Origin of the sequence: Herbaspirillum huttiense (assembly GCF_047300815.1) — a bacterium.
GTDB classification, from domain to species: Bacteria; Pseudomonadota; Gammaproteobacteria; order Burkholderiales; family Burkholderiaceae_D; genus Herbaspirillum; species Herbaspirillum huttiense_A.
In genome coordinates this window covers 1,534,590-1,592,260 of record NZ_CP178608.1, presented here as the reverse complement: position 1 = coordinate 1,592,260, position 57,671 = coordinate 1,534,590, and the positions used below count along the sequence as shown (strand labels likewise).

Here is a 57,671-nt window from a genome sequence, read left to right as displayed (position 1 = left end):
TGACCCACCATTGACGATTCCTTGATATCGATGCCCCCACTATCTGGCGGACAAGCAGGAAGTATCCAATCAGGTATCCACGGAAACGAGACTTTCACAGCGTTGGGGCAAACAAGCCTCAATAGCTGCGCCCTTAATTCGAGGGGCTGGCCTACTGGCGAAGAATACCCATCCGGCTTTAGGTCGAGACTCCCATTTTGGGCGTCTCGGGGAAAGGGTAGCGTTTGAAACGCGATCAAGTGAAAACTTGACGAAACCTCACTTCGCCCAACAACCCAAAAGCGGAGCGGCGATAAATCCGAACATAAGTGCGCACCCTGTCAGCCCAAAAAACCAGCAGCACCAGCATGGCGGGCCAGCAAAGGGCCGGAAAGGTACGCAGATAAGTCCGAATCTTTCCGGGCAAAAGCGGTATCGAATCCATACCAAAACCGGCGCACCGTTCCCGAATTGCAGTAACTATCGCAGTAAAAAATAGTCATACACCAGGAAAGCAGCGCCAGTGCTGAATCTTCGATTCCGGCTCCCGCACCACAGAATTATTCTATGCAGTACAGAGATGTTTGAAAGCCCGCGTGTCTACGGACACAGCGGGCTTTTTGTTGTTCGCGTCCGGGCAAGGACGTGGCGTTACATCAACGCTTAATACCGTCATTTTTGACGGTACCGCCCTCCCATCCAATTCCATATACCGTCAAATGAGAATTCTCTCTCGAGGCGTCGCCATCGTGCTTTGATATGAACCAGTCGCACTCTGTGACTGGAACCGCCTTGGTGATTTAGAGGGCACCACTCATCCTCTAACCGGTCAAGATTCGCGGCAGCGTCTTAATTTTACGTATGCGTATCCGGACACAGTAATTAAGCCGTTGGAAAACAAATCTGCGATATACCTCAATCCTCATTTTTATGAGGGTGCAATCGCCTAACATTTTCCCATCAAAAGTGATTCTTTAGTACTGACTTGGCCGTGCTTTCAGACTTCCACGCATTTGCATGGAAGTTCATCAGGTGGTCCGGTCTTTGATTCTACAGGTACAGTATTTGGCATCAATACGACGAGCTTGCAGCCAGATACGAATATTTCATACGTAACGAAGGTCCGCGATGCTTAGCACTTGTGATTGAAGATTTCAAAATTGGGGAAGATGTAGAGCCGGGAAATTATTCGCTCCATGAACTAGCCTTGAGAGGCTTTGCTTCCGTCGTCGGAGGTGCAGACCCGACCTGAATATATCGGCATCTGCCCCCTTTTCCTTGACATCCTAAACAATGACGAAATCCCTTTCTATTTGATAAAGCTGACCGCCATAGCGAAGATTACCCGCACAATCCGCAAGCTAATTTTTGACGAATTCCGTCTAGATATGCCTTTATTAAATCCTCGAATTACATCAGCTCAAAAGGAGACAGAACTCCGAGCAATTCGGAGTCAATTTTTGGATGGGGTATCAACCAAAGAACTTGGGAAAGTTGAATATTGGCCCTGGACAGCACATCTTCGACGTTCATATCCGCACGAAGGAGAGCTTGGCTCGAAACTGGAATTAACGTCAATCCGGACTGAGCAGCATCTGAGATATTCATCCCCAATCTCTTAGATTTCTCTTTCGAAGCTACCTGCAAGAACTTAGCCAGAGCAAGTTCGGATATGAGATGCCATTTACAGTCTATAAAAATTGGCAAAAAAGAAAACGAGTGCATGAGCATTAATTTCCTCGCCTGAGCAATCAGATGCCATTTCTCAACTACCACTACGGAACCAACCATTACATCCTTAACTAATCTTTGATCCACTGCCATCAGCCCCTCTTCCAATCCAATGCACAACTCAATTGCTGCCGTCGTCGCGTGCCGGGCATAAGCTCCTTGATGCATAGAGTCGTTTCGTGCTCTGCGCACTATGTCATATAAGCTGTTAAAGGACTTAAAGCTAGACTCTTCTACCAGATCGTCAAACACACAAGACTTACTTGCATAGAAACCTATGCGCTCTCGGTATGTATTCATATCTGCTTGACGCCGTAGCAAACGCATACCGAGTTCTTCCAATGCGAAGCAAACAGCATCAAAGCCTTCACTATCTGCCAAAGCAGAATAGCGCGCTGCGCGCAATTTATCCCGATAAAGAATGCATTCTTCAGCGCTCAGCAAGTCCTCTGGCGGAGTTTCTCGTATTGGATTCATATGTCGAATAGCGTTATCTATAGGGCTTAAGCTGCTTAACAATCTCGGCAAATTGCGCCTTCCATTGCAGATGCCCCGCCACCAGCTCAGTACAGTCGAAATTGAAGATCTTGTCGTGATCCAGATGTATCGGTAAATATCCAATTGGCTTGCTCTGCATGCCATTAGCGCCCTGGTAGAGATATTGAAGCACGGTGTCTTCGCTAGAGTGACAGTTATATATCTTCCCTTTTACCGCCTGCGCCGCCTGCTCCCAACCTTCATCGTCTTTAGCCCCCCCACCCACAGCGCCCCCCAACAGGTAAACATTTTCGATGCGCGGCTTATCTTGAGTCGCGAGGGCCTTCAACGCAAAATACACAGCCCTCGCTCCCAGCGAGTGCCCTGCTAACGTAAACTTCCATCCTGGCGTCCGCGCAATTGCGTCAGCCAACATGATTCCGGTCATTTGGGCTTTGATCATAGTTCGATGCCACGGATTAGCCAGCAGATCCGTCAAGCTACTAAGAATGGAAAACGGCCCTATCTTCTTCCCGGCCTCCTTCAAAGCTTGCTTGGCCAAACCCTTGGCAAACTCAAGGCCTGCCGCCTTCGGTGCAATAGAGACTAGATGCCCTAGCTTACGCAATGCATGGGCCTCCCAATCAGTGTGATACCAAGTATTTTTAGGGAAGGCCATTTGAAGCTGTGCCCTCCAGTCGTCAACATTACGATCGCCTTGAGATAAAAATCCATTTAGGACGATGATGGCGTGCTTATTTCCATATTGAATTCGACTAATATCGAAATGATCCACCTGACCAAAATAGCTGTTGCTTACAACCGCTCCTTGATACGCGCCCAATGCGGCCCCGGCCGCAGAGACAATAATAGTCCCTCCCGCCATCGTTCCTCCGCCAATAGCAGCCAATGATGCGCTAGTCAATGCTGCCCCCGAAAGGCTGCTAATCGCTGTTCCAGTTCCTGCAGCGCCAAGTAACCCGGCGCTCCCCAAAGCACTAGCGAGAGCAGGCCCTGCGGCTAGTACGGCGGGGGTAAAAACTGCAATGCCGCCAGCAACACCTACACCAATTTTCGCAGCTCTTGCAACATTGATAGACCTACGTTGGAATATCTTTCCATATTCGTTTATGTCATTCAGTTTGACATTCAAAGACTCGAACGCAGCAATGGAGCCATTGTGTTCAGCGCAAAGATGATCGCTGCTTTCTGAAGAGCTACGTGCCATGTTCTGACACCCTGGCACACGACATTCAATCGATTGATCGCTACATGTACCACATTCGTAGACGTCTCGACTGATAACATTTTTTTCAGAAAGAAAGTGATATGTTTTGTTATAACACCATGAGCAATAGCGATTATCCAAAATAGTCATGTTTATTCTACTTTTTATCGATGGAATATTTCTGGGCGACTTTTGATACTCAATCTCGTCGCCTCCCCTTACTGCAACAACGATTCTAATTCGAAACAGAATTGATTTCTCGCATTGCGCAGCCAATAGCGTGTACATCACGAATCTCTAACTTAACAGTTCTACGTATTAATCAAGAAAAACCTTGCCTTCGACCATTAAACAGTTACCAACGCTAGGCTACTTACACCAGACCATGTGCCACTTCCTATGGCAATGGGGTTGCAATGAGCAAATAAGAAGCTGCTCAGGCGCTAGACCTCACAGGAAATCGTAACGAGCCAGGTCAAGGAAGAAGAATTCAAGCATTGGACAGCCAAGCGCAAAGCGGCGCTGGCGATAGAGACTATCCATGAAATGACGACAGTAGGGGCGGCTAGCAGGTCGTTTGATATCCCGCCTTCAGAAATCGAAGAATGGGTCGATGAAGACCGCAAAGGGGTGGAGAACTCCCTGCGTTCTAAAGCGTTGGATGTAAGGGAGCAGTACGAGCAGCAACTCAAGGAGCTCCAGGAAGCCTGCGGGGAAGCCATGTTGGAGCTTCGCGCCATAAAAGAATTGGCATCCTTACTGGGCGAGGAAGACAAGTAATCGAGACCATCTTCCGGGGAGTCAAACAAGACAGTTTAGACGTAGCTATCAGCAGTATCTGCGCGTGGTTCGGGATTGCCAGGCGCGGTGCTTACTACAAGACTGTGAAGGCCGAGCCCAAAGTGTAGAGCACTTTGCCGAACCGATCCGGAAGATGATTCTGGAAGAGCCGTCCTTCGACTATCGCACTGTGGCTGGGCTGCTCGAATTCAACAAGAACAAGGTGCAAAGGATCGTCCAGTTCAGAGTTTGGCAGGTTAAGAAGCGTCCAGTTGGATTTCGGCCAAGCGTTAAGGCCTTGCCGTCGGTAGATGCAGAACCAAGCCAGCGCTGGGCATGAAGACACCGGCTGAGGCGTTTGCTTTAACTGCTTGATGAGAGCAGGTTTGACTGAGGCATTACATGTCCGCGTAGCACTGGAGCAGCTCGGATTATTGTCGTCAACGATCAACCGTGTTGCCAATGATGCCCGAGTCCACAAGCTGTGCGCTTCTCGTGATATCAGCTACGCTCACAATCTGACCTTCGCCCCTCGTCACGCCACAAAAAAAGCCCCGCATAGCGCGGGGCCAAAAAGGGAGCATATATCTCCCAGGGAAGACTTCCACACAGCGCCATTACCAGCAGCAAGCGAACGAAAGAACGAACAAAAAACTATTCAAGCGCTTTGCCCAATGGCATGTTCAATCAACAGCCTCAGCACAGGTAATCAATCCAGCAAACGCCCGACTGATCAACACAGGCCGCTAACCTGCTTCAATCTTGAAATGCCCCACCAGGAGCTTCAACTGCCGCGCCTGCAGATCCAGCTCGCCGGCCGCAGCTGCGGCCTGCTCCACCAGCGCCGCGTTTTGCTGCGTCTTGTCGTCCATGGTCGATAGCGCCTGATAGCTATCCGTGATGGAAGCACTTTGACGATCCGAGGTGGTATGGATGTGCTCGATGAGTTCACTCAAATCCCGAACCGAACTCAGTATGCTGCCCATGGCAGCGTCGGCAGAGCCAACAAGCTTTACCCCTCGATCCACACGCTGTACCGATTCGTCGATGAGCCGTTTGATCTCCTTGGCTGCTTGCGAGCTTCTTTGGGCCAGTACCCTGACCTCGGAGGCAACGACGGCAAATCCCTTCCCCTGCTCACCCGCACGAGCCGCCTCCACGGCAGCGTTGAGCGCAAGAATATTGGTCTGGAAAGCGATCGAATCAATGATGGCACTGATATCCGATATCTCTTGAGAACTGCCGCTGATGGCATCCATCGTCGCGGTAATCTCTTCAATGACATCCCTGCCCTGCTCGGCTTTCCTCCTGGTTTCGTCGGCCAGATTGTCGGCGTCGCGCGTCTGCTCTCCGTGGCGATGTACCAATTGCGTCAGCTGCTCAAGGCTTGAGACCGTCTCGCCGAGGGCAGAGGCAGTCACGGAAGTCCTGGTCGCCAAATCTGCGCTTCCGACCGAAATTTCCGCCGCAGCGGTCGCAATGCACTCGGCGCCGTGCCGCACTTCCAGCACCGCCCTGGCCAATTCATCCCGCATTTTTCTGATCGCAAAAACGATGCTGACCTCGTCGTTCGGAGCCGGTGATACCTGTGTCGTAAAATCCCCGCCCGCAATGCTCCTGGCCATCATGGAAACGGCGTCCGGGTCGCCACCGACGGAACGTTTTACGCTTCGGTTGATCAGCAGCACCAGGGAAAGCGACAGCATGAAAATGAGGCACAAGACGCCGATGGAATTTCTTAATGATTCCCTGAAGGCCGCATCAATATCGTCGGTATAAACGCCCACCGTCAAAATCCAGCCCCATGGGCGATAAGCGGCCACCCGCATCAACTTGGCAGCGGGGACCAGTTCTCCCGGACGCGGCCATACATAGCTGAGAAAGCCAGTCCCGTCATTCGATTTGGCGGTAGCCACGATGTCGCGATAGAGGGGATAGCCATTGGCATCCTTGAAGGCTGCCATGTCTTTCCCGTTGAGTTCCTTCTTGACCGGATGCATCACCGTCACAGCGTCCTCACCGGTAATGGTGACGTAGCCATCCTTGCCATAGCGCATCTGCTCTATCACACCGATGGCGGCCTTCTCTGCTTCTCGCCGAACAAGGCGCCCTGATCGCACCTGCTCGTCAAAATATCTGAGGTGGGACAAGCCTATCTCGCCCACACTGATCAGCTCCTGCTTGCGCTCTTCAAATCGGGCTTGCCGAAGCTGGTATGCATCAAACAGAAACATCCCCGTCATACACGTCAGACTGGCCACCAGCGGAAGCCAGAGCTTGAAATTGAAAGTGAGAATTTTCATGCAAGGTCAATGTGAGGACATTTCGAGCGGTGATGATGGCGGCAACGGAACAATCCCGTCGCATCGGCCGTCTCGCAGCACCATCACTGCAACACGGCATTGGCACTGGCATTGGCGGTGCCATTCGCACTGGCGGGAACAAGACCAGTTTTGAGGACACCTCGCAGCACCGAGACAAAGGCTTTGATCAGGTGTTCATTTCTGACGGAGTTGTATCGCAAAAAGAATTCCAGATGGCCCGGCTCAGGCAAGGACCACGGTGCAAATGCGCGCGGGTAAGGCGCCTCCGCAATCATCAAGCTCTCGTTGAACAAGGCCGCTCCCCAGCCGGCACGAACGGCAGCACGCACGATCGCAGGATCGTCACTATCCAGATTGACGGTCCACTTGATCCCGGCAGCCTTCAAGATCTCAAAGGCGTGGTCTCGTACAAACGCAGGCGCCGGCAGCAACACCAGCGGGATGCTGTCTGTCTCCTTGTTGAATTTCGACAGATCTCCCACCCAAACCAATCGCTCCCTTTTGACTACCTCGCCCTTGGCATCCCCGTCGCGCTGCGCGCCCAGGATCACGTCAAGCGCACCGGACTCGAGCTTGGCGATCAGGATATTCGTACGTGCCGTTTCGCAGCGCACCTCCAGGCCGGGATACTCGCGGCGAAGCTCGAGCAGAAGCGGAAAGAGCGAGGTGACGCTAAACCCGGGCGTAAATCCAAAACGCACCATGCCGTCAAGGCGATCACTGGAAAAATGCTGGCGGACCTGCGCGGCAACCTCTACGACTTGGCTCGCCGCCGCCAGAAAAACCTCGCCATCATTGGTCAGTTCGATCCGCCTGCAATCATCCGAGAGAAGCTTGCGGCCAACGATCACTTCCAGCCGTCTCATCTGTGTATCGACGAACTGCTCCGTGAGCGACATCTTTTCCGCAACAGCCTGGAAGCTTCCCAACTCGTGCAGATGGACAAACATCTGCATCAACGTCGGATCAATAAGGCGATTGAGCAATTTATTCCCCATAAAAACCCCGCGACGATACGAACTGCAAATCCTGAGGCGCGACACCCGGCCACCTCTCCTGCACGCATACTAAGTCGGGAACTCACCAGGGAAAAAACAATAAATATTTGTGAAATCACCAATGAAAAATTGTTTAACAAGAAACCTGATTCCGCATAGCATGTGTTGACTTTCGACCATATTGGTTTCCATCAAGTCTCGAAGCGAGGGCTTGCTTGCGCGGCTTGTCGGGGCGCATTGGACGCACCGCAGGCTCCGTAACATTTTCTTCAAAAGGGGATGTTGTTCAGGCGAAGAAGATACGCTGAAGAAGACAGACGTGATTTCCAAACCACGCCGAGAAAACCATCCACTCATTCATCAGGCTTGCCTCGGAAACTCAACATGATCTCTCTACGCTATCCGCATAGCCACATGGAGTATCAGCCCGTCGTTGATTTTTACAGTGGAGGAGTACTGTTTTTTGAAGCCCTTTTCCGGCCGGGAAACGAAGAGTCGCCGCAAGACGTCTGCCGTTTGGCCGAGCAGCAAGGCTGGATCATCGATATCGATTTATTCGCGCTTCGGTCGTCGCAGGCAACGCTTCAGAAGCATGAAACGCTCTGCATCGCCGTCAATGTATCGGGTGCCTCCATCATGTATCACGCACAGAAGATCCTGGACCAGCTCGATCAGGTATCACAGATCTGCACGCGCCTCACCATTGAAATTACCGAGACGCACAATATCGAGATTGCCCTGCTTGAACTGTTCGTCCATCAATGCCGGCTCAGGCACATCAAAATTGCACAGGATGACTTTGGCGTTGATTTTTCCACGGCATCAAGGGCAAGAATCATTCGCCCGGATGTCATCAAGATCGTGGCGCCCATTGCCAGGGAGCGCCTGGTCGGATGGGCAAATGACTACTTGTTGAACGCGGCGGAGCTGGCCAGGGAGCTCAAGGCCATCTTGCTCGTGGAGCGGATAGAGACAGTTCTCGCAGAAGACATCGCGCGCCTTCATGGTGCGACTGCCGGGCAAGGCTATGCCTATGGGAAGCCGGAGAAACTGGTCAATGCTGCGCTCTCGATAGCGACATGACGCATGATGTGCGGCAGAAGATGCGTTGAAACAGGAGCGGCAGTTCCTGCCCCTTCCTGAAAGAATCCCTTCACGTCAGACTGAATTTCCCCGCATCGAATACCCGGCGCGGGACGACAGGCGTGCTGCATGCTTGTTCGCCATTTTCCGGCACGCTAGGGGCATCGCTCAATTTTCTCCCTGGAGACTTATTTGAATAACCGACTCATCGACCCGGCACTGATGCGCATGTTCGTCTACCTGAGCGAGGAAGGAACATTTACCAGTGTGGCTGAGCGCTTGAGCCTGACGCAGCAGGCGGTGAGCGCGCAGATGAGGCGCCTGGAAGAGCTGACCGGACGCGTCCTGGTCAAAAGAAACTACCACAAGGTAGAGCTGACTCACGATGGCGATGCACTGCTTGTCACGGCCAAGCAGATAGTGGAACTGTCGGAGCGCTTGCAGCGGCAATTTTCCAGCATGCCCCTGGAAGGCGTCATCAGGCTGGGCTTCAATCTGGGCGTGGCGCCTTCGATGCTGTTTCCCCTGATGAGCGAATTGCGCCGGTCTCATCCCAGATTGGAGGTCCGTTGCCAAACGGCGCCCAGTGAACAGTTGCTGGCCCGTCTTCAGGCTGGCAGTCTCGACATCGTCCTGGGAGCGCAGCGTGCCGGCGACCTGAGGGGAGAGATCATCCGAAAGGAACGCCTGGTCTGGGTTGGGGACATCGACAACCTGGTCAAACCCGGGAAACCTGTTGCGCTGGTGATGCTGCCCTCACCTGCCTTCATCAGGGAGCACATATTCGACGTCTTGAGCAAGGCTGGCCTGCACTGGACCGTGCACACGGAATGCGACGACGCCTCCACCATGAAGGCGGCGATTCTTGCGGGATGGGGGATTTCGCTGTTCAACGAAGAGATGCTGGCGGGCGATCCTGATTTTCCCGGACACGCTGAAAAGGGAGCGCTTCCTGATCCTGGGCACATCGAATTTTTCATGAACTTCTCATCCAACCATGACAACCAGCTGATCGATTCGATGGCTGCCATTTTGCGCAGCACACTGAGCTACCCATAGGCACCGCGCAGACCCTTGGCCTGCGCAGGCCGGAGCCCTGAGACATGAATACTTATCTTGAACATAGTGATTTGGTGTCAGTCACGATCGAGGCTTCGATTCAAGCAATGGCGCGTCAAGATGTGATCGTCATTTCCACCCGTGTTCCGTTACGTCGGATCATGGTGCTGGCAGAACCCAGAGAGTCCTACGCCGTTTTACGGGGCAGAGAATTTACCGAACAGTCTGCACTCCTCTTCCTTGATCGCTTGGAAACTGCGCTTGCAGAGCATCATCCCCAGCACGCCATTGAGTATCTGCTCCATCAACTTGGCATGGTGGGATGGCTTGTCGTCAAGCTCTTTTCCGAGGGTTCAGCCATTTCAGTTACCGAGGCCAACATTCGGTTCGAGCGGGGAATTGACGGTGCGGTCTCCATGACGCACTCTTTTCCCGCTGCAGCCCCTCTGCGGGGCTCCTTGCTGCCGCGAAGACCCGCCCTCCCCGGAGCGAAAATAATTTTCTGAAGCAAGCAGTATCATTTTTCCGCAGACGGCTATATAATCGCCCCCTCTTCGAAAAAAGACCCCGCAAAAGCGCCCCTCAGCGCAGGCAGGAAATGGTTTTTTCGACAGGATGCGAAAGCCGGCCAGCGCCACAAGTTGCGCCCGGACTGCAAAGAACAATTCACAAAAAGGCCCTCGCAAGCGAGGGCCTTTTTTATGGCCAACGGATTTGCAAATAATTTGCGCAACCCCGTCCAAAGCCGCGCCAGCACTGGAAACTTATCCCCGTTTTATGTGCATAAACCTGTGGATAACGCATAGGCACCCCACGAAAAGGCCGTCCCCGCCTGCCCTCCCAATAAACCGCACAAAATTTAGGCAGTCCACACCACCAGAAAATCATTTACGCGGCTTGCTCGCCATCGCCTCCCGCAAGGCTTGCGCCAGCGTCGCCGCCGCCGGTTTCAGGACACGTCCCTTCAAGGTAATCAAGCCCATCGCCCGGCTCAGGACCGGGCTGGTCACCGGCCGCGCCACGATGCCCTTGTAGGGCGCATTGCGAATGGCCAGCTCCGGCAGCAGCGCCACCCCCAGCCCGGCCGCAACCAGGCTGATGGCGCCGGCTACGTGATTGGTCTCGTACTGGATCACCGGCCGCTGCGGCACCCGCGAGAAAGCATTGTCGATCAGGCTGCGGTTGCCGCTGCTGGAGGACACCGACACCAGCTTCTCCCCGGCCAAGGATTTCCAGTGCAAGGTGCTCTGCGCGGCCAGCGGATGATGGGACGGCATCACGGCCAGGTAGCGCTCGCGCGTCAATTCCTCGAAATCGATCTCGGCTTCCTGCGCGCCGATGAAATTGACGCCGAAATCGGCCTCGCCCTTGCGCACGCTCTCCAGCACATCCGCTGCACTCTCGTCGATGATGCGCACCCGCACATTGGCATGGGTGCGCGCATAGGGTTTCAACACCAGCGGCAACAAATTGTTGGCCACCGAGGGCACGCAAGCCACCGTCACCTGTTCGCGCCGATGCGCCATGCCCTGCTCAACGCTCTTGACGGCCAGCTCCAGCTCCTCCATCACCGCCTGGGCGTGCACCAGGAACAATTCACCTGCCGGGGTGAGCGAGACGCGCCGGGTGGTGCGATCGAAGAGCCTTTCCTGCAAGGCTCGCTCCAAGTTCTCGATGCGGCGGCTCAGCGCCGGGGCGGTAATGAACAGGCCTTCGGCGGCCGCCCGAAAGCTCGACTGGCGTGCCACGGCGAGGAAGGCCTGCAATTCGGCGGTCTCGATATTGATGCGCATTTTTTATCAATTCCCAGAATAATTGCAATTAACTTTTCAAACGATTCTACGCAAACTGCCGGGTCTCATCCCCAAAACATCGAAATAACACGCCAACAGGAGATCCGCATGATCCGTTCCACATCGACTGCGCGCACCGTGCGCACTTCACTTTTCCAACGCAGCATCCTGGCCCTGGCCCTGGGCGCGATGACTTCCCTGGCCGCTGCCGCCGAGCTCCACGTGGTCAGCTCGGGTGGCTTTGCCGCCGCCTACAAGGCACTGGCTCCTGTGTTCGAACAAAAGACCGGCCACAAACTCATCTCCGGCTGGGGCCCCTCCATGGGCGAAACCCCGCAAGCCATTCCCAACCGCATGAAGCGCGGTGAGCAGATCGATTTGGTCATCATGGTCGGCGACTCGCTGGACAAGCTGGTGGCCGAAGGCAAAGTCTCCATGTCGGAGCACAAGCTGCTGGCCCTCTCGCGCATCGGCCTGGCCGTCAAGGCAGGCGCCCCCAAGCCGGACATCTCCACCATCGATGCCTTCAAGCGCACGCTGCTGAGCGCCCATTCGGTGGTCTACTCCGACAGCGCCAGCGGCGTCTTCCTCTCCACCAAGCTGTTCAAGCGCCTGGGCATCGACCAGCAGATGGCCTACAAGGGCCGCATGATCCCGGCCGAACCGGTGGGCGAAGTGATCGCCCGTGGCGAAGCCGAAGTGGGCCTGCAGCAGATCTCCGAATTGAAGCCAGTCAAGGGCATCGACATCATCGGCCCGATCCCCGAGAGCGTCCAGCAGCTCACGCCCTTCTCCGCCGGTGTGGTGGTCGGCACCCATGAACCCAAGGCGGCCAAGGAGTTGCTGGACTTCCTCGCCTCCCCGGAAGCCGAGGCAGCCATCAAGGCATCCGGCCTGGATCCGGCGGGTCGCTGAACAATGTGAAGCAAGGCGTCGAAGTATTGCCTTCAAGAGAGAACGAGAGAGACCGACATGAACACAACAACCACAACAACCACAACCAGCAGCACCGCCAAGCACTCCAAGCTGTCCACCGTCCTGCGCGTGACCAGCGGCAACTTCCTGGAGATGTTCGACTTCTTCCTGTACGGCTTCTATGCCAGCTACATCTCCAGGACCTTCTTCCCGTCGGACAACGAGTTCGTCTCGCTGATCCTGACCTTCGGCACCTTCGGTGCGGGCTTCCTGATGCGCCCGCTGGGCGCCATCATCCTGGGCAGCTACATCGACCGTGTAGGCCGTCGCCAGGGCCTCATCGTGACCCTGGCCATCATGGCCATCGGCACGTTGCTGATCGCCTTCGTGCCCGGTTATGCCACCATCGGCATGGCTGCACCGATCCTGGTGCTGACGGGGCGATTGCTGCAGGGCTTCTCGGCGGGGGTGGAGCTGGGCGGCGTGTCGGTCTATCTGGCCGAGATGGCCACGCCCGGCAACAAGGGCTTTTACGTGAGCTGGCAGTCGGCCAGCCAGCAGGCGGCCATCATGGCCTCCGCCTTGATCGGCTATCTGGTCAGCCAGTGGCTCTCGCCGGTACAGATCAGTGAATGGGGCTGGCGCATCCCCTTCTTCATCGGCTGCATGATCGTGCCGGCCATCTTCATCATCCGCCGCTCGCTGCAGGAAACGGAAGAATTCCTGGCCCGCAAGCGTCATCCGAGTTTTGGTGAAATCATGGCGTCCATCGCCCAGAACTGGAAGATCGTGGTGGCCGGCATGATGATGGTGGTGATGACGACCGTCTCCTTCTATCTCATCACGGTCTACACGCCGACCTTCGGCAAGAACGTGCTCAAGCTGTCGGCTTCCGATAGTCTCATCGTGACCTTCTGCGTGGGCTTGTCCAACTTCTGCTGGCTGCCCATCATGGGCGCGCTGTCGGACCGCGTGGGGCGCCGTCCGGTACTGGTGGCCTTCACGCTGCTGACCTTGCTGACGGCCTATCCGGTGATGTCATGGCTGGTGTCGGACATCAGCTTCAGGAACCTGCTGATCACCGAACTGTGGCTGTCCTTCCTCTACGCCAGCTACAACGGCGCGGCCGTGGTGGCGCTGACCGAAGTGATGCCGGCGCATGTGCGCACGGTGGGTTTCTCGCTGGCCTACAGCCTGGCCACTGCGATCTTCGGCGGTTTCACGCCGCTGGTCTCGACCTGGCTGATCGAAACCTCGGGCGACAAGGCGGCTCCCGGTTACTGGATGAGCTTCGCGGCAGTCTGCGGCTTGATCGCAACGCTGGTGCTGTATCGCGGCAAGGGGCTGGCAGCGGCTGCACCCCGGAACGCCTGATCCCACAGCGCTGGCCAGAATGAAAAATGGCGGACCCGCGGGTCCGCCATTTTTCTTTGCTGCTGCCAATCGCTGATTACTTCTTGCGCTGCGGCGGCAAGTCCGTGCAATGCCCTTCGGCGACTTCAGCGGCCATGCCCAGCGATTCACCCAGGGTCGGGTGCGGGTGGATGGTCTTGCCGATATCGACGGCATCCGCACCCATCTCGATGGCCAGCGCCACTTCGCCGATCATGTCGCCTGCGTGCGTACCGACGATGCCCCCACCGATGATGCGATGGGTCTCGGCATCAAAGAGCAGCTTGGTGAAGCCTTCCGAACGGCCATTGGCCACGGCGCGGCCGGAAGCCGCCCACGGGAAGTGGCCCTTCTCGATCTTGATGCCCTTGGCCTTGGCTTCGTCTTCAGTCACGCCGACCCATGCCACTTCCGGATCGGTATAAGCCACCGAGGGGATCACGCTGGCATCGAAGAAGCTCTTCTCGCCGGCAATCGCTTCAGCGGCCACGTGGCCTTCATGCACTGCCTTGTGCGCCAGCATGGGCTGGCCCACCAGGTCGCCGATGGCGAAGATGTGCGGCACGTTGGTGCGCATCTGCTTGTCCACGGCGATGAAGCCGCGATCGGAGACGATCACGCCCGCCTTGTCGGCCGACAGCTTCTTGCCGTTGGGGCTGCGGCCCACGGCCACCAGCACCAGGTCGTACAGTTGCGGCTCGGGTGCAGTCGCACCGGCTTCAGCGGCTTCGAACGTGACCTTGATGCCTTCCGGCAGGGCTTCCACGGCGACCGTCTTGGTCTTGACCATGACGTTGTCGAAGCGCTTCTCGTTGAACTTCTGCCAGACCTTGACCATGTCGCGGTCCGCGCCTTGCATCAGGCCATCCATCATCTCGACCACGTCGATGCGTGCGCCCAGGGTGGAATAGACGGTGGCCATTTCCAGGCCGATGATGCCGCCGCCGATGACCAGCATGCGCTTGGGCACCTGGCGCAGTTCCAGCGCGCCGGTCGAATCGACGATGCGCGGATCCTGTGGCACGAAGGGCAGGTTCACCACGGACGAACCAGCGGCGATGATCGCGTGCTTGAACTGCACGACCTTCTTGCTGCCATCCGCTGCAGTGACTTCGATGTGGTTGGGGCCGGCGAACTGGCCGTTACCATTGACCACCTGCACTTTGCGGGCCTTGGCCATGCCGGCCAGGCCACCGGTCATGGTGCCGATGACCTTGTCCTTGTAGGCGCGCAGTTTGTCGATGTCGATCTCGGGCTTGCCGAAGCTCACGCCGTGCGAGGCCATGGCGGCGGTCTCGTCGATCACGGCCGCCACGTGCAGCAGCGCCTTGGAAGGGATGCAGCCGACGTTGAGGCAGACGCCACCCAGGGTCGCATCGCGCTCGACGATGACGGTATTGAGGCCCAGGTCGGCCGCGCGGAAGGCAGCCGAGTAACCGCCAGGACCACCACCGAGCACCATCACGTCGCACTGCACGTCGGCGCTGCCGCCGAAGCTGGCAGCGGCCGGTGCAGCCGCCGGTGCGGCGGGCGCAGCAGCAGCAGGCGCGGCAGCCGGAGCGGGTGCAGCGGCCGGTGCCGGTGCGGCAGCCGCTTCACCAGCGGCTTCCACCATCAGCAGCAGGGAGCCTTCGGCGACCTTGTCACCGACCTTGACCTTCACTTCCTTGACCACGCCGGCCTGGCTGGACGGGATTTCCATGCTGGCCTTGTCGGATTCGACGGTGATCAGCGACTGATCCACCTTGATGGTGTCGCCGACCTTGACCATCACCTCGATGACTTCGACTTCCTTGAAATCCCCGATATCGGGGACCTTGACTTCAGAGAGACTCATTGTCCTGACTCCGTAATGTTCGGTGGTGGCTTAGAGGAGCGACTTGCGCAGATCGCCCAGCACGTCGGCCAGGTAGGCCGAGAAGCGCGCGCCCATGGCGCCGTCGATGACGCGGTGGTCATAGGACAGCGAGGTCGGCAGCATCAGGCGCGGCACGAACTGCTTGCCATCCCACACCGGCTTGGTGATCGACTTGGACAGGCCCAGGATGGCCACTTCCGGCGCATTGATGATGGGCGTGAAGGCAGTACCGCCAATGCCACCCAGCGAGGAGATGGTGAAGGTCGCGCCTTGCATGTCGGCGGGCTTCAACTTGCCGTCGCGGGCCTGCGCGGACAGTTCGCCCATTTCGGTAGCGATCTGGCCGATGCTCTTCTGGTCGGCGTTCTTGATGACCGGAACCACCAGGCCATTCGGGGTATCGGCGGCGAAGCCGATGTTGTAGTACTTCTTCAGGATCAGGTTCTCGCCCTTCTCGTCCAGGGAAGCATTGAAGGCCGGGAATTTCTTCAGGGCCGAAACGCTGGCCTTGATGACGAACGCCAGCATGGTCAGCTTGACCGGCGACTTGGCCTTGGCAAAGGCGTCGTTGGAGGTCTTGCGGAATTCTTCCAACTCGGTCACGTCGGCTTCGTCGAACTGCGTCACGTGGGGAATCATGACCCAGTTGCGATGCAGGTTGGGACCGCTGATCTTCTTGATGCGCGACAGCGGTTGCAGTTCGGTTTCACCGAACTTGCTGAAGTCCAGCGACGGCCACGGCAGCAGGTTCATGCCCGAGCCGCTGCCATTGGTCGCCGGTGCGGCAGCGGCCACCGAAGTGGAACCGGCCATGACGCCCTTGACGAAGTTCTGCACGTCCAATTGCAGGATGCGGCCCTTGGGACCGGTGGCCGGCACGCGCGAGAGGTCCACGCCCAGTTCGCGGGCGAACTTGCGCACGGAAGGCGAAGCGTGGGCCTTGCCGCCGGTGCTGGTAGCCGATGCGGTAGCGATGGCAGGTGCGGCAGCAGCGGCCGGCGCAGGGGCTGCAGCAGGAGCCGGTGCAGCGGCCGGAGCGGCTGCAGGTGCGGCGGCGGCAGGCGCCGGTGCAGCAGCCGGTGCGCCACCCGCAGCTTCGATGGTGGCGATGATGCTGCCCTTGGCGACCTTGTCACCCAGCTTGATCTTCAATTCCTTGATGACGCCGGCGTGGCTGGAGGGGATCTCCATGCTGGCCTTGTCGGATTCCACGGTCAGCAGGGATTGCTCGGCCTTGACGGTGTCGCCGACCTTGACCATGACTTCGATGACTTCCACTTCCTTGAAGTCGCCAATGTCAGGCACTTCGATCTCGATGGTGCCACCGCCGGCGGCGGCAGGGGCCGCAGCAGGTGCAGGTGCAGGAGCGGAAGCCTGCGCGGCTGCAGGCGCAGCGGCGGCCGCTTGCGGTGCGGCGGCAGGGGCAGCCGCAGCGCCCTCGCCTTCGACGATCACCAGCAGCGAACCTTCGGCAACCTTGTCACCGACCTTGACCTTGATTTCCTTGACCACGCCCGCCTGGCTGGACGGGATTTCCATGCTGGCCTTGTCGGATTCAACCGTGATCAGCGACTGGTCGACCTTGATCGTGTCGCCGACCTTGACCATCACCTCAATGACTTCGACTTCCTTGAAATCGCCGATGTCCGGGACTTTTACTTCGACTTGACTCATCTGATGCGCTCCGTTGTTCTGTTCCCAGGCGCTGGGCCGGGAGAAGTGTTCGCTTGGGGCAGGTGCTGCCTGAGCAGCGGACCTCCCCGTTGGGGTGGCAGTTCCATACACGACACATCCCCGCGATCAGCAGGCTGAGGCGGGGATGGTCGGTCAGGCAGTCCTTACAGGGTCACCGGGTTCGGCTTGTTCGGATCAATGCCGTATTTGGCGATGGCTTGCGCCACCACTTCCGGCTTGATCTTGCCTTCATCGGCCAGCGACTTCAGGGCGGCCACGGTCACGAAGTAACGGTTCACTTCGAAGAACTCACGCAGCTTGGCGCGGGTGTCCGAACGGCCGTAGCCGTCGGTGCCCAGCACCTTGTAGGAGCGGCCCTTGGGCACGAAGGCGCGGACCTGCTCGGCGTAGGTGCGCATGTAGTCGGTGGAGACCACGATCGGGCCTTCGCTGCCTTCCAGCGATTGCTCGAAGTAGCTCTTCTTCGGGGCCTCGGCCGGGTGCAGCATGTTCCAGCGCTCAACGTCCTGGCCATCGCGGGCCAGCAGGGTGAAGGACGGTGCGGACCAGACGTCGGCGTCGACCTTCCAGTCATCGCGCAGCAGGTCGGCTGCGGCGATGACTTCGCGCAGGATGGTGCCCGAACCCAGCAGTTGCACGCGCAGCTGGTTTTGCTTGCCGCCTTCGTTCAACAGGTACAGGCCCTTGATGATGCCCTCTTCCTGGCCCGGCTTGATGCCAGGGTGGCCGTAGTTCTCGTTCATCACGGTGATGTAGTAGAACACGTCTTCCTGGTTGGCCACCATGCGGCGCAGGCCGTCATGGATGATCACGGCGACTTCGTGGGCGAAGGTCGGGTCGTAGGGGATGCAGTTCGGGATCGCCGAGGCGAACACGTGGCTGTGGCCGTCTTCGTGCTGCAGGCCTTCACCGTTCAGGGTGGTACGGCCGGCGGTGCCGCCGATCAGGAAGCCGCGAGCGCGCATGTCACCGGCTGCCCACGCCAGGTCGCCGATACGCTGCAGACCGAACATGGAATAGTAGGTGTAGAACGGAATCATCACGCGGTTGTTGGTCGAGTACGAGGTCGCCGCAGCGATCCACGAGCTCATGCCACCGGCTTCGTTGATGCCTTCCTGCAGGATCTGGCCGGCCTTGTCTTCGCGGTAGTACATCACCTGGTCCTTGTCGACCGGTTCGTACAGCTGGCCGACCTGGCTGAAGATGCCGATCTGGCGGAACAGGCCTTCCATACCGAAGGTACGGGACTCGTCGACCATGATGGGCACCACGCGCTGGCCCAGGTTGGGGTCGCGCAGCAGTGCGGTCAGCACGCGCGAATAGGCTGCGGTGGTGGAGATCTCACGGCCTTCGGCGGTGGGTTCCAGCATGGCCTGGAAGGCCGACAGTTCCGGCACCGGCAGCTTTTCGTCGGCGTGGACGCGGCGCTGCGGCAGGTAACCGCCCAGGGCCTTGCGGCGCTCGTGCAGGTACTGCATTTCCGGCGTGTCGTCGGAGGGCTTGAAGAACGGGATGTTGGGCAGTTCAGCGTCCGAGATCGGCAGCTGGAAGCGGTCGCGCATGGCGCGGATGGCTTCGTCGTCCAGTTTCTTGGTGTTGTGCGCGGTGTTGCGCGCTTCGCCAGCCTTGCCGAAGCCATAGCCCTTGATGGACTTGGCCAGGATCACGGTCGGCTGGTCCTTCGATTCCTGCGCGACCTTGAAGGCCGCGTAGATCTTGTGCGGGTCGTGGCCGCCACGGGTCAGGCGCCAGATGTCGTCATCCGACATCTTGGAAACCATTTCCAGCAGCTTGGGATGCTTGCCGAAGAAGTGCTTGCGCACGAAGGCGCCGTCCTTGGCCTTGTAGTTCTGGTACTCGCCGTCGACGGTTTCCATCATGACCTTCTGCAGGATGCCGTCCTTGTCCTTGGCCAGCAGCTCGTCCCAGCCGCTGCCCCAGATGACCTTGACCACGTTCCAGCCGGCGCCGCGGAAGTCGGACTCCAGTTCCTGGATGATCTTGCCGTTGCCGCGCACCGGGCCGTCCAGGCGCTGCAGGTTGCAGTTGACCACGATGACCAGGTTGTTCAGCTTTTCACGGCCGGCCATGCCGATGGCGCCCATCGATTCCGGTTCGTCCATTTCGCCGTCGCCACAGAAGGCCCAGACCTTGCGGTTATCGGTCTTGGCGATGCCACGGGCGTGCAGGTACTTCAGGAAGCGTGCCTGGTAGATCGCCATCAAGGGGCCCAGGCCCATCGAGACGGTCGGGAACTGCCAGAATTCCGGCATCAGCTTGGGGTGCGGGTAGGACGACAGGCCGTGGCCGTCGGCTTCGCGGCGGAAGTGGATCAGCTGGTCTTCGCTCAGGCGGCCTTCCAGGAAGGCGCGCGCGTAGATGCCGGGCGAGGAGTGGCCCTGGATGTACAGCAGGTCGCCGCCGTGCTCTTCGGTCGGGGCGTGCCAGAAGTGGTTGAAGCCGATGCCCAGCATGTTGGCCAGCGATGCGAAGGAAGACAGGTGGCCACCCAGGTCGCCATCCACGCGGTTGGCCTTGACCACCATGGCCATGGCGTTCCAGCGCATCCAGGAGCGCAGGCGCTCTTCATATTCCAGGTTGCCCGGGCAGTGCTCGCCCTGGTCGGCCGGAATGGTGTTGACGTAGGCCGTGTTGCTGGAGAAGGGGATGTGGGCACCACGGCGGCGCGCCAGATCGACCATGCGTTCCATCAGGTAGTGGGCGCGGTCCGGGCCTTCCTTTTCGATCACGGCTTCGAGGGCGTCAAGCCACTCCTGGGTTTCCATCACATCGGGATCGTTGGCGGCCTGCGCCAGAACTTGATCGATTTGGGCTGACATGTCATGTCTCCTGGTTGTTGAGAGATCCGTCCGGTCGGGTGGACCAGGCGGGTCGGTCGGTTCATTCAGTACGCAATGCCGCCGGCAGGTGTTGCAGGAAAAGCGCCATGTGTTGCCTGTGCCGCAATCCTTCCCGGCCCGTGGGGCAAGGCGTTGGAGGCGAAACAGGCTTAAATGTACGGTCTTCCAGCCGTGTGGACGACGAATTTTATCAGGGAATTTTTGATTTTCAAATTACGATAATCAATTTCATAATGCGAAAATATGCTGCAAAGCGGCATGAACAGGGGCTTCCAGGGCCTCGTATTTTTACTATATCGCCCTGTGAGCGGGGTTTCCTTGACCTGTTTGCAATGCCGCAAAGGCCGTCGGGAGGGCCTTAAGCGGCATATTTCGCACCATAAAAGTGAACAAAAAGAATTGCCAAGGCAGCAATGACCGGCCTTTCCGGCCGACAAGCAAAAACGCCTCGTCAAGGGACGAGGCGTTGCCGTTTTGCATATCGTTCAGGGATTGCTCACTATAAATGAAGCGGAAGGTCCGCAATCAAATGGCGATATTGCCCAGGGTACTGGCCCGGTAGGCCGCCACGAAGGTATCGAAGTCACCGACCTGGGTGCGCTCGATGTCGCGCTGGGCATCCAGCGAGGCCTGGGCGATGGCCACGAAGTCAGCCGTCTTGGCGGGCGAGAGCGGACGGGCGATCAGTTCGGCGGCCTGGCGCTGGCTGGTGGCCAGGGTATAGGCCGGGAAGGAATTGCCGGCTTCGCGGATCTCGCGCAGCACGCGCGCCGAGGGGGTGCTGTCGGGATCGGCCAGCTTGGCGCGCTGCACGGCCAGGCTGTCGCGGTGCTGGGTGCCGCCGAGATGACGGTCCAGCAGGTCGGCGACCGGTTCCATGCGGTCCAGCAGTTGCTGGCCCCAGTCGGTGAGCAACAGGCTTTCGCCCTTGAACTGCAGCTTCAAGCCGGGACGGCGCCCTTCCTTGACGGTGGCCAGGAAGTTGGCGCGGTTTTCCACGCCCTCCTCGTCCGAGGTCAGGCAGCTCGATTCCAGCGCCAGGAAGTGCAGGAACACATCCAGGAAACGCGCCGCTTCCAGGCCAATGCCCAGCGGATTGAAGGGATCGATGTCCATGCAGCGCACTTCCACGTACTGCACGCCGCGCGCCGACAGCGCCTGCACCGGGCGCTCGCCGCTGTTGATGACGCGCTTGGGGCGGATCGCCGAGTAGAACTCGTTTTCGATCTGCAGGATGTTGGTGTTGATCTGCACCCATTGACCATCGCGCTTGGTGCCGATGGCTTCATACGGCGGATACGGCTCGCTGACCGCATGCGCCAGGCTGCGGATGTAGGCCGGCAGGTTGTTGTAATGCGGGGTGATGTTGGCCTGGGCGTGGTTCTGGTAGCCCAGGTCGCTCATGCGCAGGCTGGTGCCGTAGGGCAGGAAGAGCGTGTCGTCGGAGAGCGTCTCCAGCTGGTGCGGCCGCCCGCGCAGGAAATTGGTCGCCACCGCCGGCGAAGCACCGAACAGGTACATCAGCAGCCAGCTGTAGCGGCGGAAGTTGCGGATCAGGGCAATGTAGCGCTCGGACTGGTAATCGCGGCGCGACAGGGAAGGATCGACGGTGTCGTCGCCGTCCCGCAGGACTTCCCACAAGTCTTCACTTAAAGAGAAGTTGTAGTGAATACCGGCGATGCACTGCATGGTGCGGCCATAGCGCAGCGCCAGGCCGCGGCGGTAGACGTGCTTCAACATGCCGATGTGCGAGCTGCCGTACCAGGCCAGGGGAATCTCGTCTTCCGGCGGCAGCACGCAGGGCATGGAGGCATTCCAGAGGGATTCGCCATCCAGCTTGGCATAGGCAAAGCGGTGGATCTCGTCCAGGCGCTGCAGGGCATCGGCGATGTCAGGCATGGCCGGAGTGATGAACTCCAGCAGCGACTCCGAATAATCGGTGGTGATCAGGTCATTGGTCAGGGCCGAACCCAGCGCTGGCGGATGGGGCGTGCGGGCCAGATGACCCTGGCGGTCCACCCGCAGCGTCTCCCGTTCCACGCCGCGCAGGCCCTGGCCCAGCAGCGCAAGATGATGCGGCTGGGAAAGCTGTTGCAGGCGGCGGGTGAGGAGATCGGTCATGCGGTAGTCCTTGGTTCTTGTTGCTATGTACTAGCAGCTGGGGCTTCAGGATGCGGGAGCATAACCGAAAATGCAAATCCCCGTCGTGCGCCACCCCAAATGCCAAGATGAAGGAAATTGCAGCAAAAAACATTTGCAATCCAGCAACATGTCGACTCGCGCCGGCATTTCGTCTGGCCCGCCGCCTGGCTTTATAATCACGGGTTCCGGTGCTTTGCGCCTTGAGTGGCCCCGGCCTGCCCGGGCGCTGTCTTCCCAGCCCTGCCCTTCACTTTCTAAAGCCTTATCTGCCATGTCTGCCCAACTGATCGACGGAAACCTGCTCTCCCAACAACTGCGCGCCGAAGTAGCCCAGCGCGCCGCCGCCCTCACCGCCCAAGGCAAGCAACCCGGCCTGGCCGTGATCCTGGTGGGCGACAGCCCGGCGTCCCAGGTCTATGTGCGCAACAAGGTCAAGGCCTGCCAGGACAACGGCCTGCACTCCGTGCTGGAAAAATATGAAGCCTCGATGACGGAAGCCGAGCTCCTGGCCCGCATCGACGCCCTCAACGCCGATCCCAAGATCAACGGCATCCTGGTGCAGCTGCCGCTGCCGGCCCATATCGATGCCCACAAGGTGATCGAAGCCATCGCCCCGGAAAAGGACGTGGACGGTTTCCACGTCAGCAACGCCGGCCTGCTGATGACCGGCCAGCCGCTGTTCCGCCCCTGCACCCCCTATGGCGTCATGAAGATGCTGGAATCGATCGACTACCCGGTGCGTGGCGCCAATGCGGTGGTGGTCGGTGCCTCGAACATCGTCGGCAAGCCGCAGGCGATGTTGCTCTTGCAAGCCGGTGCCACCGTCACTATCTGTAACTCCAAGACCCGTGACCTCGGCCACCACACCCGCCAGGCCGACATCCTGGTGGTCGCCACCGGCAAGCGCAACATCGTCACCGCCGACATGGTCAAGCCTGGCGCAGTCGTCATCGACGTCGGCATGAACCGCGATGACAACGGCAAGCTGTGCGGCGACGTCGATTTCGCCAATACGAAGGAAGTCGCCGGCTGGATCACCCCGGTGCCGGGTGGCGTGGGTCCGATGACCATCACCATGTTGCTGGTCAACACCATCGAAGCCGCCGAACGCAGCTGATCGGCACGCCCTTAGCGCAATACCCTCCGGCAGCCTGGCTGCCGGATGTTTTCAGAGAAACGAGAGCCCATGACCACCACTGACATCGCCGCCAATCCCCTGCTCGATTTCTCGGGCTATGCCCAGTTCGATGCCATCCAGCCGGAGCACGTCACCCCGGCCCTGGACAAGCTGCTGGCCGACGCCAGCCGCCTGGTCACCGAACTGGAAGCACCGATGGCCGAAGTCACCTGGGACAATTTCGTCGAGCCGCTGGAGTCCGCCACCGAAAAGCTGGGCCGCGCCTGGAGCGTGGTCGGCCACTTGAATTCGGTCATGGACACCCCGGCCCTGCGCGCCACCTACAACGAGAACCAGCCGCGCCTGGTGGAATTCTGGACCGCGCTGGGCCAGAACCTGGCGCTGTTCGAGAAGTACAAGACCCTGCAGGCCAGCCCGGCCTTCGCCTCGCTGTCGGCCGCGCGCCGCAAGGTGGTGGACAATGCCGTGCGCGACTTCCGCCTGTCGGGTGCCGAACTGGCCGACGACAAGAAGGAACGCTTCGCAGAGATCCAGGAAAAGCAGGCCATGCTGACCACCCGTTTCTCCGAAAACGTGCTGGACGCCACCAATGACTTCGCCCTCTTCGTCGAGGACGAGGCCGAATTGTCCGGGCTTCCGGCCGATGTGAAGCAAGCTGCACGGGCCGCCGCCGAGAAGGATGGCAAGCCCGGCTACAAGTTCACGCTGCACTTCCCCTCGTATTTCCCGGTGCTACAATATGCAGATAATCGCGCGCTGCGCGAGAAGATCTACCGTGCCAACGCCACCAAGGCGTCCGAGCTGGGCGTCAAGCCGGAATGGGACAACAGCGGCAACATCGACCAGATCCTGCAACTGCGCAAGGAAGAAGCGCAATTGCTGGGCTACGCCAACTTTGCTGAAGTGTCGCTGGTGGCCAAGATGGCCAAGTCGCCCGGCGAAGTGATTGCCTTCCTGGAAGACCTGGGCCAGCGCGCCCGCCCCTTCGGCCAGAAGGACTATGAAGAACTGAAGACCTTCGCCCGTGAAAAGCTGGGCCTGGACGAACTGAAGGCCTGGGACAGCACCTATGCCTCCGAAAAACTGCGCGAGCAGCGCTACGCCTTCTCGGAACAGGAAGTGAAGCAATATTTCCCCGAGCCCAAGGTGGTCGGCGGCCTGTTCCAGGTGGCGCAGCAGCTCTTCGGCGTGCAGATCAAGCCTGATACTGCGCCGGTGTGGCACAAGGATGTGAAGTTTTACCGCATCGAGCGTGATGGCCAGCTGGTGGGCCAGTTCTACCTGGACCTCTATGCCCGCTCCGGCAAGCGTGGCGGTGCCTGGATGGATGACGCCCGTGCCCGCCGCCTGACCGCGCAGGGCGTGCAGACCCCGATCGCCTACCTGGTCTGCAATTTCACCGAACCTGCGGTGGTCGATGGCGTGGCCAAGCCGGCCCTGTTCACGCACGATGAAGTGATCACCCTCTTCCACGAATTCGGCCATGGCCTGCATCACATGCTGACGCAGGTCGATGAAGTGGGCGTGTCCGGCATTTCCGGCGTGGAGTGGGATGCGGTGGAACTGCCCTCGCAGTTCATGGAGAACTTCTGCTGGGAATGGGATGTGCTGCAGCAGCTGACTGCGCATGCCGAGACCGGCGAGCCGCTGCCGCGCGCGCTGTATGACAAGATGATCGCCGCCAAGAACTTCCAGTCCGGCCTGCAGATGCTGCGCCAGGTGGAGTTTTCGCTGTTCGACATGCTGATCCACCATGAATATGAAGCCGGTGGCCAGCAAACCGTGCAGCAACTGCTCGACAGTGTGCGCGACCGTGTTGCCGTGATCCGCCCGCCGGAATTCAACCGCTTCCAGCATTCCTTCTCGCACATCTTCGCGGGCGGGTATGCGGCGGGTTACTACAGCTACAAGTGGGCTGAAGTGCTGTCGGCGGATGCATACAGTGCGTTTGAGGAAGCGGCCGCCAGCAGCGGCAATGTGATCTCGCTGGAAACCGGCCGCCGCTTCCAGCAGGAAATCCTGGCTGTGGGTGGTTCGCGTCCGGCCATCGAGTCTTTCAAGGCGTTCCGTGGGCGGGAGCCGAGCATTGATGCCTTGCTGCGGCATAGCGGGATGGCAGCTTAATCCCGCTTGCGCCCCGCAAGACGGCCTTTGATGACGGCCCGCCACCACGGCGGGCCGTTTTTGTTTGCCCCGTCCAGATGGCACGCTGCACCGCGACCCACTATACTGGCGGGATGACCCGAATCGACTTTCACAGCAACGTCCCGCAAAAGATCGCCTACGTGTGCCGTCTGGTGCGCAAGGCGCGCGCTTCCGGTGCCACCCTGGTACTACGCACCCCCGACCGTGCCGAATTGCAGCAGCTGGACCAGGCGCTCTGGAGCTTTTCCGAGCAGGATTTCCTGCCGCACGTGATGGCCGGCGACCCGCTGGCCGCGCAGACGCCCATCATCCTGACCGCCGACGACAGCGCCGACCTGCCGCACCACCAGATCCTCATCAACCTGGGCAGCGACACCCCCGCGCATTTCGCGCGCTTCGAACGCCTGCTGGAAATCATTTCCGCCGACGATGCCGACAAGGCCGCCGGCCGCGACCGCTACCGTTTCTACAAGGAACGCGGCTATCCCCTCTCGCACCACGTGGCCGCCTGAGCCCGCCCCGCCCGCTCACGCCATGAACCACGACGACAATAGCATCCCCCTGCTCACCGAGGTCATCCCGCTGACCCAGCCCGCGCCCCCGGCCCCGGATTACGCCGCCCCCCTGCAGCCGGGTGCCTTCCACACCCAGCCCGCCAATACCCATTACCAGGCGCCTGCAGCCGCCGCACCGGTGATGACGCCGATGTCCCCGGTCACCCCGGCCGCCGAACAATACCGCCAGTGGGAACAGGAAATCCGCGAAAACGTCCTGCAAAGCCTGCTCGAACGCGTCGATACCGTGCTGCACCAACACCTGCAGGACCAGATGGCGCTGGCGCTGGACCATCTTTCCGATATCGTGATGCAGCGCGTCAGGGAAGGCCTGCGCGATGCCCTCACCGAAACGGTCGAGCGCGCCGTGGCGGAAGAGATGGCGCGCTTTACATCTTCCAAAATGTAAATCCGGCGGGAGTTTTCTTTTTCTTTTGAATAAAAATGTGGCTTCAGCCTTTTTATTCATAAAAAATCCGGCCAGTATTGACCACATTGGAAATCACGCTTTTCTTACAATGCTTGCATTGTTCGCATTTGAATTCGCAAATGCGAACGTCCGAACAACCACAGCAAGTTCATGCAAAACCGGGAGAGTGAGATGAAAGTGATCGTATTGGGCGCAGGCATTATCGGAACCGCTTCGGCCTGGTTCCTGAAGAAGCAGGGCTACGACGTCACCGTCATCGACCGCCAGCCCGGCGCAGCGCAGGAAACCAGCTTCGCCAACGGCTGCCAGATCTCGGTCTCGCACGCTGAACCCTGGGCCAATCCGGCCGCCCCGATGAAGGTCCTCAAATGGCTGGGCAAGGAAGACGCCCCGCTGCTCTACCGCTTCCGTCCCGAATGGCTGCAATGGAAGTGGGCCGTGGCTTTCCTGCGTGAGTGCACCGCCGCCCGCACCGACGAGAACATCCGCAACATCGTCGCCCTGTGCGAATACAGCCGCCAGACCCTGCAAGCCGTGCGCGCCGACACCGGCATCCAGTACGACCACCTGACCCGCGGCATCCTGCACTTCTACACCGAAGAAAAAGAATTCCAGGACTCGCTGCCTGCCGCCAAGCTCATGCGCGACCTGGGCTGCCCGCGCGAATCCATTGGCGCCGATGAAGTGGTGCGCATCGAACCGGCCCTGGCCTCGATCCGCAACAAGATCGTCGGCGGCGACTTCACCGCCACCGATGAATCGGGCGACGTCTTCAAGCTCACCACGGGCCTGGCCAAGAAGAGCGAAGAAGCCGGCGTCGAATTCCGCTATTCCACCAGCATCACCCGCCTGATCACCGAAGGCGCAGGCGCTGCCGCCCGCGTGACCGGCGTGGAAGTCATCAACCCGGACGGCCGCCATGAAGTCCTGAAGGCCGATACCTTCGTGGTCGCCATGGGCAGCTTCTCGCAGCAACTGGTCAAGCCGCTGGGCATCGACCTGCTGCTCTACCCAGGCAAGGGTTATTCGGCCACCTACCAGATCACCAATCCGGACGCCGCCCCCACCGTCTCGCTCACCGACGACGGCTACAAACTGGTGGTCTCGCGCCTGGGCGACCGCCTGCGCGTGGCCGGCACCTGCGAACTGAACGGCTACACCCGTGAACTCAACACCACCCGCTGCGAAGCCATCACCCGCCGCACCCGTGAACTGTTCCCGGATGGCTGCGACTACGAGAACCCGACCTACTGGACCGGCCTGCGCCCGCTGACCCCGTCCAACGTCCCCTACGTGGGCAAGACCAAGTTCGCCAACCTGTATCTGAACACCGGTCATGGCACCCTGGGCTGGACCATGGGCTGCGGCTCCGGCCGGGCGATTGCCGAGATCGTCTCGGGCCACGTGCCGGAAATCGATTTCGCCTTCACCGGACTGCCCCGCTGGAACCGCGCCCGCCAGGTCGTGACCCAGGCTGCTTGAGCGTTTTCGTTCACGCCCCCGAAAGGACCGGATTGCCCGGTCCTTTTTTTTGCCCGCTTGATCTGGGTCAGCGCATGCGTTTGTTGCAGGAATCTTCACATGCGGCAATCAGCGCCCTTACAAACACCGGCTTGCCCTTGGTGTAGAATCCTCGCTTGCCTTGCGTTGCCGGCATCTTGCCGGACCTGCGCAGCCACCGGGATTTCAGCCCATCATCGCTTATCTTGCAGCATCATGACTCCTTTGAGCGCATATTGCTGCCTGCCGGCCCGCCATTGACGGACCGCTGTCGTTGATCTTCCCGGCCCTGACCCCATATGGACGGATATCCGTCACAGCCTTTTCTTTCATTTGAAAAGGCCTGCACCATCAAAGGACCCTGCAATGAAGTGGGCAATTGTCTTCATCTATCTGTTTTCCATCCTGTTCATCCATTTCCGTGGACGCGTGCGCCTGCCCTTCCTGCGGCAGTTCTTCGATCACTCCTCGATCATGTCGCCCATCAACCTGTTCATGTACGCGTTTTCGCGCGTACCGGCCGTGCCCTACCCGGCCGTGAAGCAGTTCGATGACCTGGCCCTCATCGACCAGAACTGGGAAGTGATCCGCGACGAAGCCGTGGCCCTGCGCGAGATGGCCAAGATCAAGGCGGCGGAAAAGAATGACGATGCCGGTTTCAATTCCTTCTTCAAGGCCGGCTGGAAGCGTTTCTACTTGAAGTGGTACAACGCCAGCCATCCCTCGGCCGAGAAGTTCTGCCCCAAGACCGTGGAAATCCTCAAGCGCATCCCCTCCGTGAAGGCGGCCATGTTCGCCGAGCTGGCCCCGGGCGGCACCCTCAATCCGCACCGCGACCCCTTCGCCGGTTCGCTGCGCTACCACCTGGGCCTGGTGACGCCCAACGATGACCGCTGCTTCATCGAAGTCGACGGCCAGCGCTACAGCTGGCGCGACGGCCAGAGCGTGGTGTTTGACGAGACCTTCATCCACTGGGCGCAGAACGGATCCGAGACGAACCGTATCATCCTCTTCTGCGACGTCGAACGTCCCCTGCGCTATCGTTGGGCAGAAGCCATCAATGGCTTCCTCGGCCGCACCATGATGACCGCCGCCGCCTCCCCCAATGAGACCGGCGACCAGACCGGGCGCGTTAACAAGATGTTCCGCTTCGTCTGGCTGGCCGGCCAGTATCGCCGCCGCTTCAAGAACTGGAACAAGACCGTCTACAAGATCACCAAGTTTGGCCTGATCATCGCTGTGGCCCTGCTGATCATCTACGCTTGAGCCCTGCCATGCAGTACTGACTATCGGAAATCACGAACACAGTACTAAATGATATAAACAAATGATCGCCGGTCCTGCACCGGCGATTTTTGTAAGTTTTTTGCATAACCGGCTCGTCCATTTCCGGCCCATGAGAACACAGGCAAGCCCTTGGCAGAAAATGCCCTGCTGACCTCTACGCCACGGCCCGCCTGCTTTGTGGGGCTACTTATGGACGCGCAAGGGAGCGGCTGACAGAAAAACTCACCAAGCCGCACGTAAGTAAAAGTCACGTCAGATTTAAAGTTTCCAAGCGGCAATGAAAGCGCAAATTTTCTGTAGTGAAATGCAGAAACTGCTTCTTTCCCATGCTTGCCCCCTGTAAAATCGTCTGGCTTCCGTGCTAGCTTGATGGTGTGAATCTTGCATCGGGATTGTCTTCGTTCCGCTGCGACACGCTTGGCCAAATCTGCGTGCCGGCCAACTGGCCCGGTACTTGCTGAAGGCATGTGAGCCAGCCCGGTGCGGAGGATGCCGGGCAAGCACAGCCGAGTACCGACCATACATAGAACAATGGGCTCATGCAGGACATCGACGACGAGATGAAACAACCGCTGCTCAAGCATCTGGTAGAAATCACGGCCCACCGGGAGCATTCCCGCCTGGCCATCTCCGTCATCTCCGCGCTGTACCAGCTTACCGAAGTGCAGGCCATCCGCATGCTGGATATCTTCACCCTGCGTGATGAATACTTCGTGCAGGAAAAGATGGTCATCCGCGACGGCGCCGTGCACACCATCGCCGAACTGACCAGCGATGACCCCAAGGAACCGCTGTCGGCCTATCCTGCCATGCTGGCCTGTATCCGCAATCACCTCAACGAATTCCGCGAAACCACTTCCGCCGGCGAACACGTGCTGTGGCTGCCGGTCTGGCTGCACGGCAAGATGAATTCCTGCCTGGAGATCCGCAGCCAGAAGCCCTTTGCGCCGACCATGCTGGATGTGATCCAGGGCATCTTCCACGTCTACTGCAATTACCAGAGCCTCTTGGACTACAGCGAGCGCGATGCGCTCACGGGCCTGTTCAACCGCAAGACTTTCGACGAGCAGTTCACCCGCTACGCTTTCGCCATCGCCCCGCATGAAGCGCATTCGCTGGACCACGACGAGCGCCGTCACGACAGCAATGATGAACCCAAGGGCCATTGGCTGGGGGTGGTGGACATCGATCACTTCAAGCAGGTCAATGACCGCTACGGCCACCTGTACGGCGATGAAGTGCTGATCCTGGTGGCCAACATCCTGCGCGCCTCGTTCCGCGCGCATGACCGCATCTTCCGTTTTGGCGGCGAGGAATTCGTGATCCTGCTGCGCTCGACCACGCTTACCGATGCGCGCAAGATCTTCGACCGTTTCCGCCAGAACGTGCAGGAATACGATTTCCCGCAGGTCGGCAAGGTGACGGTGAGCCTGGGCTTCGTCAACATCGCGCGCGAAACGCCGGTGGTGATCCTGGGGCACGCGGACCAGGCGCTGTATCACGCCAAGAAGAGCGGCCGCAACCGCATCTGCTACTACCAGGAACTGGTCAATTCGGGCGTGCTGCGCTCGGGCATCACCACCAACGATACGGTGGAATTCTTTTAGCTGACCCACCGGCGATCATCTGCCAAGGGCCGCGCGAGCGGTCTTTTTTTTCACCTGCGTTTTTGCGCACTCCCCTGCAGGCCGCACGGGGAGCGGCCGCGCTCATGCATGCCATGCATTCATTCATGTTTTAAAAGCATGAGACAGCAGCGCACCGCTTTCGTATGATCGCCAACGTTCGACGCACCGTGCGCGAATCCATCCGCGCGATCCGCTTGCAGAGATCAACAAAAAAAGCCGGATCGCCCAGCGGCCTCACCGTGGCAACCAGGAGACTTATAACAATGCAGCAGGCACACTTCAAGAAAATCGGTTCGGTCATGATCCTCTCGCTGGCCTGCGCCTTCTCGGCGCACGCCCAGGACAAGAAGCCCAACGTGGTCGTCATCGGCACCGGCGGCACCATCGCTGGCGCCGGCGCCTCCAGCGTCAACACGGCCGCCTATCAATCGGCCGTGGTACCGGTGGACAAGATCATCGCCGCCGTCCCCGAAATTTCCAAGATCGCCAACGTGCGCGGCGAACAGATCTTCCAGATCGGCAGCGAGAGTTTCAATGACGAGCGCCTGCTCAAGCTGGGCAAGCGCGTCTCGGAACTGTTGAAGCAAGGCGACGTGGACGGCATCGTCATCACCCACGGCACCGACACCATCGAAGAGACCGCCTACTTCCTGAACCTGGTGTTGAAGAGCGAAAAGCCGGTGGTGGTGGTCGGCTCCATGCGTCCTGGTACCGCGCTGGGTGCCGACGGTGCACTGAACCTGTATGACGCGGTGCTGGTGGCCGGCAGCAAGGAAGCGGCCGGCAAGGGCACGCTGGTGGTGATGAACGACGAAATCCATTCCGGCCGCGACGTCACCAAGAGCAATACCTTCAAGGTCGAGACCTTCCGCTCGCCCTATGGCCCGCTGGGCTATGTGGTGGAAAACAAGCTGAGCTTCTACCGCCTGCCGGCGCGTGCGCATACCACCCAGACCGAATTCGACATCGACAAGATCAGCGCCCTGCCGCGCGTGGACATCGTCTACAACTACGGCAACGTCAGCCGTACTGCGTATGACGCTTTCGTGGCAGCGGGTGCCAAGGCCATCATCCATGACGGCACCGGCAACGGCAGCGTGGCCGAGCAGATCGTGCCGGTGCTGCAGGAAGTGCGCAGCAAGGGCGTGCAGGTGATCCGCGCTTCACGCACCGGCAGCGGCGTGGTGATCCGCAATGGCGAGCAGCCGGACGACAAGTACGACTGGGTGGTGACCGATGACCAGAATGCCCAGAAGGCGCGCATCCTGGCCGAACTGGCCCTGACCCGCACCAATGATCCCAAGGAACTGCAGAAGATCATGTGGAAGTATTGATCGGTGCGATTTCCGCTAACCGATTGCCGATAATTGATAAACGATATAAATCGTTTATCAGGAAATGAACAGCAGCACGCAAGGTGTTTTTGTGTTGTAACCCTGAGGTTTCCTCAGTTCCCTCTTGGCCCCGCTTTGGCGGGGCCTTTTTTCTTGTGGTGGGTTGCGTCAGAAATCGAGCTGTTCGATGCTCAGGCCAAGCGCCGCGGCAATTCTTTCGAGGGACATTGGACGCAAGCGCTTGCTGCTTTCCTGCTGCGCATAGGCAGACTGCGAGATACCGATGCGGGCAGCGACTTCTTGCTGGGTCAGATTCAGATGTTCGCGCCAGCTGCGTATGGCGGTCCATTGGTGCTGGATCATCAAACCGACGACCTCATTGGGTACGTACGTGAGGCAGCGTAATGGCTGATGCATGGCAGTCTCCTGAAGAATGCCGGAGCTTGCCAAGCTCATGACCACAGCGCAAGTCGACTGGTTCTATTTTCATCAATTTCCGAGATAGTTCGACGAACACGCGCACACAACGAATCAGGACAACACCGGCTCCCCAATTTCCGGAATCAACCGGATCGGAATCGACTTCGCCGCAGGCACCTTGCTGCCGCGTGCGTGGTGGAACAGCGGGATGAGCCGGTTGAGTTCAGGGAAATAGCCCATCACGCAACCGACGGGAATATCGAAGGGTTCCACGCGAAGATGCTCCACCCGGCGCTCTACACCATCGTCGGACACCGTCTCGGCCGTCACGAAATCGCCCGCGCCCAATCCTTGCTGCTGCAGGTCCCGCAGGTTCATCAGCAGCACGCGGCGCGTCCCCCACACGCCACGGAAGCGGTCATCCAGCGAATAGACGGTCGTGTTGAATTGGCTGTCACCGCGCGTGGTCATCAAGCGCAAAACACCCGGTGCATCGCCGGGCATGTCCGGGTCGGGATCGAACCCGTCCGGGGTCTTGAAGTTGGCCCGGCCGTTGGGAGTCTTCCACTGTCGCTCGCGCGCGGCCAGCGGACGCGCAAAACCGCCCGGGGTCCACATGCGCGCATTGAAGTCGCGGAAGATGTCCGGATAGGTCGCCTCGATGGCATCGCGGATGCGCGCATAGTCACCGACCCAGGCATCCCAGTCCACATGCGGATTGAAAGGCAGCAGGCGCTTGGCCAGTTCGGCCACGATCGCCGGTTCCGAGAGCAAGTGCGGCGAGGCCGGTTTGACGCGGCCGCGCGAGCCATGCATGCAGCCGGTGCTGTCCTCCACCGAGACAGCCTGCTCACCACCGCGCTGACGGTCGATCTCGATGCGGCCCAGGCAGGGCAGCACATAGGCCGTCTTGCCGTGAATCACGCAGGAACGATTGAAGTGCGTCACGACCTGCACCGTCAGCGGCAACTTGCGCCAGGCCGGCTCGAGGACGCCATGATCCGGAATGGCCCGCACGAAATTGCCGCCCAGCATGAAGAAGGCCGAGAGCTCGCCATCGCGAATCTTCTCGCAGGCTTCCACCGTACTGAGACCTTTCTCCATGGGCGGCTCAAAGTGATAGAGCGCACGCAGCTTGTCGTTGGGCACCATCTCGGGTTTTTCGGTGATGCCCACGGTACGCTGGCCCTGCACGTTGGAATGGCCCCGGATGGGGCAGATACCGGCGCCGGGCTTGCCGATATTGCCGCGCATGAGCAGCAGGTTGGTCAGCATGTGGATGGCACGCACCGCTTCACGGTGCTGGGTGATGCCCATGCCATACATGAGCATGGCGCGGCCGGCGGCGGCATAGGTGTCGGCCGCCAGTTCCAGCTCTGCACGCGAGACACCGGCGTGGCGCTCGATCTCGGCCCAGTCGGCTGCGCGCGCAGCGGCTGCGAACTCGTCGAAACCGCTGGTATGTTTATCGATGAAAACTTGGTCCAGCAGGCGCGGCAAGCCTTCGGCACGGGCGCGGTCGTCGCGTTCCAGGATGCGCTTGGCCATGCCGATGGCGGCTGCCGTGTCGCCGCCGATCTTGATCTGCACGTATTGCGAACTGATGTCGGTATGCGCCGGGGTGATCATTTCCTTGGGCGACTGCGGGTTGACGAAGCGCTCCAGGCCGCGTTCGCGCAAGGGATTGAAGGTGATCACCGGCACCCCGCGCTTGCGGGCATCTTCCAGCTGGTGCAGCATGCGCGGCGCATTGGTACCGGTGTTGTGGCCGAAGAAGAGTATGCACTCGGTCTGCGCAAAGTCTTCCAGCATGACCGTACCCACCGGCACGCCAATGGTCTCAGGCAGCGCCACCGAGGTGGATTCGTGGCACATGTTGGAACTGTCGGGCAGGTTGTTGGTGCCATACATGCGCGCCATGAGCTGGTACATGTACGAGGTCTCCAGCGAGGCCCGGCCGGAGGCATAGAAGACGACCTTCCTGGGATCCATCGCACGCAGTCGGGCCGCGATGTCATCGAAGGCCTCGCTCCAGGAAACCGGCAGGTAGCGGTCGCTGGCGGCATCGTATTTCATCGGTTCGGTGATGCGGCCGGTGGATTCCAGTTCGAGGTCGTTCCAGCTTTCCATCTCGGTGACGGTGTGCTGCGAGAAGAATTCCGGCGTGGCGCGCTTGCCGGTGATTTCCCAGGCGGTGGCCTTGGCGCCGTTCTCGCAGAATTCGAACAGATGCGGATCAGCCGGCTTGGCCCAGGAACAGCTGACGCAGGCAAAACCGTCAGGCTTGTTCTGCTTCATGAGGATGCGCGTACCGGTGGCGATGACGTGCTCCTGCTGCAGGATGGCGCCCAGTGCCTTGACCGAGCCCCAGCCACCGGCTGCATTGTTGTATTCGTCGAAATGGCCTTCTTCGGGGATGTCCTTGGTTTTCATGTCGCTTCTCCGAGCGTGATGCATTCGTGGGGGGCGCCCTGCATGGTCACGTGGTCGCCCTTTGGCGCGGCGCAAGAAACACTTTGCGTCCAGCTTGCAATGATGGAAGAGCCGCGCGCATTTGGCTGTAGGCGCCACTCGGATTTACTGCGCGCCGCACTCCTACAGCATCGCCAAAGCAGCAACAGCGCGGCCGTGAGAGAAGACCAGGCTTAATGAAATCCTACGGCAAACACAGCAGCGCGCCGACAGCTTGCGGGCGAACCGGCGCGCATACTGCCCATCATTGCGCTGCCTGCGCGCCCCTGTTCCCGGCTACCCCATCATGATGAGCAGCACCGCCCGCCGCTACGCCCCGCCCTGCCCTTCGCTGCCTGCAGCGCTGGAAGAATTCATTGCGCCTGCGCTGCAGGAAGCCACGCATGCCGAACTGTCCACTGTCGCCGCGCGCCTGTTGCGCCAGCTGGTGGTAGCAGGTCTGGACCGCCTGCCCCTGCCGGGCCATGGCGAGACACTGTCGCGCTGGCAGGCGCTGGCGACGGTGGCCGCGCAGGACCTGTCGCTGGCCAAACTGTTCGAGGCGCATACCGATGCGCTCGCCATCCTGGCCGAAGCCCACGTGCCGGTCCCACCACATTCCATCTGGGGCGTGTGGTGCGCACAGGGTCGGCCGGGCAGCCTGCGCATGCGCGCGCAAGGCGATCGCCTCCTTCTGGATGGCGAAAAATCCTGGTGCTCGGGCGCGGCCGCCGTCACCCACGCCCTGCTCGGCCATCGCGACGAGCAAGACCGCTATTGGCTGCTGGCCATCGAACTGGGCCAGCCGGGCGTGACCCTCATCGAGGACGACTGGGCCGCCATCGGCATGGCCGCCACCCGCACCGCCCGCCTGCAATTGCAGGGCGTGAGCGCACAAGTGATCGGGGCTCCCGGCTTTTATCTGGAACGTCCTGGTTTTTGGCAGGGAGGCATCGGCATTGCCGCATGCTGGTACGGCGCTGCTACCGCATTGGTATCCGTCCTGCGCCAAGGCCTGGCGCAGCGTGCAGACAGCCACGCGCTGGCCCGGCTGGGCCACGCCCTGTGCCAGCAGCATTCAGCGGCCGCCTGCCTGCGCGAAAGCGCCGCACGCATCGACGCCCACCCTCGCACCAAACTCATGCAGGAAGCGCTGCGTACCCGTCTCATCATGGAGCGCGCCTGCCTGCAGATCATCGAGGACCTGGGCGCGGCCCTCGGTCCCCATCCCTATTGCGGCAGCCGGCGCAGTGCGCGCCTGCTGGCCGACCTGCCGGTGTGGCTGCGCCAGAGCCACGCCGAACGCGACCTGGCGGCGCTGGCCCAGGCCAGCCTTGAAGAGGAGCCTTCCCCATGCTTGTTGTGAACCCCACGCCGCCGGCCAATGCGGCGGTCCATGCCCGCCATATCGATATCACGCACGGCACGGCCGAAGAAGCCTGGCAATCCTGCCAGCGCCTGCACGCCCTGCCCGAACTGGAGCTATGCCACCTGGTACCGGCACGCTCGCGTGCCGTGATCCTGGCACCGCATCCGGATGACGAGACCCTGGGCTGTGGCGGACTCATCGCCCAGCTCGCCGGGATGATGCGGGAAATCGCTATAGTCGCCGTCAGCGATGGCGAGCGCAGTCACCCGGAGTCCTCTGCGCTGGCCTCGCGCCTGCCGCTGTTGCGCCCTGCCGAGAGCAAGGCAGCCCTCGAATGCCTGGGCGCAGGCCAGGCGCAGATCCTGCGGGCGCGCATTCCCGACGGCCAGGTCCGCCAGCACCGGCTGGAACTGAAGGCCTGGCTGATTGCGCAATTGCGCCATACCGACATCGTCTTCGCCCCCTGGCGCCTGGACGGCCATCCCGACCATGAAACCGTGGGCGAGGTGGCCGCAGAACTGGAGCATGAACTGGGCTGCAAGCTGGTGGAAGTTCCGATCTGGGGCTGGCACTGGGCGCAGCCGCTGGGCGGGGAATTCCCCTGGGGCCGGGCGCGCAAGCTGGCCTTCGATGCCGAGACCGGCATGATGAAACGACGCGCCCTGCGCTGCTACCACAGCCAGATCGGCCGCGACGGCGAGCGTGATCCGGTGCTGCCGGCCGGTGTGCTGGCGCATTTCGTGCGGCCGTATGAGGTGTTCTTCCTATGAGGGCAGCACAGCTGAGAAACACCCGCCATTTCGACCAGCTCTACGCCGGCAGTGACGATCCCTGGCAGACCCGGGATAGCTGGTACGAACAGCGCAAGCGCGCCCTGGTCGAAGCGATCCTGCCGCGCCAGCAGTGCAGCGCGATCTTCGAGCCCGGATGTGGCAGCGGTGAGCTGACCCTGCAACTGGCCGAGCGCTGCCAGTGGCTGATGGCTTCCGATTTCTGCGAGGAGGCCGTGCGCATCACGCGCGAGAAGACGGCCCACCTGCCGCACGTGCAAGTGCGCAGGCAGTCGCTGCCCGAACAATGGCCGGCCGGCGTGCACGACATGCCGCAGGTCGACCTGATCCTCTTCTCGGAGCTCTGCTACTACTTCGATGCGCCCAACATGGCCGAGATGGTGGCGCTGGCCGCCGCCACGCTGGCGCCGGCCGGGCATCTGCTGGCCTGCCACTGGAAGAAGGATTTTGATGACCGCTTGCTGGCCACGCGGCCCATGCACCAGCTCATCGATGCCCACGCGCGCCTGAAGCGCCAGGCCTGTTATGAAGACGAGGACATCCTCATCGATCTCTGGCGCAGGATCTGATCCGCGCAGCCCACCATCACCTCCGAGGAGAGAGCATGATCGGCATCGTCATCCCGGCCCACGACGAAGAAGCCACCCTGCACGCTTGCCTGCGCGCGGCCCGCAAGGCGGCTTCGCATCCGCAGCTGCAGGGTGAAGCGGTACGCATCGCGGTGGTGCTCGACAGTTGCAGCGATGCCTCCGAGGCGATTGCCCGGCGCCATCCGGTGATGGTGCTGCCGCTGCAGGTGCGCAATGTCGGGCAGGCGCGCCATCACGGCGCCCAGGCGCTCATTGCCGAGGGTGCGCGCTGGCTGGCCTTTACCGATGCCGATACGCTGGTGGCGCCCGACTGGCTGGCGTCGCAATTGCAGCTGCAGGCCGACGCCGTCTGCGGCACCGTCACGCCGGACAGCTGGCGCGATCATCCGCCGGAAGTACAGCAGCGCTTTGCGCGCGACTATCACGATCAGGATGGGCACCGCCATATCCACGGCGCCAATTTCGGCGTCTGCGCGCAAGCCTATGCACGCGCGGGCGGATTTCCGCCGCTGGCCTGTCACGAGGACGTAGGACTGGTGCAGGCCTTGCAGGCCATCGACGCGCACATCGCCTGGAGTGCGCGCGTACGTGTGGTCACCAGTACGCGTAGCGCCAGCAAGGCGCGCGGCGGATTTGGCGATACCCTGCGCCAGTGGGCCGTCGAAGAATGCACGGCCATGCTGCCGGTTCAGCGGGTGCTGTCTCCCGCACGCACCACCTGCTGAGCCTGCTGGAGGCTCACGTGATGGTCTTCTACCGTATTGACCAGCCGCTGGCGTTTTGCGCGTGAACCGAAATTGTTGGCGTAGATCCAGGTGAACTCGGCGCCCAAGAGGAAGATCTGGGCCGAGTAGTAGATCCACAGCAGCAGCAGCGCAAACGAACCGGCCGCGCCGAAGCCGGACGTCATGCCGGTGCTGCCGAGATAGAGGCCGATCAGGTATTTGCCGATGATGAAGAGCACCGTGGTCGCCACCGCACCGATCCACACGTCATGCCAGGACAGCGTCACGCGCGGCATGAATTTGTAGATCATCGAGAAGAGCGTGGAGAACACCACGAAGGACAGCACGAAGTTGAGCATCTGCAGCAGCAGTTGCCAGCCCTCGAACCATCCGCCCCACCAGCGTCCCAGCGCGGCCAGTGCCGCACTGACCACCAGCGAGATGATCAGCAGAAATCCCAGTCCGATGATGAGCCCGAAGGACAGCAGCCGCGTGCGCGCCAGTTGCCATACGCCACTCTTGCGCTTGACGGCAGGAATGCGCCAGATGCGGTCCAGCGCGCTCTGCAGTTCGGAAAACACGGCCGTGGCACCGATGACCAGCGTCACCACGGAAATGCCTGCGGCGATCATGCCTTCGCGCGGCTGGCTCACCGATTTCAGCAATCCCTGGATGGCAAATGCGCCTTCGGTACCGACGATGTCGCGGATCTGGTTGACGATCTCGCCCTGGGCCGCGTCGTGTCCAAAGAGCATGCCGGCCACCGCAATGGCGATCACCAGCATGGGCGCAATCGAGAAGATGGTGTAGTAGGCGATGGCCGCGCCCATGCTCGGCGCGAAGTCATCGAGCCAGGCATTGATGGCGGCCACCGTCATCTGCCAGGCCTGCTGGGCGCGGGTGCCGCCCTTGAGCATCTTGACCTCGGCGGCCGGATCCAGGTAATCCGAAGGCGCCGGTTCCAGCTTGGCCTTGACGATGTCGATGCGCGCGGGCGCGTCCGCCGCTGGCGGGGTGTCATTGCGGGCTTTCTCGGCGGCGAGCTTGGCGCGGGCCGAACCCCTGCGCCAGGCGGCGATCAGCGGCATGGCCAGCGTGACCACGCGCAAGGCGCGTTCCAGCCCGGGCGGCACCGATTCGTGGGCGCCGTGGCGGTCATGCGCGTTCACCGCGGGCTGCACCGGAGGTGCTGCCACGCGTTTCTGGCGGCGCTTTCTTCCCAGCCACAAACCCACCCCTGCACTGAGCAGGGCACCGGCAACCAGGCCGCCCGTGGAGGGCACGGCACGATCCGCGGGATCACGGGTTCCCGAAACAGTCTGGCGAGACGATGGGGATGGGTCGTAAGAGCTGCTCATGGGGTCCTCGGCTTGGCATCTTGTTGTGGCAGTGTGACCGGCGCGTATGAACGATTGTTCCTGTGGCCCGCAAGCGCTGCGGGCCTTGTAGGAAGCCACTGTCAGCGTCCCGGCCGGCCGGCGGGAAAGCTCCGCACATGGTATAAAGTGAAGCTTCGCGCAGAAAGCCATCGCTTTGCAACAAGGCCTGGATTTCGCACTGCGCATGAACCAGGCCGGCGCGAACCGGTCTGTCTGAATTCTCCCCAGGCCGATGTGCCTGCCCTGCGTTTGCGCAACCTCATTGCGTGGCGCGCCCGGGCGGCGCCGGCCCTTCCCCAACCTGACGAACGAGGATTGCCCATGTATAAGGACGTACAGCTTTTCATCAACGGCGAATGGACCGCCAGCGCCTCCGGCCGCACCATCGATGTCGTCAATCCGGCTACCGAGGAAGTGATCGGCAAGATCGCCCACGCCGACCGCAGCGACCTCGATCGCGCCCTGGAAGCCGCCAAAAAGGGTTTCGAGACCTGGCGCAACATGTCTGCCTTCGAGCGTTCCAAGATCATGCGCCGCGCCGCTGACCTGCTGCGCGAACGCGCTGACGATATCGCGCGCCTGATGACCATGGAACAAGGCAAGCCGCTGGGCGAAGCCAAGATGGAAACCCTGGGCGCGGCCGACACCATCGACTGGTTCGCCGAGGAAGCCCGCCGCACCTATGGCCGCCTGGTGCCGGCCCGCGTGCCGGGTGCCTACCAGATGGTGATCAAGGAGCCGGTCGGACCGGTGGCCGCCTTCACCCCGTGGAACTTCCCGATCAACCAGGTGGTGCGCAAGCTCTCGGCAGCCCTGGCCGCAGGCTGCTCGATCATCGTCAAGGCCCCGGAAGAAACCCCGGCCTCCCCGGCCGAACTGATCCGCGCCTATGCCGATGCAGGCGTGCCGGCCGGTGTCATCAACCTGGTCTATGGCGTGCCGGCCGAGATCTCGGAATACCTGATCCCGCATCCGGTGATCAAGAAGATTTCCTTCACCGGTTCCACCCCGGTGGGCAAGCAGCTGGCAGCCCTGGCCGGCCAGCACATGAAGCGCGCCACCATGGAACTGGGCGGCCACGCACCGGCCATGGTGTTCGATGACGTGGATGTGGAACTGGCCGCCAAGACCCTGGCCACCTCCAAGTTCCGCAATGCCGGCCAGGTGTGCGTCTCGCCGACCCGCTTCCTGGTGCAGAAGGGTGTCTTCAATGCCTTCGTCGACAAGTTCGTCACCTATGCCGAACAACTGAAGGTGGGCAATGGCCTGGAAGCTGGCGTGGGCATGGGCCCGGTGGCCAACAAGCGCCGCATCCCGGCGCTGGAAGCACTGATCGATGATGCCGTCTCGCAAGGCGCGCAACTGCGCACCGGTGGCAAGCGCATTGGTAACAAGGGTTACTTCTTCCAGCCGACCGTGCTGACCAATGTGCCGCTGAATGCCCGCGTGATGAACGAGGAGCCCTTCGGTCCGCTGGCCATCATCAATTCCTTGGAGACCCTCGATGAAGTGATCACCGAAGCCAATCGCCTGCCCTTCGGCCTGGCCGCCTACGCCTTCGCCAAGTCGGCCAAGACCAAGCACGCCCTGGCCGCGCGCGTGGAAAGCGGCATGCTGACCATCAACCACCTGGGCCTGGCGCTGCCGGAACTGCCCTTCGGCGGCATCAAGGACAGCGGCTACGGTTCCGAAGGCGGTACCGAGGCCATCGAGGCCTACATCAACACCAAGCTGGTGACGCAGCTGGATGTCTGATGCCGGGCAGGTCGCCTGACCTGCCACAATGATCGCCCTGCGTGATGAAAAAAATCGGCGGACCTGCAAGGGTCCGCCGATTTTCTTTTGGGGCTGTGCTGCTTATTCTTCGCCACCGCCCCCCGAGGGCGGCACCAGGATATCGCGGCTGCCGTTGCGCGACATGGCCGAGAGCACGCCCGCCGTTTCCATCTGCTCCACCAGCCGCGCGGCACGGTTGTAGCCGATGCGCAATTGCCGCTGCACCGAGGAGATGGAGGCACGGCGCGTCTTGAGCACGAAGGCCACCGCTTCGTCATAGAGCGGGTCGGATTCGGCATCGCCGCCCTCGCCGCCGGCGAACATGTCGGCCTGGGTCGTATCCTCGGAAATCGGCGGAGCCAGGATTTCCTCGATGTAGCGGGGCTCACCAAAGGACTTCAGGTACTCCACCACGCGATGCACTTCTTCATCCGAAACGAAGGCGCCATGCACCCGCTGCGGATAACCCGAGCCCGGCGGCAGGAACAGCATGTCCCCATGGCCCAGCAGCGACTCGGCGCCCATCTGGTCCAGCACGGTGCGCGAGTCGATCTTGGAGGACACCTGGAAGGCCACGCGTGTCGGGATGTTGGCCTTGATGAGGCCGGTGATGACGTCCACCGACGGCCGCTGCGTGGCCAGGATCAGATGGATGCCGGCCGCGCGTGCTTTCTGGGCCAGGCGCGCGATCAACTCTTCCACCTTCTTGCCGACCACCATCATGAGGTCGGCCAGTTCATCGATGACGATGACGATGGTGGGCAGCTTTTCCAGCGGCTCGGGCGCGTCGGGCGTGAGGCTGAAGGGATTGGGAATCTTCTCGCCACGGGCGGCGGCATCATCGAGCTTCTGGTTGTAGCCAGCCAGGTTGCGCACGCCCAGCTTGGACATCTTCTTGTAGCGGCGCTCCATCTCTTCCACCGCCCAGTTCAGCGCATGGGCCGCTTCGCGCATGTCGGTCACGACCGGCGCCAGCAGGTGTGGAATGCCTTCATAGATCGACAGTTCCAGCATCTTGGGGTCGATCATGATGAGGCGCACTTCCTCTGGCGTAGCCTTGTAGAGCAGCGAGAGGATCATGGCATTGATGGCCACCGACTTGCCCGACCCGGTGGTACCGGCCACCAGCATGTGCGGCGCGCGCGCCAGGTCGGTCACCACGGGCGTGCCGGTGATGTCCTTGCCCATGGCAATGGTGAGGTGCGAAGCGGATTTGCGATAAGCCTGCGAATGCACGATCTCGGACAACTTGATCATCTGCCGGCGTGCATTGGGCAGCTCCAGGCCCATGCAGGTCTTGCCGGGAATGGTCTCGACCACGCGAATGGAGGTCAGGCCCAGGGCGCGCGAAAGATCCTTCACCAGGTTCACCACCTGGGCGCCACGCACGCCTTGTGCCGGCTCCACTTCGAAACGGGTAATCACCGGACCGGCCTCGGCACCAAGCACCGTCACCGGCACCTTGAATTCGCGCAGGCGCTGTTCGATCAGGCGGCCGGTTTCCTGCAGTTGCTCGGGGTCGACTTCGATGCGGGATTCGGGGACTTCATCGAGCAGGTCCAATGACGGCAGGGGGATATCCACGCGCGGTTCATCGACGTAGCCCTCGGGCAGCATGGCCACCGGCTGCACGTAGGCGGGCGCGGCATCCGGCACGCGTACCGTGAAGGCCGCAGCGGGCTGGACCGGCGGCGCTTCGGGCGCGGGGTCGGGCAGCATGTCGAACCAGGGGGCATTGAAGGTGCCGAGGTCGATGGGTTCCGGTTCCGGCTGCGGCTCGGGCACCGGCGCCGCAGGCTCGGGAGCAGCCATCGGGGCCATCGGCGCCGTGAAGGGTGGCACGGGCAGCGGTTCCAAGGACTGCGGCAAGGGCTGGCCCTGCGGACTGAGCGGCACGATGGGCTGCACTTGTGGTGGCAACGGCGCAGCGGGCGGCGTTTCCTGCTCGCCGCTGGCCTGCTGCAGGGATCGCATCAGGCGCGTGGGCACCACATCGGCCCGCTCGGCCGGTTTGCCGGGCTGGCTCCCCGGTTCAGGGGCACGGCCCACGCTGCTGATGCGGATGCTGCGGGTAGGCTGGGCCGGTGCCGGATTGCCGCGTGCAATCGACGGCGGAATCGGACGAATCGGCGGCGATGGCGTAGCCGCACGCGACAGGCTGGCATCGGCCGCCGCGCTGGCCGCCGAGATGGCACGGCTGGCGGCGGCGCGGGCCAGCATGGCTTCGGTCGGGCGCAGGCTTTCGAAGGCGGCCCATTCGGATTCCGGACGCGGTTTGGCCGCCGGGTCGGTCTGGCGCGCATTGAGCGAGGGCCACTTGCCGCCCTGCGCGCTGCCGGCAGGCGTGGCCTGGCTGTTGCGGCTGCCGCCGGTGAGGGCCGACAGCGGTACTTTCCAGTCGTCACGCGGCGCATTGTCGGCCGGACGTTCCGGCGCCGGAGCCGGTGTCAGCCGTGCCGGGCGTGGACGCGGTGCGAAGGGCGAGGCCGGCGGCATGCGCTTGGCCGATGAGGAACCGGGAGCAGGTGCGCGTGGCATCGGAGCACGGCGTTCGGTGCTGGCGGGGAAACTGCTGCGGGCGGGTCCGGCGCTGCCGTGCAGGCTGCTCATGCGCAATCGTTCACTTTCGGCGCTGCCACGGCGCGGCGGCCCCAGGTCCAGCTCGGGGTGCTCATCGCGGCCAGCCGGCGCGCCTCGGCCAAACATGGCACCCAGCAGCCATTTCAGGCCCAGTGCCAGCAAACCCAGCATCAGGACGGCGGCAATGCCACGACTGATCTTGCCGCCCAGCGCGTCCATCAGGGCCGCGCCAAACAGCGCTCCGCCCGGGCCATCATCGCCCGCAACCAGTTGCGAACGCACCAGCGACTCGACTGCGCTGCTAGCGGCCAGCAGCAGCAGGCTGCCGCACCACAGGCGAATGGCACCGCGCCCGCCGAAGATGGACTTGCGGCCGAGCGCGCGCGCTACCGTGCGCAGCAGCAGCGGCAGCAGCCAGAGGACCGACCAGCCAAACCATTTGACGAAAATCATGCTACTCCCATACTTCACCGGCCTGGCAGTGCGCCAGCCGGCCTCGTGAATCCATGCGACGCTATCTGATACTGCATCGCAGGCTGCGAGTGTAAACCAAACCGCTGCCCTGCCGCCGCCCGTCGGCTGGCCTTTTGGTGCAGAGCACGCCCGGCCTCAACGGCCATGACAATGACAATCGATCACGTGATCGTTGATGACACCCACGCCTTGAAGATAGGCGTAGATGATGGTGGAACCGACAAACTTGAAGCCGCGCTTGGCCAGCTCCTTGGAAATGGCGTCCGACAGCGGCGTCTTGGCCGGGCAATCGGCCAGCGAAGCCCAGCGGTTGACGATGGGCTGGCCATCGACCTTGCCCCACAGATAGGCATCGAGCCCGCCCATTTCTTCGCGCAGTTGCAGGTAGGCACGCGCATTGCCGATGGTGGCGGCCACCTTCAGGCGGTTGCGCACGATGCCCGGATTCTTCAGCAATTGCGCCACCTTGCGCTCGTCATAACGGGCGATTTTCTCGGCATCCCAGTCGTCGAAGGCTTCACGGTAGCTGTCGCGCTTGTTGAGCACGGTTTCCCAGGACAGCCCGGCCTGGGCGCCTTCCAGGTTCAGCATCTCGAACAGACGTGTTTCATCATGGCAGGGCACGCCCCATTCATGGTCGTGATACTGCACATAGCGGGGATTGGCCAGGTTGACCCAGCCGCAGCGGACAAGTGTTTGCGTCATGATGGTGTTGTTTTCGTTCATTTCGCCGGATTCACACCGGCCACAGGGGCGGTTCATCCATCAGCGCGATCTGTTCGCGCAGTTCCAGGATGCGGTCCTGCCAGTAACGTTGGGTATTGAACCAGGGGAAGGCCACCGGGAACGCCGGGTCATCCCAGCGCCGCGCCAGCCAGGCGGAATAATGGATCAGGCGCAGGGTGCGCAGCGCTTCGATGAGATACAGCTCGCGTGGCTCGAATTCGCAGAAACTTTCATATCCTGCCAACAGGTCGGCCAGCTGGCCCACCATCTCGCGCCGTTCGCCCGAGAGCAGCATCCACAGGTCCTGCACGGCCGGGCCGCTACGGCTGTCATCGAAATCGACGAAGTGCGGGCCGGCATCGGTCCACAGGACGTTGCCGACATGGCAATCGCCATGCAGGCGCAAGGTGCGGATCTCCCCTGCCCGCTCGTAGCAGCGCCGCACGCCCTCAAGAGCCTGCTCGACCGTGGTGCGCCAGGCGGTGGCTACATCCATCGGGATGAAATCATGCGCCAGCAGCCAGTCGCGCGGTTCTTCGCCGAAGCTGGCGATGTCCAGCGCCGGGCGGGACTGGAAGGGGCTGCGCAGGCCGACCGCATGGATGCGGCCAATGAAGCGGCCCAGACGCTCCAGGGTATCGGCATCGTCCAGCTCGGGCGCACGGCCACCGTGGCGGCGGAACACGGCAAAACGGAACCCGGCGTGGCGATGCAGGGTGGCACCATTGTCGAGACGCATGGCGGGCACCACCGGCACTTCTTCGTCAGCCAATTCCTGCGAAAAAGCGTGTTCTTCGAGGATTTGCTCATCACTCCAGCGCAAGGGACGATAAAACTTGGCCACCAGCGGCGGGCCGTCTTCCATGCCGACCTGGTAGACGCGGTTTTCGTAGCTGTTCAGGGCCAGCAGGCGGCCGTCTCCGTAAAGGCCCAGCCCGTCGAGGGCATCGAGTACCGTATCGGGCGAGAGCGTGGCGAAGGAAGTGGCGTCGGGGAGGTCAGCAGATTGGGCGGGGGAATTCATCCGCCTATTGTACTGTCCACCAGCCTGCCCGCCCCATCAGATTGCACGATCCGGGCCGCAACACTCGCGCCCCCGGCCCAATGCCTTTACACTCCTGCCTTTAGCATCAGTCATTGGAACCATCATGCATCTCGACCAGCCCCTTTCCGACGCCGAATTCGACGAACTCGACGATTTTCTCCTCTCCGATCGCTGCGCCGACGATGTGATGACCATGGACACCCTGCACGGCTACCTGACGGCCCTGGCCATCGGTCCGCAGGAAGTGCTGATGGCCGAATGGCTGCCGCGCGTCTGGGGCAGCCGTCCGGAAGATACCCCCAAGTTCAAGAACGGCAAGGAAGCCGAGCGCATCACCAGCCTGATCGCGCGCACCATGAACGAAATCGCCATCACCTTCGAGGTCGCCCCCAAGGAATATGAACCTTTGTTCTGCGAGCGCGAGCACGAAGGCAAGCCGCTGCTCGATGCAGAAGCCTGGGCCTGGGGTTTCTGGGAAGGCATCCAGTTGCGCGCGGCGCAGTGGGATGAAATCTTCCACTCCAACCTGGCCCCGCTGATGCGCCCCATCTACCTGCTGGGCTCGGAAGAGCTGGAAGAGGAAGAAACCAAGCTCATCGACGACCCGCTCAAAACCCACAAGCTGGCCATCGAGATCGAATCGGCCATTCCGCACATCCACCGCTACTGGGCGCCCAAGCGCAAGTCGGCGGTCGAGCAGGTGCAGCGCGATGCGCCCAAGACCGGCCGCAACGATCCCTGCCCCTGCGGCAGTGGCAAGAAATACAAGAAATGCTGCGGTGCTGACTCGGAAGAATGATTCACGCAGCCCCATGAAAAAGGCGCGCCGGATGCCTGGCGCGCCTTTTTCGTTCATCCAGGGCGGTTTTTGCTGCCAACCACCCTGAGGAGGGCGAAGATCACTCCCTGATGAAGTGTTCGCGGTAGTACTTCAGTTCTTCGATCGATTCCAGGATGTCGGCGAGGGCGGTGTGCATCTGGCGCTTCTTGAAACCGGTGGCGATTTCAGGCTTCCAGCGCTTGCACAGCTCCTTCAGGGTCGACACATCGAGGTTGCGATAGTGGAAGAATTCTTCCAGCTTGGGCATGCCGCGCACCATGAAGCGGCGATCCTGGCAGATGGAATTGCCGCACATGGGCGACTTGCCGGCCGGGACGTATTGCTTCAGGAAGGCGATGATCTGCTGTTCGGCGTCGGCTTCGGTGACGGTAGAGGCCTTGACGCGGTCGATCAGGCCGGAACGGCCGTGGGTGCCCTTGTTCCAGGCGTCCATGCCGTCCAGCAGCTCGTCGGACTGGTGGATGGCCAGCACCGGGCCTTCGCCCAGCACGTTCAGTTCGGCATCGGTAACCACCACGGCCACTTCGATGATGCGATCCTTGTCCGGATCCAGGCCGGTCATTTCCATATCGACCCAGACCAGGTTCATTTCATTGGGCCGGACAGGCGCGGCGGGGGCTTGTGACATAATTCTTCCTTATTGACGGGATGGGGCCTGGCCCCATCTACTGCAGGGTTCATTGCTGGGTTCGCTCGCCCGGATCGCACCGGACGGCACGGCCAACAGGCCTGCCACCGTTGCCGGCTGGGGCAGGACGCGGGCCTGGGCCTCGAACTTCCGCCATTTTCGCACAGGGAAAGCATGTCTTCACTTTCGTTTTCAGTTTTGTTCGTCGTATTCCTGGCCATCAGCCTGGGCGTGCGTTTCTGGCTGGCCTCGCGCCATATTCGCCATGTGATCGCCCACCGCGCGGCCGTGCCGCCCGAGTTCGCGGAAAAAATCCCGCTGTCGGCCCACCAGAAGGCGGCCGACTATACGGTGGCGCGCACCAAGTTCGGCCTGGTGACGCTGATCGTCAATGCTGCAGTGCTGATCGGCTTTACCCTGCTGGGCGGGCTGCAATGGCTCTCCAGCCTGCTGCTGGGCTGGACCGGCGAACCGGGCATGGTGTACCAGATCGCGCTGGTGGCGGGATTTGGCCTCATTTCCGGTGCGGTGGACCTGCCCTTCGATTACTACCGCCAGTTCAAACTGGAAGCCGGTTTCGGCTTCAACAAGATGACGCGTGGATTGTTCTTCAGCGACATGATCAAGCAAACCCTGCTGGGTGCCGTGATCGGCTTGCCGCTGCTGTGGGTGGTGCTGGTGCTGATGGAAAAGGCCGGCGCACTCTGGTGGTTCTATACCTGGATCGTGCTGTGCGCCTTCCAGCTGCTCATGCTGGTGATCTATCCCAGCTTCATCGCGCCGCTCTTCAACAAGTTCACCGCGCTGGAAGATGACAGCCTGCGCAGCCGCATCGAAGGCTTGATGCAGCGCGTCGGATTCGCCTCCAAGGGCTTGTTCGTGATGGATGGCTCCAAGCGCAGCGCGCATGGCAATGCCTACTTCTCGGGCTTCGGCTCGGGCAAGCGCATCGTCTTCTTCGACACCCTGCTGGCGCGCCTGGCCCCGCATGAGATCGAAGCCGTGCTGGCCCACGAACTGGGCCACTTCAAGCTCAAGCACATCGTCAAGCGCGTGGTCGTCATGTTCGGCCTGTCGCTGGCCTTCCTGGCGCTGCTGGGCTATCTGAAGGGCCAGGCCTGGTTCTATACCGGCCTGGGCGTGGAGCCGCTGCTCCTGGGCAGCAACGATGCGATGGCCCTGATCCTGTTCATGCTGGTGCTGCCGATCTTCACTTTCCTGTTCTCGCCGCTGTCCTCGCTCTCCTCGCGCAAGCACGAGTTCGAGGCCGATGCCTTCGCCGCGCAGCATACCGATGCGCAGGATCTGGTGTCGGCACTGGTGAAGCTGTACGAGGACAATGCCTCCACCCTCACCCCCGATCCGCTGCACTCGGCCTTCTACGATTCGCACCCGCCGGCGTCGCTGCGCATCCAGCACCTGCACGCTGCCATCGCCGCCCATCGCGCAACGTCAGGAACAGCCGCAGCCGCGGGCAGCCACTGAATTTTTTGATCATCTACAAGGCGGGCTGGATGAATGAAACAGCCCGCCGCAGGAGAACCCCATGAGCATCACCGCAAGCACCCTCGCCGCCTCCCGCAGCGTCCAGCCCATCGACGCGCTGGACGACGCGGCCATCGCCGCCCACCTGGCCGCCCTGCCCGACTGGAAGATCGACGGCGGCAAGCTGGCGCGCAGCTTCGCCTTCGGCAACTATTACGAGACCCTGGCCTTCGTCAACGCGATCGCGTGGATCATCCATGCCGAAGACCACCACCCGGAACTGACCGTCACCTACAACCGTTGCAACGTGAAGTTCGATACCCATAGCGTCAATGAAGGCCGTGGCGGTTTGTCGGCCAATGACTTCATCTGCGCGGCCAAGGTCGACGCCATTTTCGCCCAGCGCGCCCCGGCCTGATGGGAGTCCGCAAGCAAGGCGCACGCAGCGCCAGGGCAGGATCAGCGACGAACAAGGCTGAGCTGGAACAGGGGCTGGTGATCGCCGCCCACGGCCGTCACTATCTGGTGCAGGCCGGTGAACAGAAACTGAATTGCGTCACCCGTGGCAAGAAGAGCGACGTGGCGGTCGGCGACCACATCCGCCTGGCCCGCACCTCGGCCGACCAGGGCGTGGTGGAAAGCATCGACGAACGCCGCACGCTGCTCTATCGCTCGGACCAGTACAAGTCCAAGCTGCTGGCGGCCAATGTGGATCAACTCTTCATCGTGGTGGCGACCGAACCGAGCTTTTCGGATGACCTGGTCTCGCGCTCGCTGGTGGCGGCCGAATCGGCCGGCGTCTCGGCGCACCTGATCCTGAACAAGACCGACATCACCGAAGCCCTGCCCAAGACGCGTGAACGCCTGCAGGTGTATGCGCGCCTGGGTTATCCGGTGCACGAGGTCTCGGCCAAAGCCCAGCCGGAAGAGACGCGCGCGGCCTTCATGCCGCTGTTGGCCGGCAAGAGCACCATCCTGATCGGCCAGTCGGGCATGGGCAAGTCCTCCATCATCAACCTGATCGTGCCGGACGCTGACATCGCCACCCGCGAAATCTCGGCCGCCCTCGATACCGGCAAGCACACCACGACCTTCACCCGGCTGTACCAGATGGAGCAGGAAGCCAGCATCATCGATTCGCCGGGCTTCCAGGAGTTCGGCCTGTACCAGCTCTCCGAAGGCATGCTGGAACGCGCCTTCCGCGACTTCACGCCCTATCTGGGCAAGTGCCGCTTCTACAACTGCCACCATCTCAACGAGCCGGGCTGTGCGGTGCTGGAGGCAGTACAGGCCGGCGAGATTGCGGGGATGCGCCACCAGCTGTATGCGCAGCTGGTGCACGAATCTTCACAGACCTTGTACTGACCCGGCCCTCTTCAGAACTTGTAGGCCGCTGTCAACACCAGCGCACGCGGTGCCCCCGGCACGATCTGGGTGGCCCCGGTGGCGCTGGCGTAATAACGCCGGTTGGCCAGGTTGGTGGCCGCCAGCGTGTATTCGGCGCGCTCCATCCGGTAGCCCAGCAGCGCATCCCAACGCACGTAGCCGGGCAGCTCCAGCAGATTGTCGCGATCGGCAAAGCGCGCGCCCTCGACCACCACGCCGGTCTCGCCAAACCATCCCAAGGGCGGCGCATAGGACACGAACAGGCTGCCATTGCGCGCCGAGACCCCGGAGGCTCGCTTGCCCGCATACTGCGGCTCGGCCCGCACCACCCTTGAGTTCTGCTGGGTCCAGCCGCCACGCACGAACCAGTGGCGCGCCACTTCCCCCGCCACGCTCAACTCGATGCCGCGATTGCGCTCCAGGCCGCTCTGGGTGAACACGCCCGGCTGCACCGGATCGGCCACGGTGCGGTTGTAGAGTTCCAGTTCGAACCAGGCCAGCGTCGTGCTGATCCTGCGCCCGAACCAGTCGCTCTTGACCCCGGCTTCCAGCTGGCGGCTGAATTGGGGTTCCAGGTCGTTGCCATTGCCCTTGGCCCCCGGCGACAAGCCGATCACGTCGCCGCCGACCGGCGCATAGCTCTTGCTCCACGATCCATAGAAGTGATGGTCCGGCAGGGCTTCCCACACCGCGCCCACGCGCGGGCTAACCGCGTTGCTGGAACGCTCGATGCGAATGTCGCGCAGGCGGCTGCGGGAATCGACGTCGAAGTGATCCCAGCGCAGCCCGGCGAGGATTTTCCATCGCGACCCGATGGCGATCTGGTCTTGTGCGTACAAGCCCAGGGAATCGACCCGGTGGTAGTTCATCTGCCAGGGCTGCGGCTGGGGCGTGGCGTTGCGCACCTCGGGGTCGGTCAGCGAGACGGGTAGCGCAGTGGCCATCCACAGGCGCGGCTCGCGCTTCTGCCAGCCGTATTCGGCACCGGCCAGCAGCTCGTGCTGCAAGAGGCCGCTCTTGAGCGTGCCGAGCAATTCGAGGTTGGCTTGCACATTGCGCTGCTGCAGGTTCTGCTGGAAGCGGCTGCGCTGCACGCTGGCCAAATTGCGGCCGGCGCTGACGTAGCCCTGGGTGACGAAGGTATTGTCGAAGTCGCTGTTGAGATCAAACACGCTCAGCATCTGCCGCACGCTCCAGTCCGGCGCGAGGGAGCGCGTGAGGGTGGAGCGCAGGCTGACACTGGTATCGCGGATGAAGTCACGCCCGGCCGCGCCGAAGAAGGCGCGGTCCGATGCCACCGGCAAGGCCATGGCCGCAACCGTATCGTTGCGCGTCAACGCGGTGACCCGGCCCGGCACGCCGCGATCGGGGATGCGCTCGAATTCATCGTAGTCCGCCTGCAGCAGCCAGCTGTCGCGGCCGGATTCCCATTTCAGGGCCGGGGCGAAGTACTGGCGCGTACCGCGCACACCGTGACGGAAGTGGGCTTCGTGTTCACGCCCGGCGTTGATGCGTAGCGCCCATTGCTCGCCCAACGGACGATTCCAATCCACCGCCCCGCCCTGCTGGCCACGGCTGCCCCAGATGGCGGTGGCCTGACCGAAGGCTTCATGTTCCGGCTGCTTGCTGATGCGGTTGATCACGCCGCCGCCGCTGCCGCGTCCATAAAGCACGGCGGCCGGTCCCTTGAGGATCTCGATGCGATCAATGTTGCCCAGGCTGCGCACGTATTGCGCATCGTCGCGCATGCCGTCGAGCAGCGTATCGCCGGCATTGGAAAAGCCGCGCAGCCGGAAGGCATCGAAGCGCGTATCGGAGACATTGGAAACACCCGGCACCCCGGCCAATGCCGCCGCCAGCCCGCGCCCGCCATAAGCCCGTACCTGCGCGGCATCGACCGCCTGCACCGTCTGCGGTACCTCGCGCACATCGGTGGCGGTGCGGGTGGCGCTGCCCAGCGGGCCGGGACGGGGATCGTGCAGATTGCGCTGGCTGCGGACCTCAATGGCAGGCAGGCGTGCGGCATCGCCCTCCTCACGCTCGGCTGTCGCTTCGGCGGCGGCAGCGGAAACAGGAAACGCGAACAAGGCTGCCACCAGCGTCGCCGGCAAGGCACGTAGCTTGGGCGCTGAGGAACGTAATGAAGAAAAAGACGGGCGCAAACCCTGTAACGGGTGCGGACAAGAAGAGTCGTTTGACATGGCAGCTGTTCCTTTCAAGCAATGGAAAGCTGCGGATTCTAGTCGCCCAAATAGCAATAATTCTCATTTGTAGCGCAACATTGGCCGATCTGTCGCACTTAGTAGGCATTCCTCGAAAAAGCTGAATGCGGATTTCGAAATTTTTCTTCATGCGTATCGAAGGAATTCGAAGCGCATGCCCGATGCCGTGCGTGGGTCTTCATCTCTGAAGCGAATTCGCCAAACCCGGGAGAGGTTTCTCCAGGGCAAGTACTGCGGGTATCTTTTTAAGCCGAATCCCTTATAATCTAAGGAGTTAACGACTATCGGCGGCAGGCGCCACACTGGCCGCCGTTTTTATTTATGGCAATCAAACACTACCTTCAGTTTTCCGACTTTACGCTTGATGAATACGAGTACGTGATCGAACGTTCCCGTGTGATCAAACGTAAGTTCAAGAATTACGAGCCCCATCACACGCTGGCCGATCGTACCCTGGTGATGGTGTTCGAAAAGAACTCGACCCGCACCCGCCTCTCCTTCGAAGCCGGCATGCACCAGATGGGCGGCGCGGCGATCTACCTCAACACCCGTGACAGCCAGCTTGGCCGTGGCGAACCGGTGGAAGATGCGGCCCAGGTGATGTCGCGCATGTGCGACGTCATCATGATCCGCACCTACGGCCAGGAGATCATCGAGCGCTTTGCCAAGCATTCGCGCGTGCCGGTCATCAACGGCCTGACCAACGAGCAGCATCCCTGTCAGGTGCTGGCCGATGTGTTCACCTACATCGAGCATCGCGGCAGCATCCAGGGCAAGATCGTGGCCTGGGTGGGCGACGCCAACAACATGCTTTATTCCTGGCTGCAGGCGGCCGAGGTGTTCGGCTTCCACGTCAACGTCTCCACCCCCAAGGGCTACGACATCGATCCGGCCCAGGTTTCTCCGGGCAACCAGAACTACACCTTCTTCGCCGATCCGGCCGATGCCTGCCAGGATGCCGACCTGGTCACCACCGACGTGTGGACCAGCATGGGCTTCGAAGCCGAGAACAATGCCCGCCTGAAGGCCTTCGATGGCTGGATCGTGGACCAGGCCAAGATGTCGCGCGCCAAAAAGGATGCGCTCTTCATGCACTGCCTGCCCGCACACCGTGGCGAAGAAGTGGCCGCCGAAGTGATCGACGGCCCGCAATCGGTGGTCTGGGAAGAGGCGGAAAACCGCCTGCACGTGCAGAAGGCCCTGCTCGAATACCTGGTGCACGGCCGCTTCGATTAAGCCGCCCTGCTGCCCATTCCCCCAGCACAAGAATCACGCTCAACACTTCACTTCATCGCAACGTCAAGATCATGTCCAACATCCTGCAATCCGTCCCGGTCAATCAAAAAGTCGGCATCGCCTTCTCCGGCGGCCTCGATACCAGCGCCGCGCTGACCTGGATGCGCCAGAAGGGCGCCATTCCCTACGCCTACACCGCCAACCTGGGCCAGCCGGATGAGCCGGACTATGACGCCATCCCCAAGAAGGCCATGCAATACGGTGCCGAACTGGCACGCCTGATCGACTGCCGTGAACAACTGGCCAACGAAGGCATCGCTGCCCTGCAAAGCGGCGCGTTCCACATCTCCACCGCCGGCATCACCTATTTCAATACCACCCCGCTGGGCCGTGCCGTGACCGGTACCATGCTGGTTTCGGCCATGCGTGAAGACAACGTCGACATCTGGGGCGACGGCAGCACCTACAAGGGCAACGACATCGAGCGTTTCTATCGCTACGGCCTGCTGGTGAACCCCAACCTGAAGATCTACAAGCCCTGGCTGGACAGCACCTTCATCGACGAACTGGGCGGCCGCAAGGAAATGTCCGAGTTCATGATCAAGTCCGGCTTCGACTACAAGATGTCGGTGGAAAAGGCCTACTCGACCGACTCCAACATGCTGGGCGCGACCCACGAAGCCAAGGACCTGGAATTCCTCAACAGCGGCATCAAGATCGTGCAGCCCATCATGGGCGTGGCGTTCTGGCGCGATGACGTGGAAGTGAAGGCCGAGACCGTTACCGTGCGCTTCGAAGAAGGCCGTCCGGTGGCGCTCAACGGCAAGACCTTCGCCAGCATGACCGAGCTGATCCTGGAAGCCAACCGCATCGGTGGCCGCCATGGCCTGGGCATGAGCGACCAGATCGAGAACCGCATCATCGAAGCCAAGAGCCGCGGCATCTACGAAGCCCCGGGCCTGGCCCTGCTGTTCATCGCCTACGAGCGCCTGGTCACCGGCATCCACAACGAAGACACCATCGAACAGTACCGCGACAACGGCCGCAAGCTGGGCCGCCTGCTGTACCAGGGCCGCTGGTTCGATTCGCAGGCCATCATGCTGCGCGAAACCGCCCAGCGCTGGGTGGCACGCGCCATCACCGGCGAAGTGACGGTGGAACTGCGTCGCGGCAATGACTACTCGATCCTCAACACCGAGTCGCCCAACCTGACCTACCACCCGGAACGCCTGACCATGGAAAAGGGCGAAGGCAGCTTCTCCGCCATCGACCGCATCGGCCAACTGACCATGCGCAACCTGGACATCGCCGACACCCGCCAGAAGCTGTCGATCTACCAGAACACCGGCCTGCTGGATTCCAGCACTGCCGTGTCGCTGCCGCTGCTGGGCAAGGATGAAAAGTAATTCCTGCTGGATTCACCTTTACCGTTTAATGGAAGCGATTCGATGAGCACTCAATTCGACAACGTCACCGTCCTGAAAAAGGGCAATGTCTACTTCGACGGCAAGTGTGTCTCGCACACCGTGCTGCTGGCCGATGGGACCAAGAAGACCCTGGGCGTGATCCTGCCCTCGACGCTGAACTTCAGCACCGGTGCACCGGAAATCATGGAAATCAACGGCGGCAGCTGCCGCGTGCGTCTGAAGGGCGAAGAAGCCTGGAACACCTACGCTGCAGGCACCACCTTCAGCGTACCGGGCAACTCCAGCTTCGACATCGAAGTGACCGAGACCCTGGATTACGTCTGCCACTTCGGCTGATCTTCTCGGCGTCTGAATAAAAAAAAAGCCGTCCGGTAGCGATACCGGACGGCTTTTTTACGTCTTCAGACCGGAGTGTTCTCAGATGAAGACCGGTTCCGGCTCCAGCTGGACGCCGAACTTTTCCTTCACATCATCCTGGATCGCCTTGGCCAGCCTGGCCACTTCAGCCCCCGTGGCACCGCCCCGGTTGACCAGCACCAGGGCCTGCTGTTCATACACGCCTGCACGCCCCATGGTCTTGCCCTTCCAGCCGCAGCGGTCGATCAGCCAGCCGGCGGCCAGCTTGTAGTGATCCTCATCGACGCGATAGCTGACCAGGTTGCTGTATTGCGCCAGCAGGGTATCGCGCAGGCGGGCCGGCACGATGGGGTTCTTGAAGAAGCTGCCGGCGTTGCCGATCCGGGCGGGGTCCGGCAGCTTGCGGGTGCGGATGGCGATGACGGCCTCGGCGATGTCGCTCGGACCGGGTTCGGTGATGGCGCGCTCCTGCAGCGCCTGGGACACGTCGGCGTAGTTGGCGTTGGCTTCCCAGCGCTTGGGCAGCGCGAATGTCACTTCAAGGACCACGGCGCGGTCGCGCAGCGCATGCTTGAAGACGCTGTCGCGGTAGCCGAAGCGGCAGGCCTCGCGATCCAGCGTCAGCAGTTCGCCGCTGATCAGGTCGATGGCTTGCAGGCTGTGGAAGCGATCCTTGATCTCGATGCCGTAGGCACCGATGTTCTGGATGGGCGCGGCACCGACGCTGCCGGGGATGAGTGAAAGATTCTCCAGCCCGCCCAGCCCCTGTTGCAGCGTCCACTGCACGAAAGCGTGCCAGTTCTCCCCGGCGGCGGCGCGCACGTAGATGAAGTTGTCGTCCTCGCCGGCGATGTCTATGCCCCGGTTCTGCATATGCAGCGCCAATCCGCTGAAGTCTTGCGTCAGGAGCAGGTTGCTGCCGCCGCCCAGGACCAGCCGGGGCAAGGCCATGAGGCCGGCGTCCTGGCGCAGGGTGCGCAGTTGCTCGACGCCGTCGACAGGCAGGTAGGCACGGGCACTGGCCTCGATGCCGAAGGTATTGAGGGCGCGCAGGGAAACGTCGTGGCGGACGGGAAGTGAAGAAGTGCTCATAGGGGTGGGATTATATCGCCCGCGCGCGGCAAATCCGCTGTCAGCGCCCAGGCGATGGCGGCGCGAGCCTCACTCCGTTAAAATCACGGCTCAGACGCCGGCCTTCGCCGGCTGCAAGAACATAAGGAACAAGCCATGCCCTCATTCGATACCGTCTGCGAAGCCAACCTGGTGGAAGTCAAGAACGCCGTGGACCAGGCCAACAAGGAAATCTCCACCCGTTTCGACTTCAAGGGCACCGATGCCCGCGTCGAGCAGAAGGAACGTGAATTGACCGCATTCGCCGACTCGGACTTCCAGTTGAGCCAGGTGCGCGACGTGCTGACCAACAAGATGACCA

The 57,671-nt window shown here is 61.3% G+C and carries 45 protein-coding genes (1 of these 45 only partly in view); 27 read left to right on the top strand and 18 right to left on the bottom strand.

Annotation, left to right across the window (positions count from 1 at the left end; genetic code table 11):
* Nucleotides 1-1,389: 1,389 nt before the first annotated feature.
* Both ACLRDN_RS07210 and ACLRDN_RS07205 read right to left on the bottom strand, forming a co-directional pair.
* Nucleotides 1,390-2,187, bottom strand: coding sequence for a hypothetical protein (locus ACLRDN_RS07210; RefSeq protein WP_413459580.1), 798 nt, complete (start codon nucleotides 2,185-2,187; stop codon nucleotides 1,390-1,392).
* A gap of 13 nt (nucleotides 2,188-2,200) precedes the next feature.
* Nucleotides 2,201-3,703: a DUF726 domain-containing protein gene (locus ACLRDN_RS07205; RefSeq protein ID WP_413459579.1), complete on the bottom strand. Its 1,503-nt coding sequence runs from the start codon at nucleotides 3,701-3,703 to the stop codon at nucleotides 2,201-2,203.
* A gap of 171 nt (nucleotides 3,704-3,874) precedes the next feature.
* Between ACLRDN_RS07205 and ACLRDN_RS07200 the strand changes: the two genes are divergently transcribed.
* Nucleotides 3,875-4,195, top strand: coding sequence for a DUF1153 domain-containing protein (locus ACLRDN_RS07200; RefSeq protein ID WP_413460358.1), 321 nt, complete (start codon nucleotides 3,875-3,877; stop codon nucleotides 4,193-4,195).
* 746 nt (nucleotides 4,196-4,941) lie between these two features.
* Here ACLRDN_RS07200 and ACLRDN_RS07195 read toward each other — a convergent pair.
* Both ACLRDN_RS07195 and ACLRDN_RS07190 read right to left on the bottom strand, forming a co-directional pair.
* The gene (locus ACLRDN_RS07195; RefSeq protein WP_413459578.1) at nucleotides 4,942-6,498 is read right to left on the bottom strand and encodes a methyl-accepting chemotaxis protein; all 1,557 of its coding nucleotides are present in this window, start codon (nucleotides 6,496-6,498) and stop codon (nucleotides 4,942-4,944) included.
* An 83-nt stretch (nucleotides 6,499-6,581) separates the two neighbouring features.
* Nucleotides 6,582-7,517, bottom strand: coding sequence for a LysR family transcriptional regulator (locus ACLRDN_RS07190; RefSeq protein ID WP_413459577.1), 936 nt, complete (start codon nucleotides 7,515-7,517; stop codon nucleotides 6,582-6,584).
* 384 nt (nucleotides 7,518-7,901) lie between these two features.
* On the opposite strand from ACLRDN_RS07190, the gene ACLRDN_RS07185 reads away from it, so the two are divergent.
* From ACLRDN_RS07185 to ACLRDN_RS07175, 3 genes are all read left to right on the top strand, one after another.
* The gene (locus ACLRDN_RS07185) at nucleotides 7,902-8,600 is read left to right on the top strand and encodes an EAL domain-containing protein (protein WP_413459576.1); all 699 of its coding nucleotides are present in this window, start codon (nucleotides 7,902-7,904) and stop codon (nucleotides 8,598-8,600) included.
* Nucleotides 8,601-8,792: 192 nt separating this feature from the next.
* Entirely contained in the window at nucleotides 8,793-9,659 is an 867-nt protein-coding gene (locus ACLRDN_RS07180) for a LysR family transcriptional regulator (RefSeq protein ID WP_413459575.1), read from the top strand.
* 44 nt (nucleotides 9,660-9,703) lie between these two features.
* Nucleotides 9,704-10,165, top strand: a complete 462-nt coding sequence (locus ACLRDN_RS07175; protein WP_413459574.1) for a hypothetical protein — start codon at nucleotides 9,704-9,706, stop codon at nucleotides 10,163-10,165.
* 378 nt (nucleotides 10,166-10,543) lie between these two features.
* On the opposite strand, the gene ACLRDN_RS07170 is transcribed toward ACLRDN_RS07175, so the two are convergent.
* Nucleotides 10,544-11,452, bottom strand: a complete 909-nt coding sequence (locus ACLRDN_RS07170; protein WP_413459573.1) for a LysR family transcriptional regulator — start codon at nucleotides 11,450-11,452, stop codon at nucleotides 10,544-10,546.
* A gap of 108 nt (nucleotides 11,453-11,560) precedes the next feature.
* Here ACLRDN_RS07170 and ACLRDN_RS07165 point away from each other — a divergent pair, with 108 nt between their 5' ends.
* Both ACLRDN_RS07165 and ACLRDN_RS07160 read left to right on the top strand, forming a co-directional pair.
* Nucleotides 11,561-12,367, top strand: coding sequence for a substrate-binding domain-containing protein (locus ACLRDN_RS07165; protein WP_413459572.1), 807 nt, complete (start codon nucleotides 11,561-11,563; stop codon nucleotides 12,365-12,367).
* Between the two features lie 57 nt (nucleotides 12,368-12,424).
* Nucleotides 12,425-13,741 (top strand): MFS transporter, encoded by a 1,317-nt coding sequence (locus tag ACLRDN_RS07160; protein WP_413459571.1) that lies wholly within the window; start codon nucleotides 12,425-12,427, stop codon nucleotides 13,739-13,741.
* Between the two features lie 76 nt (nucleotides 13,742-13,817).
* On the opposite strand, the gene lpdA is transcribed toward ACLRDN_RS07160, so the two are convergent.
* The 4 genes from lpdA to gshA all read right to left on the bottom strand — a co-directional run bounded on the left by lpdA (nucleotide 13,818) and on the right by gshA (nucleotide 22,294).
* The gene (lpdA, locus tag ACLRDN_RS07155; protein ID WP_413459570.1) at nucleotides 13,818-15,596 is read right to left on the bottom strand and encodes a dihydrolipoyl dehydrogenase; all 1,779 of its coding nucleotides are present in this window, start codon (nucleotides 15,594-15,596) and stop codon (nucleotides 13,818-13,820) included.
* Between the two features lie 30 nt (nucleotides 15,597-15,626).
* Nucleotides 15,627-17,402 (bottom strand): dihydrolipoyllysine-residue acetyltransferase, encoded by a 1,776-nt coding sequence (aceF, locus tag ACLRDN_RS07150; protein WP_413459569.1) that lies wholly within the window; start codon nucleotides 17,400-17,402, stop codon nucleotides 15,627-15,629.
* A gap of 53 nt (nucleotides 17,403-17,455) precedes the next feature.
* A complete protein-coding gene (gene aceE, locus ACLRDN_RS07145; protein WP_413459568.1) occupies nucleotides 17,456-20,152 on the bottom strand; it encodes a pyruvate dehydrogenase (acetyl-transferring), homodimeric type in 2,697 nt (898 codons plus the stop codon).
* A 546-nt stretch (nucleotides 20,153-20,698) separates the two neighbouring features.
* Nucleotides 20,699-22,294, bottom strand: coding sequence for a glutamate--cysteine ligase (gshA, locus tag ACLRDN_RS07140; protein WP_413459567.1), 1,596 nt, complete (start codon nucleotides 22,292-22,294; stop codon nucleotides 20,699-20,701).
* Between the two features lie 292 nt (nucleotides 22,295-22,586).
* Between gshA and folD the strand changes: the two genes are divergently transcribed.
* From folD to ACLRDN_RS07100, 8 genes are all read left to right on the top strand, one after another.
* Nucleotides 22,587-23,432, top strand: a complete 846-nt coding sequence (folD, locus tag ACLRDN_RS07135; protein WP_034336775.1) for a bifunctional methylenetetrahydrofolate dehydrogenase/methenyltetrahydrofolate cyclohydrolase FolD — start codon at nucleotides 22,587-22,589, stop codon at nucleotides 23,430-23,432.
* A gap of 69 nt (nucleotides 23,433-23,501) precedes the next feature.
* On the top strand, nucleotides 23,502-25,577 hold the full coding sequence (locus ACLRDN_RS07130) for a M3 family metallopeptidase (RefSeq protein ID WP_413459566.1): 2,076 nt from the start codon (nucleotides 23,502-23,504) through the stop codon (nucleotides 25,575-25,577).
* Between the two features lie 113 nt (nucleotides 25,578-25,690).
* Nucleotides 25,691-26,110: a DNA polymerase III subunit chi gene (locus ACLRDN_RS07125; RefSeq protein ID WP_034337396.1), complete on the top strand. Its 420-nt coding sequence runs from the start codon at nucleotides 25,691-25,693 to the stop codon at nucleotides 26,108-26,110.
* Nucleotides 26,111-26,132: 22 nt separating this feature from the next.
* Nucleotides 26,133-26,561, top strand: coding sequence for a hypothetical protein (locus tag ACLRDN_RS07120; protein ID WP_413459565.1), 429 nt, complete (start codon nucleotides 26,133-26,135; stop codon nucleotides 26,559-26,561).
* 192 nt (nucleotides 26,562-26,753) lie between these two features.
* Nucleotides 26,754-28,064, top strand: coding sequence for a D-amino acid dehydrogenase (locus ACLRDN_RS07115; RefSeq protein WP_034337402.1), 1,311 nt, complete (start codon nucleotides 26,754-26,756; stop codon nucleotides 28,062-28,064).
* A gap of 384 nt (nucleotides 28,065-28,448) precedes the next feature.
* Entirely contained in the window at nucleotides 28,449-29,348 is a 900-nt protein-coding gene (lpxO, locus tag ACLRDN_RS07110; protein WP_413459564.1) for a lipid A hydroxylase LpxO, read from the top strand.
* A gap of 560 nt (nucleotides 29,349-29,908) precedes the next feature.
* Nucleotides 29,909-30,976 (top strand): GGDEF domain-containing protein, encoded by a 1,068-nt coding sequence (locus tag ACLRDN_RS07105; RefSeq protein WP_413459563.1) that lies wholly within the window; start codon nucleotides 29,909-29,911, stop codon nucleotides 30,974-30,976.
* Nucleotides 30,977-31,260: 284 nt separating this feature from the next.
* Nucleotides 31,261-32,331, top strand: coding sequence for an asparaginase (locus ACLRDN_RS07100; RefSeq protein ID WP_413459562.1), 1,071 nt, complete (start codon nucleotides 31,261-31,263; stop codon nucleotides 32,329-32,331).
* Between the two features lie 168 nt (nucleotides 32,332-32,499).
* Here ACLRDN_RS07100 and ACLRDN_RS07095 read toward each other — a convergent pair whose 3' ends face one another.
* Both ACLRDN_RS07095 and ACLRDN_RS07090 read right to left on the bottom strand, forming a co-directional pair.
* Nucleotides 32,500-32,748 (bottom strand): helix-turn-helix domain-containing protein, encoded by a 249-nt coding sequence (locus ACLRDN_RS07095; RefSeq protein ID WP_413459561.1) that lies wholly within the window; start codon nucleotides 32,746-32,748, stop codon nucleotides 32,500-32,502.
* A 114-nt stretch (nucleotides 32,749-32,862) separates the two neighbouring features.
* The gene (locus ACLRDN_RS07090) at nucleotides 32,863-35,184 is read right to left on the bottom strand and encodes an FdhF/YdeP family oxidoreductase (protein ID WP_413459560.1); all 2,322 of its coding nucleotides are present in this window, start codon (nucleotides 35,182-35,184) and stop codon (nucleotides 32,863-32,865) included.
* A gap of 325 nt (nucleotides 35,185-35,509) precedes the next feature.
* On the opposite strand from ACLRDN_RS07090, the gene ACLRDN_RS07085 reads away from it, so the two are divergent.
* Genes ACLRDN_RS07085 through ACLRDN_RS07070 form a run of 4 tightly spaced genes read left to right on the top strand, consistent with a single transcriptional unit; the run spans nucleotide 35,510 to nucleotide 38,677 of the window.
* Nucleotides 35,510-36,568 (top strand): acyl-CoA dehydrogenase, encoded by a 1,059-nt coding sequence (locus ACLRDN_RS07085; protein WP_413459559.1) that lies wholly within the window; start codon nucleotides 35,510-35,512, stop codon nucleotides 36,566-36,568.
* Nucleotides 36,556-37,341, top strand: a complete 786-nt coding sequence (locus tag ACLRDN_RS07080) for a PIG-L deacetylase family protein (RefSeq protein ID WP_413459558.1) — start codon at nucleotides 36,556-36,558, stop codon at nucleotides 37,339-37,341. The genes ACLRDN_RS07085 and ACLRDN_RS07080 overlap by 13 nt, the downstream gene beginning before the upstream one ends.
* Nucleotides 37,338-37,931 carry an SAM-dependent methyltransferase gene (locus ACLRDN_RS07075; RefSeq protein ID WP_413459557.1) on the top strand — a complete coding sequence of 198 codons (594 nt, stop codon included), beginning with the start codon at nucleotides 37,338-37,340 and terminating at the stop codon, nucleotides 37,929-37,931. Before ACLRDN_RS07080 ends, ACLRDN_RS07075 begins: the two co-directional genes overlap by 4 nt.
* Nucleotides 37,932-37,966: 35 nt before the next feature.
* Nucleotides 37,967-38,677, top strand: a complete 711-nt coding sequence (locus ACLRDN_RS07070; RefSeq protein WP_413459556.1) for a glycosyltransferase — start codon at nucleotides 37,967-37,969, stop codon at nucleotides 38,675-38,677.
* Here the strand turns inward: ACLRDN_RS07070 and ACLRDN_RS07065 are convergent.
* Nucleotides 38,641-39,960: a YihY/virulence factor BrkB family protein gene (locus ACLRDN_RS07065; RefSeq protein ID WP_413459555.1), complete on the bottom strand. Its 1,320-nt coding sequence runs from the start codon at nucleotides 39,958-39,960 to the stop codon at nucleotides 38,641-38,643. The genes ACLRDN_RS07070 and ACLRDN_RS07065 overlap by 37 nt on opposite strands.
* 417 nt (nucleotides 39,961-40,377) lie before the next feature.
* Between ACLRDN_RS07065 and ACLRDN_RS07060 the strand changes: the two genes are divergently transcribed.
* The gene (locus ACLRDN_RS07060; RefSeq protein ID WP_413459554.1) at nucleotides 40,378-41,811 is read left to right on the top strand and encodes an NAD-dependent succinate-semialdehyde dehydrogenase; all 1,434 of its coding nucleotides are present in this window, start codon (nucleotides 40,378-40,380) and stop codon (nucleotides 41,809-41,811) included.
* A 102-nt stretch (nucleotides 41,812-41,913) separates the two neighbouring features.
* On the opposite strand, the gene ACLRDN_RS07055 is transcribed toward ACLRDN_RS07060, so the two are convergent.
* The 3 genes from ACLRDN_RS07055 to ACLRDN_RS07045 form a co-directional block, all read right to left on the bottom strand.
* Nucleotides 41,914-44,865, bottom strand: coding sequence for a DNA translocase FtsK (locus ACLRDN_RS07055; RefSeq protein ID WP_413459553.1), 2,952 nt, complete (start codon nucleotides 44,863-44,865; stop codon nucleotides 41,914-41,916).
* A gap of 156 nt (nucleotides 44,866-45,021) precedes the next feature.
* Entirely contained in the window at nucleotides 45,022-45,591 is a 570-nt protein-coding gene (locus tag ACLRDN_RS07050; protein WP_413459552.1) for a DNA-3-methyladenine glycosylase I, read from the bottom strand.
* A 31-nt stretch (nucleotides 45,592-45,622) separates the two neighbouring features.
* The gene (locus tag ACLRDN_RS07045; RefSeq protein WP_413459551.1) at nucleotides 45,623-46,636 is read right to left on the bottom strand and encodes a serine/threonine protein kinase; all 1,014 of its coding nucleotides are present in this window, start codon (nucleotides 46,634-46,636) and stop codon (nucleotides 45,623-45,625) included.
* Nucleotides 46,637-46,760: 124 nt separating this feature from the next.
* Here ACLRDN_RS07045 and ACLRDN_RS07040 point away from each other — a divergent pair, with 124 nt between their 5' ends.
* Nucleotides 46,761-47,456 carry a UPF0149 family protein gene (locus ACLRDN_RS07040; protein ID WP_413459550.1) on the top strand — a complete coding sequence of 232 codons (696 nt, stop codon included), beginning with the start codon at nucleotides 46,761-46,763 and terminating at the stop codon, nucleotides 47,454-47,456.
* A 100-nt stretch (nucleotides 47,457-47,556) separates the two neighbouring features.
* Here ACLRDN_RS07040 and orn read toward each other — a convergent pair whose 3' ends face one another.
* Nucleotides 47,557-48,126: an oligoribonuclease gene (gene orn / locus ACLRDN_RS07035; protein ID WP_329801005.1), complete on the bottom strand. Its 570-nt coding sequence runs from the start codon at nucleotides 48,124-48,126 to the stop codon at nucleotides 47,557-47,559.
* Between the two features lie 174 nt (nucleotides 48,127-48,300).
* On the opposite strand from orn, the gene ACLRDN_RS07030 reads away from it, so the two are divergent.
* From ACLRDN_RS07030 to rsgA, 3 genes are all read left to right on the top strand, one after another.
* Nucleotides 48,301-49,611, top strand: a complete 1,311-nt coding sequence (locus tag ACLRDN_RS07030) for a M48 family metallopeptidase (protein ID WP_286864608.1) — start codon at nucleotides 48,301-48,303, stop codon at nucleotides 49,609-49,611.
* Between the two features lie 61 nt (nucleotides 49,612-49,672).
* Nucleotides 49,673-50,029 (top strand): 4a-hydroxytetrahydrobiopterin dehydratase, encoded by a 357-nt coding sequence (locus ACLRDN_RS07025; RefSeq protein ID WP_413459549.1) that lies wholly within the window; start codon nucleotides 49,673-49,675, stop codon nucleotides 50,027-50,029.
* Complete coding sequence (gene rsgA, locus ACLRDN_RS07020) at nucleotides 50,029-50,976, top strand: ribosome small subunit-dependent GTPase A (RefSeq protein ID WP_039785920.1); 948 nt, start codon at nucleotides 50,029-50,031, stop codon at nucleotides 50,974-50,976. The genes ACLRDN_RS07025 and rsgA overlap by 1 nt, the downstream gene beginning before the upstream one ends.
* Nucleotides 50,977-50,987: 11 nt before the next feature.
* On the opposite strand, the gene ACLRDN_RS07015 is transcribed toward rsgA, so the two are convergent.
* Complete coding sequence (locus ACLRDN_RS07015) at nucleotides 50,988-53,093, bottom strand: TonB-dependent receptor (protein WP_413459548.1); 2,106 nt, start codon at nucleotides 53,091-53,093, stop codon at nucleotides 50,988-50,990.
* 447 nt (nucleotides 53,094-53,540) lie between these two features.
* Between ACLRDN_RS07015 and argF the strand changes: the two genes are divergently transcribed.
* From argF to ACLRDN_RS07000, 3 genes are all read left to right on the top strand, one after another.
* Complete coding sequence (gene argF, locus ACLRDN_RS07010) at nucleotides 53,541-54,455, top strand: ornithine carbamoyltransferase (RefSeq protein ID WP_209531650.1); 915 nt, start codon at nucleotides 53,541-53,543, stop codon at nucleotides 54,453-54,455.
* A gap of 71 nt (nucleotides 54,456-54,526) precedes the next feature.
* Nucleotides 54,527-55,861 (top strand): argininosuccinate synthase, encoded by a 1,335-nt coding sequence (argG, locus tag ACLRDN_RS07005; RefSeq protein WP_008326964.1) that lies wholly within the window; start codon nucleotides 54,527-54,529, stop codon nucleotides 55,859-55,861.
* 42 nt (nucleotides 55,862-55,903) lie between these two features.
* Nucleotides 55,904-56,218 (top strand): pyrimidine/purine nucleoside phosphorylase, encoded by a 315-nt coding sequence (locus tag ACLRDN_RS07000; protein ID WP_034333616.1) that lies wholly within the window; start codon nucleotides 55,904-55,906, stop codon nucleotides 56,216-56,218.
* A gap of 81 nt (nucleotides 56,219-56,299) precedes the next feature.
* On the opposite strand, the gene murB is transcribed toward ACLRDN_RS07000, so the two are convergent.
* A complete protein-coding gene (gene murB / locus ACLRDN_RS06995) occupies nucleotides 56,300-57,331 on the bottom strand; it encodes a UDP-N-acetylmuramate dehydrogenase (RefSeq protein WP_413459547.1) in 1,032 nt (343 codons plus the stop codon).
* Between the two features lie 135 nt (nucleotides 57,332-57,466).
* On the opposite strand from murB, the gene ACLRDN_RS06990 reads away from it, so the two are divergent.
* Nucleotides 57,467-57,671: the 5' portion of a YajQ family cyclic di-GMP-binding protein gene (locus ACLRDN_RS06990; RefSeq protein WP_034333613.1), read on the top strand. 281 nt of this gene lie beyond the right edge of the window; the window shows 205 of its 486 coding nt (coding positions 1-205); its start codon is at nucleotides 57,467-57,469; its stop codon lies beyond the right edge, outside the window.

Excerpts from the sequence above, each read along its gene's own strand:
- ACLRDN_RS07040 (WP_413459550.1), top strand. The coding sequence starts at position 46,761 with ATGCATCTCGACCAGCCCCTTTCCGACGCCGAATTCGACGAACTCGAC.
- ACLRDN_RS07030 (WP_286864608.1), top strand. The coding sequence starts at position 48,301 with ATGTCTTCACTTTCGTTTTCAGTTTTGTTCGTCGTATTCCTGGCCATC.
- argF (WP_209531650.1), top strand. The coding sequence starts at position 53,541 with ATGGCAATCAAACACTACCTTCAGTTTTCCGACTTTACGCTTGATGAA.
- rsgA (WP_039785920.1), top strand. The coding sequence starts at position 50,029 with ATGGGAGTCCGCAAGCAAGGCGCACGCAGCGCCAGGGCAGGATCAGCG.
- ACLRDN_RS07120 (WP_413459565.1), top strand. The coding sequence starts at position 26,133 with ATGAACCACGACGACAATAGCATCCCCCTGCTCACCGAGGTCATCCCG.
- orn (WP_329801005.1), bottom strand. The coding sequence starts at position 48,126 with ATGTCACAAGCCCCCGCCGCGCCTGTCCGGCCCAATGAAATGAACCTG.
- ACLRDN_RS07000 (WP_034333616.1), top strand. The coding sequence starts at position 55,904 with ATGAGCACTCAATTCGACAACGTCACCGTCCTGAAAAAGGGCAATGTC.
- argG (WP_008326964.1), top strand. The coding sequence starts at position 54,527 with ATGTCCAACATCCTGCAATCCGTCCCGGTCAATCAAAAAGTCGGCATC.
- ACLRDN_RS07195 (WP_413459578.1), bottom strand. The coding sequence starts at position 6,498 with ATGAAAATTCTCACTTTCAATTTCAAGCTCTGGCTTCCGCTGGTGGCC.
- ACLRDN_RS07100 (WP_413459562.1), top strand. The coding sequence starts at position 31,261 with ATGCAGCAGGCACACTTCAAGAAAATCGGTTCGGTCATGATCCTCTCG.
- lpxO (WP_413459564.1), top strand. The coding sequence starts at position 28,449 with ATGAAGTGGGCAATTGTCTTCATCTATCTGTTTTCCATCCTGTTCATC.
- ACLRDN_RS07210 (WP_413459580.1), bottom strand. The coding sequence starts at position 2,187 with ATGAATCCAATACGAGAAACTCCGCCAGAGGACTTGCTGAGCGCTGAA.
- aceE (WP_413459568.1), bottom strand. The coding sequence starts at position 20,152 with ATGTCAGCCCAAATCGATCAAGTTCTGGCGCAGGCCGCCAACGATCCC.
- ACLRDN_RS07085 (WP_413459559.1), top strand. The coding sequence starts at position 35,510 with ATGATGAGCAGCACCGCCCGCCGCTACGCCCCGCCCTGCCCTTCGCTG.
- ACLRDN_RS07095 (WP_413459561.1), bottom strand. The coding sequence starts at position 32,748 with ATGCATCAGCCATTACGCTGCCTCACGTACGTACCCAATGAGGTCGTC.
- ACLRDN_RS07160 (WP_413459571.1), top strand. The coding sequence starts at position 12,425 with ATGAACACAACAACCACAACAACCACAACCAGCAGCACCGCCAAGCAC.
- folD (WP_034336775.1), top strand. The coding sequence starts at position 22,587 with ATGTCTGCCCAACTGATCGACGGAAACCTGCTCTCCCAACAACTGCGC.
- lpdA (WP_413459570.1), bottom strand. The coding sequence starts at position 15,596 with ATGAGTCTCTCTGAAGTCAAGGTCCCCGATATCGGGGATTTCAAGGAA.
- ACLRDN_RS07055 (WP_413459553.1), bottom strand. The coding sequence starts at position 44,865 with ATGATTTTCGTCAAATGGTTTGGCTGGTCGGTCCTCTGGCTGCTGCCG.
- ACLRDN_RS07205 (WP_413459579.1), bottom strand. The coding sequence starts at position 3,703 with ATGTACACGCTATTGGCTGCGCAATGCGAGAAATCAATTCTGTTTCGA.
- ACLRDN_RS07115 (WP_034337402.1), top strand. The coding sequence starts at position 26,754 with ATGAAAGTGATCGTATTGGGCGCAGGCATTATCGGAACCGCTTCGGCC.
- ACLRDN_RS07130 (WP_413459566.1), top strand. The coding sequence starts at position 23,502 with ATGACCACCACTGACATCGCCGCCAATCCCCTGCTCGATTTCTCGGGC.
- ACLRDN_RS07190 (WP_413459577.1), bottom strand. The coding sequence starts at position 7,517 with ATGGGGAATAAATTGCTCAATCGCCTTATTGATCCGACGTTGATGCAG.
- ACLRDN_RS07170 (WP_413459573.1), bottom strand. The coding sequence starts at position 11,452 with ATGCGCATCAATATCGAGACCGCCGAATTGCAGGCCTTCCTCGCCGTG.
- ACLRDN_RS07185 (WP_413459576.1), top strand. The coding sequence starts at position 7,902 with ATGATCTCTCTACGCTATCCGCATAGCCACATGGAGTATCAGCCCGTC.
- ACLRDN_RS07075 (WP_413459557.1), top strand. The coding sequence starts at position 37,338 with ATGAGGGCAGCACAGCTGAGAAACACCCGCCATTTCGACCAGCTCTAC.
- ACLRDN_RS07070 (WP_413459556.1), top strand. The coding sequence starts at position 37,967 with ATGATCGGCATCGTCATCCCGGCCCACGACGAAGAAGCCACCCTGCAC.
- gshA (WP_413459567.1), bottom strand. The coding sequence starts at position 22,294 with ATGACCGATCTCCTCACCCGCCGCCTGCAACAGCTTTCCCAGCCGCAT.
- ACLRDN_RS07025 (WP_413459549.1), top strand. The coding sequence starts at position 49,673 with ATGAGCATCACCGCAAGCACCCTCGCCGCCTCCCGCAGCGTCCAGCCC.
- ACLRDN_RS07080 (WP_413459558.1), top strand. The coding sequence starts at position 36,556 with ATGCTTGTTGTGAACCCCACGCCGCCGGCCAATGCGGCGGTCCATGCC.
- ACLRDN_RS07125 (WP_034337396.1), top strand. The coding sequence starts at position 25,691 with ATGACCCGAATCGACTTTCACAGCAACGTCCCGCAAAAGATCGCCTAC.
- ACLRDN_RS07090 (WP_413459560.1), bottom strand. The coding sequence starts at position 35,184 with ATGAAAACCAAGGACATCCCCGAAGAAGGCCATTTCGACGAATACAAC.
- ACLRDN_RS07165 (WP_413459572.1), top strand. The coding sequence starts at position 11,561 with ATGATCCGTTCCACATCGACTGCGCGCACCGTGCGCACTTCACTTTTC.
- ACLRDN_RS07045 (WP_413459551.1), bottom strand. The coding sequence starts at position 46,636 with ATGAATTCCCCCGCCCAATCTGCTGACCTCCCCGACGCCACTTCCTTC.
- ACLRDN_RS07175 (WP_413459574.1), top strand. The coding sequence starts at position 9,704 with ATGAATACTTATCTTGAACATAGTGATTTGGTGTCAGTCACGATCGAG.
- ACLRDN_RS07060 (WP_413459554.1), top strand. The coding sequence starts at position 40,378 with ATGTATAAGGACGTACAGCTTTTCATCAACGGCGAATGGACCGCCAGC.
- ACLRDN_RS07105 (WP_413459563.1), top strand. The coding sequence starts at position 29,909 with ATGCAGGACATCGACGACGAGATGAAACAACCGCTGCTCAAGCATCTG.
- murB (WP_413459547.1), bottom strand. The coding sequence starts at position 57,331 with ATGAGCACTTCTTCACTTCCCGTCCGCCACGACGTTTCCCTGCGCGCC.
- ACLRDN_RS07050 (WP_413459552.1), bottom strand. The coding sequence starts at position 45,591 with ATGACGCAAACACTTGTCCGCTGCGGCTGGGTCAACCTGGCCAATCCC.